This window comes from Rhodoferax sp. (assembly GCF_013297935.1).
In the GTDB taxonomy this organism is placed as follows: domain Bacteria; phylum Pseudomonadota; class Gammaproteobacteria; order Burkholderiales; family Burkholderiaceae_C; genus Allorhodoferax.
Genome location: NZ_JAAFIX010000016.1, coordinates 1 through 45,751 on the forward strand (window position 1 = coordinate 1; position 45,751 = coordinate 45,751).

At 58.7% G+C, this 45,751-nt stretch carries 54 protein-coding genes, 1 tRNA gene and 2 pseudogenes; 40 read left to right on the top strand and 17 right to left on the bottom strand.

Features of this window, described 5'->3' with window-relative positions:
* The 7 genes and pseudogenes from QZW03_RS16080 to QZW03_RS16110 all read left to right on the top strand — a co-directional run.
* A pseudogene (locus QZW03_RS16080) lies at nucleotides 1–69 on the top strand (30S ribosomal protein S19); the annotation flags it as partial.
* 10 nt (nucleotides 70–79) lie between these two features.
* Entirely contained in the window at nucleotides 80–409 is a 330-nt protein-coding gene (gene rplV / locus QZW03_RS16085; RefSeq protein ID WP_029708118.1) for a 50S ribosomal protein L22, read from the top strand.
* Nucleotides 410–425: 16 nt separating this feature from the next.
* The gene (gene rpsC / locus QZW03_RS16090) at nucleotides 426–1,307 is read left to right on the top strand and encodes a 30S ribosomal protein S3 (RefSeq protein WP_296511047.1); all 882 of its coding nucleotides are present in this window, start codon (nucleotides 426–428) and stop codon (nucleotides 1,305–1,307) included.
* A 2-nt stretch (nucleotides 1,308–1,309) separates the two neighbouring features.
* Complete coding sequence (gene rplP, locus QZW03_RS16095) at nucleotides 1,310–1,726, top strand: 50S ribosomal protein L16 (RefSeq protein WP_068836220.1); 417 nt, start codon at nucleotides 1,310–1,312, stop codon at nucleotides 1,724–1,726.
* A 16-nt stretch (nucleotides 1,727–1,742) separates the two neighbouring features.
* Nucleotides 1,743–1,952 (top strand): 50S ribosomal protein L29, encoded by a 210-nt coding sequence (gene rpmC, locus QZW03_RS16100; RefSeq protein ID WP_296511048.1) that lies wholly within the window; start codon nucleotides 1,743–1,745, stop codon nucleotides 1,950–1,952.
* A 10-nt stretch (nucleotides 1,953–1,962) separates the two neighbouring features.
* Nucleotides 1,963–2,232: a 30S ribosomal protein S17 gene (gene rpsQ, locus QZW03_RS16105; protein ID WP_296511049.1), complete on the top strand. Its 270-nt coding sequence runs from the start codon at nucleotides 1,963–1,965 to the stop codon at nucleotides 2,230–2,232.
* A 91-nt stretch (nucleotides 2,233–2,323) separates the two neighbouring features.
* Nucleotides 2,324–2,830 carry a peroxiredoxin gene (locus QZW03_RS16110; protein WP_296511050.1) on the top strand — a complete coding sequence of 169 codons (507 nt, stop codon included), beginning with the start codon at nucleotides 2,324–2,326 and terminating at the stop codon, nucleotides 2,828–2,830.
* A gap of 18 nt (nucleotides 2,831–2,848) precedes the next feature.
* On the opposite strand, the gene QZW03_RS16115 is transcribed toward QZW03_RS16110, so the two are convergent.
* Nucleotides 2,849–3,349, bottom strand: a complete 501-nt coding sequence (locus QZW03_RS16115) for a GNAT family N-acetyltransferase (RefSeq protein ID WP_296511051.1) — start codon at nucleotides 3,347–3,349, stop codon at nucleotides 2,849–2,851.
* 111 nt (nucleotides 3,350–3,460) lie between these two features.
* Nucleotides 3,461–3,958, bottom strand: coding sequence for a TlpA disulfide reductase family protein (locus QZW03_RS16120; protein WP_296511052.1), 498 nt, complete (start codon nucleotides 3,956–3,958; stop codon nucleotides 3,461–3,463).
* 17 nt (nucleotides 3,959–3,975) lie between these two features.
* On the opposite strand from QZW03_RS16120, the gene QZW03_RS16125 reads away from it, so the two are divergent.
* The 6 genes from QZW03_RS16125 to ptsP are packed head-to-tail and all read left to right on the top strand — an operon-like array spanning nucleotide 3,976 to nucleotide 8,894.
* The gene (locus QZW03_RS16125) at nucleotides 3,976–4,677 is read left to right on the top strand and encodes a DUF4197 domain-containing protein (RefSeq protein ID WP_296511054.1); all 702 of its coding nucleotides are present in this window, start codon (nucleotides 3,976–3,978) and stop codon (nucleotides 4,675–4,677) included.
* A complete protein-coding gene (locus tag QZW03_RS16130; RefSeq protein ID WP_296511055.1) occupies nucleotides 4,674–5,192 on the top strand; it encodes a hypothetical protein in 519 nt (172 codons plus the stop codon). Before QZW03_RS16125 ends, QZW03_RS16130 begins: the two co-directional genes overlap by 4 nt.
* A complete protein-coding gene (locus tag QZW03_RS16135; protein WP_296511056.1) occupies nucleotides 5,189–6,409 on the top strand; it encodes an MFS transporter in 1,221 nt (406 codons plus the stop codon). Before QZW03_RS16130 ends, QZW03_RS16135 begins: the two co-directional genes overlap by 4 nt.
* Nucleotides 6,410–6,431: 22 nt before the next feature.
* Nucleotides 6,432–6,878: a PTS fructose transporter subunit IIA gene (locus QZW03_RS16140; RefSeq protein WP_296511057.1), complete on the top strand. Its 447-nt coding sequence runs from the start codon at nucleotides 6,432–6,434 to the stop codon at nucleotides 6,876–6,878.
* Entirely contained in the window at nucleotides 6,847–7,116 is a 270-nt protein-coding gene (locus QZW03_RS16145) for an HPr family phosphocarrier protein (protein ID WP_296511058.1), read from the top strand. The genes QZW03_RS16140 and QZW03_RS16145 overlap by 32 nt, the downstream gene beginning before the upstream one ends.
* Entirely contained in the window at nucleotides 7,113–8,894 is a 1,782-nt protein-coding gene (ptsP, locus tag QZW03_RS16150) for a phosphoenolpyruvate--protein phosphotransferase (RefSeq protein ID WP_296511059.1), read from the top strand. Before QZW03_RS16145 ends, ptsP begins: the two co-directional genes overlap by 4 nt.
* A gap of 82 nt (nucleotides 8,895–8,976) precedes the next feature.
* Here the strand turns inward: ptsP and QZW03_RS16155 are convergent, their stop codons facing one another.
* Both QZW03_RS16155 and mgrA read right to left on the bottom strand, forming a co-directional pair.
* A complete protein-coding gene (locus QZW03_RS16155) occupies nucleotides 8,977–9,822 on the bottom strand; it encodes a DMT family transporter (protein WP_296511060.1) in 846 nt (281 codons plus the stop codon).
* Nucleotides 9,823–9,867: 45 nt separating this feature from the next.
* Nucleotides 9,868–10,917: an L-glyceraldehyde 3-phosphate reductase gene (gene mgrA, locus QZW03_RS16160; RefSeq protein WP_296511099.1), complete on the bottom strand. Its 1,050-nt coding sequence runs from the start codon at nucleotides 10,915–10,917 to the stop codon at nucleotides 9,868–9,870.
* A 137-nt stretch (nucleotides 10,918–11,054) separates the two neighbouring features.
* Between mgrA and QZW03_RS16165 the strand changes: the two genes are divergently transcribed.
* A complete protein-coding gene (locus QZW03_RS16165; RefSeq protein ID WP_296511061.1) occupies nucleotides 11,055–11,531 on the top strand; it encodes a hypothetical protein in 477 nt (158 codons plus the stop codon).
* 68 nt (nucleotides 11,532–11,599) lie between these two features.
* Here QZW03_RS16165 and lipA read toward each other — a convergent pair whose 3' ends face one another.
* Genes lipA through QZW03_RS16180 form a run of 3 tightly spaced genes read right to left on the bottom strand, consistent with a single transcriptional unit; the run spans nucleotide 11,600 to nucleotide 13,687 of the window.
* Entirely contained in the window at nucleotides 11,600–12,634 is a 1,035-nt protein-coding gene (gene lipA / locus QZW03_RS16170; RefSeq protein ID WP_296511062.1) for a lipoyl synthase, read from the bottom strand.
* A gap of 42 nt (nucleotides 12,635–12,676) precedes the next feature.
* Nucleotides 12,677–13,381 (bottom strand): lipoyl(octanoyl) transferase LipB, encoded by a 705-nt coding sequence (gene lipB / locus QZW03_RS16175; protein ID WP_296511064.1) that lies wholly within the window; start codon nucleotides 13,379–13,381, stop codon nucleotides 12,677–12,679.
* Between the two features lie 3 nt (nucleotides 13,382–13,384).
* The gene (locus QZW03_RS16180) at nucleotides 13,385–13,687 is read right to left on the bottom strand and encodes a DUF493 family protein (protein ID WP_296511065.1); all 303 of its coding nucleotides are present in this window, start codon (nucleotides 13,685–13,687) and stop codon (nucleotides 13,385–13,387) included.
* 245 nt (nucleotides 13,688–13,932) lie between these two features.
* Here QZW03_RS16180 and QZW03_RS16185 point away from each other — a divergent pair, with 245 nt between their 5' ends.
* The 9 genes from QZW03_RS16185 to QZW03_RS16225 are packed head-to-tail and all read left to right on the top strand — an operon-like array spanning nucleotide 13,933 to nucleotide 21,043.
* Nucleotides 13,933–14,424 carry an ATP synthase subunit I gene (locus QZW03_RS16185; RefSeq protein ID WP_296511066.1) on the top strand — a complete coding sequence of 164 codons (492 nt, stop codon included), beginning with the start codon at nucleotides 13,933–13,935 and terminating at the stop codon, nucleotides 14,422–14,424.
* Nucleotides 14,425–14,445: 21 nt separating this feature from the next.
* Nucleotides 14,446–15,324 carry a F0F1 ATP synthase subunit A gene (atpB, locus tag QZW03_RS16190; protein ID WP_296511067.1) on the top strand — a complete coding sequence of 293 codons (879 nt, stop codon included), beginning with the start codon at nucleotides 14,446–14,448 and terminating at the stop codon, nucleotides 15,322–15,324.
* A gap of 60 nt (nucleotides 15,325–15,384) precedes the next feature.
* The gene (atpE, locus tag QZW03_RS16195) at nucleotides 15,385–15,633 is read left to right on the top strand and encodes a F0F1 ATP synthase subunit C (protein ID WP_019429175.1); all 249 of its coding nucleotides are present in this window, start codon (nucleotides 15,385–15,387) and stop codon (nucleotides 15,631–15,633) included.
* Nucleotides 15,634–15,668: 35 nt separating this feature from the next.
* Nucleotides 15,669–16,139 carry a F0F1 ATP synthase subunit B gene (locus tag QZW03_RS16200; RefSeq protein ID WP_296511068.1) on the top strand — a complete coding sequence of 157 codons (471 nt, stop codon included), beginning with the start codon at nucleotides 15,669–15,671 and terminating at the stop codon, nucleotides 16,137–16,139.
* A gap of 9 nt (nucleotides 16,140–16,148) precedes the next feature.
* Complete coding sequence (locus QZW03_RS16205) at nucleotides 16,149–16,679, top strand: F0F1 ATP synthase subunit delta (RefSeq protein ID WP_296511069.1); 531 nt, start codon at nucleotides 16,149–16,151, stop codon at nucleotides 16,677–16,679.
* Nucleotides 16,680–16,727: 48 nt separating this feature from the next.
* Nucleotides 16,728–18,281 carry a F0F1 ATP synthase subunit alpha gene (gene atpA / locus QZW03_RS16210; RefSeq protein ID WP_296511070.1) on the top strand — a complete coding sequence of 518 codons (1,554 nt, stop codon included), beginning with the start codon at nucleotides 16,728–16,730 and terminating at the stop codon, nucleotides 18,279–18,281.
* Nucleotides 18,282–18,308: 27 nt separating this feature from the next.
* Complete coding sequence (gene atpG / locus QZW03_RS16215) at nucleotides 18,309–19,193, top strand: F0F1 ATP synthase subunit gamma (protein WP_296511071.1); 885 nt, start codon at nucleotides 18,309–18,311, stop codon at nucleotides 19,191–19,193.
* Between the two features lie 29 nt (nucleotides 19,194–19,222).
* Complete coding sequence (atpD, locus tag QZW03_RS16220) at nucleotides 19,223–20,623, top strand: F0F1 ATP synthase subunit beta (RefSeq protein WP_296511072.1); 1,401 nt, start codon at nucleotides 19,223–19,225, stop codon at nucleotides 20,621–20,623.
* A 3-nt stretch (nucleotides 20,624–20,626) separates the two neighbouring features.
* The gene (locus QZW03_RS16225) at nucleotides 20,627–21,043 is read left to right on the top strand and encodes a F0F1 ATP synthase subunit epsilon (RefSeq protein WP_296511073.1); all 417 of its coding nucleotides are present in this window, start codon (nucleotides 20,627–20,629) and stop codon (nucleotides 21,041–21,043) included.
* A gap of 56 nt (nucleotides 21,044–21,099) precedes the next feature.
* Here QZW03_RS16225 and QZW03_RS16230 read toward each other — a convergent pair whose 3' ends face one another.
* From QZW03_RS16230 to QZW03_RS16240, 3 genes are read right to left on the bottom strand one after another with little or no spacing between them, the layout of a single operon-like run.
* Complete coding sequence (locus QZW03_RS16230; RefSeq protein ID WP_366481824.1) at nucleotides 21,100–21,621, bottom strand: TPM domain-containing protein; 522 nt, start codon at nucleotides 21,619–21,621, stop codon at nucleotides 21,100–21,102.
* Entirely contained in the window at nucleotides 21,615–22,499 is an 885-nt protein-coding gene (locus tag QZW03_RS16235; RefSeq protein ID WP_296511074.1) for a TPM domain-containing protein, read from the bottom strand. The genes QZW03_RS16230 and QZW03_RS16235 overlap by 7 nt, the downstream gene beginning before the upstream one ends.
* Nucleotides 22,500–22,533: 34 nt before the next feature.
* Nucleotides 22,534–23,160: a LemA family protein gene (locus tag QZW03_RS16240; RefSeq protein WP_296511101.1), complete on the bottom strand. Its 627-nt coding sequence runs from the start codon at nucleotides 23,158–23,160 to the stop codon at nucleotides 22,534–22,536.
* Nucleotides 23,161–23,246: 86 nt separating this feature from the next.
* Between QZW03_RS16240 and QZW03_RS16245 the strand changes: the two genes are divergently transcribed.
* From QZW03_RS16245 to QZW03_RS16255, 3 genes are read left to right on the top strand one after another with little or no spacing between them, the layout of a single operon-like run.
* Nucleotides 23,247–23,702, top strand: coding sequence for a nuclear transport factor 2 family protein (locus QZW03_RS16245; RefSeq protein WP_296511075.1), 456 nt, complete (start codon nucleotides 23,247–23,249; stop codon nucleotides 23,700–23,702).
* A gap of 38 nt (nucleotides 23,703–23,740) precedes the next feature.
* Entirely contained in the window at nucleotides 23,741–24,733 is a 993-nt protein-coding gene (locus tag QZW03_RS16250) for an alpha/beta fold hydrolase (protein ID WP_296511076.1), read from the top strand.
* Nucleotides 24,726–25,268 carry a DUF2946 family protein gene (locus tag QZW03_RS16255; RefSeq protein ID WP_296511077.1) on the top strand — a complete coding sequence of 181 codons (543 nt, stop codon included), beginning with the start codon at nucleotides 24,726–24,728 and terminating at the stop codon, nucleotides 25,266–25,268. Before QZW03_RS16250 ends, QZW03_RS16255 begins: the two co-directional genes overlap by 8 nt.
* Before the next feature lie 96 nt (nucleotides 25,269–25,364).
* On the opposite strand, the gene QZW03_RS16260 is transcribed toward QZW03_RS16255, so the two are convergent.
* Complete coding sequence (locus QZW03_RS16260; RefSeq protein ID WP_296511078.1) at nucleotides 25,365–25,889, bottom strand: c-type cytochrome; 525 nt, start codon at nucleotides 25,887–25,889, stop codon at nucleotides 25,365–25,367.
* An 88-nt stretch (nucleotides 25,890–25,977) separates the two neighbouring features.
* On the opposite strand from QZW03_RS16260, the gene QZW03_RS16265 reads away from it, so the two are divergent.
* Nucleotides 25,978–26,053 (top strand) — tRNA-Arg (locus tag QZW03_RS16265).
* Between the two features lie 146 nt (nucleotides 26,054–26,199).
* Here the strand turns inward: QZW03_RS16265 and QZW03_RS16270 are convergent.
* Nucleotides 26,200–27,438, bottom strand: coding sequence for an HDOD domain-containing protein (locus QZW03_RS16270; protein WP_296511079.1), 1,239 nt, complete (start codon nucleotides 27,436–27,438; stop codon nucleotides 26,200–26,202).
* A 94-nt stretch (nucleotides 27,439–27,532) separates the two neighbouring features.
* Nucleotides 27,533–28,705: a 4-hydroxybenzoate 3-monooxygenase gene (gene pobA, locus QZW03_RS16275; protein ID WP_296511080.1), complete on the bottom strand. Its 1,173-nt coding sequence runs from the start codon at nucleotides 28,703–28,705 to the stop codon at nucleotides 27,533–27,535.
* Nucleotides 28,706–28,827: 122 nt separating this feature from the next.
* Between pobA and QZW03_RS16280 the strand changes: the two genes are divergently transcribed.
* The 11 genes from QZW03_RS16280 (at nucleotide 28,828) to QZW03_RS16330 (ending at nucleotide 41,016) form a co-directional block, all read left to right on the top strand.
* Nucleotides 28,828–29,643, top strand: coding sequence for an IclR family transcriptional regulator C-terminal domain-containing protein (locus QZW03_RS16280; RefSeq protein WP_296511081.1), 816 nt, complete (start codon nucleotides 28,828–28,830; stop codon nucleotides 29,641–29,643).
* A gap of 504 nt (nucleotides 29,644–30,147) precedes the next feature.
* Nucleotides 30,148–30,783, top strand: a complete 636-nt coding sequence (locus QZW03_RS16285) for a response regulator (RefSeq protein ID WP_296511082.1) — start codon at nucleotides 30,148–30,150, stop codon at nucleotides 30,781–30,783.
* A gap of 48 nt (nucleotides 30,784–30,831) precedes the next feature.
* Entirely contained in the window at nucleotides 30,832–32,076 is a 1,245-nt protein-coding gene (locus QZW03_RS16290; protein WP_296511083.1) for a DEAD/DEAH box helicase, read from the top strand.
* A 56-nt stretch (nucleotides 32,077–32,132) separates the two neighbouring features.
* Nucleotides 32,133–32,636, top strand: a complete 504-nt coding sequence (locus QZW03_RS16295; RefSeq protein ID WP_296511084.1) for a low molecular weight protein-tyrosine-phosphatase — start codon at nucleotides 32,133–32,135, stop codon at nucleotides 32,634–32,636.
* Nucleotides 32,637–32,705: 69 nt separating this feature from the next.
* Nucleotides 32,706–33,035 carry an ATPase with chaperone activity gene (locus QZW03_RS16300; RefSeq protein WP_296511085.1) on the top strand — a complete coding sequence of 110 codons (330 nt, stop codon included), beginning with the start codon at nucleotides 32,706–32,708 and terminating at the stop codon, nucleotides 33,033–33,035.
* A gap of 216 nt (nucleotides 33,036–33,251) precedes the next feature.
* Nucleotides 33,252–34,256 carry an ATP-binding cassette domain-containing protein gene (locus tag QZW03_RS16305; protein WP_296511086.1) on the top strand — a complete coding sequence of 335 codons (1,005 nt, stop codon included), beginning with the start codon at nucleotides 33,252–33,254 and terminating at the stop codon, nucleotides 34,254–34,256.
* Nucleotides 34,257–34,314: 58 nt separating this feature from the next.
* Nucleotides 34,315–35,619 (top strand): ABC transporter substrate-binding protein, encoded by a 1,305-nt coding sequence (locus tag QZW03_RS16310; RefSeq protein ID WP_296511087.1) that lies wholly within the window; start codon nucleotides 34,315–34,317, stop codon nucleotides 35,617–35,619.
* 103 nt (nucleotides 35,620–35,722) lie between these two features.
* A complete protein-coding gene (locus QZW03_RS16315; RefSeq protein WP_296511088.1) occupies nucleotides 35,723–36,727 on the top strand; it encodes a sugar ABC transporter permease in 1,005 nt (334 codons plus the stop codon).
* Complete coding sequence (locus QZW03_RS16320; RefSeq protein WP_296511089.1) at nucleotides 36,724–37,896, top strand: carbohydrate ABC transporter permease; 1,173 nt, start codon at nucleotides 36,724–36,726, stop codon at nucleotides 37,894–37,896. Before QZW03_RS16315 ends, QZW03_RS16320 begins: the two co-directional genes overlap by 4 nt.
* Before the next feature lie 72 nt (nucleotides 37,897–37,968).
* On the top strand, nucleotides 37,969–39,624 hold the full coding sequence (locus tag QZW03_RS16325) for an alpha-glucosidase family protein (protein ID WP_296511090.1): 1,656 nt from the start codon (nucleotides 37,969–37,971) through the stop codon (nucleotides 39,622–39,624).
* Between the two features lie 36 nt (nucleotides 39,625–39,660).
* On the top strand, nucleotides 39,661–41,016 hold the full coding sequence (locus QZW03_RS16330; RefSeq protein WP_296511092.1) for an MATE family efflux transporter: 1,356 nt from the start codon (nucleotides 39,661–39,663) through the stop codon (nucleotides 41,014–41,016).
* A 10-nt stretch (nucleotides 41,017–41,026) separates the two neighbouring features.
* Here the strand turns inward: QZW03_RS16330 and QZW03_RS16335 are convergent, their stop codons facing one another.
* The 3 genes from QZW03_RS16335 to QZW03_RS16345 all read right to left on the bottom strand — a co-directional run bounded on the left by QZW03_RS16335 (nucleotide 41,027) and on the right by QZW03_RS16345 (nucleotide 43,516).
* Complete coding sequence (locus QZW03_RS16335; protein WP_296511093.1) at nucleotides 41,027–41,914, bottom strand: SMP-30/gluconolactonase/LRE family protein; 888 nt, start codon at nucleotides 41,912–41,914, stop codon at nucleotides 41,027–41,029.
* Entirely contained in the window at nucleotides 41,905–42,684 is a 780-nt protein-coding gene (locus QZW03_RS16340) for an SDR family oxidoreductase (protein ID WP_296511095.1), read from the bottom strand. The genes QZW03_RS16335 and QZW03_RS16340 overlap by 10 nt, the downstream gene beginning before the upstream one ends.
* Before the next feature lie 73 nt (nucleotides 42,685–42,757).
* Nucleotides 42,758–43,516 (bottom strand): FadR/GntR family transcriptional regulator, encoded by a 759-nt coding sequence (locus tag QZW03_RS16345; RefSeq protein WP_296511096.1) that lies wholly within the window; start codon nucleotides 43,514–43,516, stop codon nucleotides 42,758–42,760.
* A 66-nt stretch (nucleotides 43,517–43,582) separates the two neighbouring features.
* Here QZW03_RS16345 and QZW03_RS16350 point away from each other — a divergent pair, with 66 nt between their 5' ends.
* Both QZW03_RS16350 and QZW03_RS16355 read left to right on the top strand, forming a co-directional pair.
* Nucleotides 43,583–44,482 carry a 2-dehydro-3-deoxygalactonokinase gene (locus QZW03_RS16350; protein ID WP_296511097.1) on the top strand — a complete coding sequence of 300 codons (900 nt, stop codon included), beginning with the start codon at nucleotides 43,583–43,585 and terminating at the stop codon, nucleotides 44,480–44,482.
* On the top strand, nucleotides 44,482–45,120 hold the full coding sequence (locus tag QZW03_RS16355; RefSeq protein WP_296511098.1) for a 2-dehydro-3-deoxy-6-phosphogalactonate aldolase: 639 nt from the start codon (nucleotides 44,482–44,484) through the stop codon (nucleotides 45,118–45,120). Before QZW03_RS16350 ends, QZW03_RS16355 begins: the two co-directional genes overlap by 1 nt.
* Here the strand turns inward: QZW03_RS16355 and QZW03_RS16360 are convergent.
* A pseudogene (locus QZW03_RS16360) lies at nucleotides 45,117–45,751 on the bottom strand (SAM-dependent methyltransferase); the annotation flags it as partial. The gene QZW03_RS16355 and the pseudogene QZW03_RS16360 sit on opposite strands and share 4 nt — an antisense overlap.

Sequence of the window (45,751 nt, forward strand, 5' to 3'; positions counted from 1 at the left end):
TTGGGTGAGTTCGCGCTCACACGTACTTTCAAGGGTCACCCTGCGGACAAAAAAGTCCAGAAGAAATAAGGAGGTGACCATGGAAACTCGTGCAACCCTTCGTGGCGTCCGTTTGTCTGTTGACAAAGGTCGTCTGGTCGCGGACCTGATTCGCGGCAAGAAAGTTGATCAAGCTCTGAACATCTTGCAATTCACACAGAAAAAAGCTGCTGTGATCATCAAGAAGGTTCTTGAGTCCGCAATTGCCAACGCCGAACACAACGACGGCGCTGACATCGACGAATTGAAGGTTACGACCATCTACGTCGAACAAGGTGCTTCGCTGCGTCGCTTCACTGCGCGCGCTAAGGGCCGTGGCAATCAAATCCGTAAACCCACGTGCCACGTGTACGTGACGGTTGGAAACTGAAAGAGGCCAGGAAGATATGGGACAAAAAATCCACCCAACCGGCTTTCGTTTGGCGATCAGCCGCAACTGGTCTTCTCGCTGGTACGCAAGCAACCGTGATTTCGCCGGCATGTTGTCGGAAGACATCAAGGTTCGCGAGTACCTGAAGGCCAAACTGAAGAACGCTTCGGTCTCGCGCATTCTGATTGAGCGTCCTGCCAAGAACGCACGTATCACTATTTTCTCGGCACGTCCGGGTGTAGTGATCGGCAAGAAAGGCGAAGACATCGAGAACTTGAAGCGTGACCTCGGCAAGCAATTGGGCGTGCCAGTCGCAGTGAACATCGAAGAGGTGCGCAAGCCTGAAATCGATGCGAAGCTGATCGCTGACAGCATCACCCAGCAGCTCGAAAAGCGCATCATGTTCCGCCGTGCCATGAAGCGCGCCATGCAAAACGCTATGCGTTTGGGCGCTCTGGGCATCAAGATCATGTCGTCCGGTCGTTTGAACGGTATCGAAATCGCACGTACCGAGTGGTACCGTGAAGGCCGCGTGCCTTTGCACACACTCCGGGCAGATATCGACTACGGTACTTCCGAAGCCAAGACAACATACGGCATCATTGGCGTGAAGGTCTGGGTCTACAAGGGTGATACCTTGGGCCGTAACGATCTGCCAGCCGCAGTTGAGCCACGCGCTGAAGAAGAGCGTCGTCCTCGCGGCCCACGCCGTGATGACCGCGGTGCACGCCCAGGCGCAGCACCTCGTGGCGCTCGTCGTCCGGTCGGCAGCAATGCCGCTCCCGCTGATGGCAGCGACAAGCCCGCTGAAGCACTTGGTGCTGACGCTAAAACCGCCGTTAAGCGCGTTCGCAAAGTCGCCGCGCCAGCTGCAGCAGCTGACGGTAAAGGAGAATAAACATGTTGCAACCCGCTCGCCGGAAATACCGCAAAGAGCAAAAGGGCCGTAACACAGGAGTCGCGACACGAGGAAGCTCGGTCGCCTTCGGTGACTTCGGTCTGAAATGTACTGACCGCGGCCGTCTGACGGCTCGCCAGATCGAAGCTGCACGTCGTGCAATTTCCCGTCACGTGAAGCGTGGTGGTCGTATCTGGATCCGCGTGTTCCCTGATAAGCCGATTTCCCAAAAGCCTGCTGAAGTGCGTATGGGTAACGGTAAAGGTAACCCGGAGTACTACGTGGCTGAAATCCAGCCTGGCAAGATCGTGTTTGAGATCGTCGGTGTTCCCGAAGAACTCGCTCGCGAAGCTTTCCGCTTGGCCGCTGCGAAATTGCCTCTGCGTACGACATTTGTCAGCCGCATGATCGGCCAGTAATTCAGGAGATATCGAAATGACGAAAGCTGCTGAACTGCGCCAAAAAGACGTTGCCGGCCTGAAGGACGAAGTGAAAGCTTTGCAAAAAGCCCACTTCGGACTGCGTATGCAAAAAGCCACGCAACAAATCAACAACACCGCTTCGTTGCGCTCTGCGCGCCGCGATATTGCTCGTGCCAAGACTATTCTTGTGCAAAAGCAAAGCGCTGAAAAATCCGCCAAATAAGGAGCGATAAATGACGGAAGCTAAAAAATCCCTCAAGCGCACCTTGGTTGGCAAGGTGGTCAGCGACAAGCGTGCTAAGACAGTGACAGTGCTGATCGAGCGTCGTGTTAAGCACGAGCTCTACGGCAAGATTGTTGCGAAATCCAGCAAGTACCACGCCCATGACGAAAAGGGTGAGTACAAGTTGGGGGACGTGATCGAAATCACTGAAAGCAAGCCAATCTCCAAAACCAAAAACTGGGTTGCGACCCGTTTGGTAGAGAAGGCAGCTGCAGTTTAAGTCTTTAAGACCTGAGCTAGCAGCTAAAGAGAAAACGGCCCACAATGTGGGCCGTTTTCATTGGTGGTTACTTTTTGCATTAGGAGCAAACATGATTCAAGTAGGCGACGTACTTCCAGAAACAACGCTCATGGAATATTCGGAAGTAGAGGGCGAGGGCTGCAGCATCGGACCCAATCCGGTTTCCGTAGCAAAGGCCACTGCGGGCAAGACCATCGCACTCTTTGCTTTGCCTGGTGCATTCACCCCGACCTGCTCCGCAAAACATGTTCCCGGGTATGTCAAAAGCGCAGAGGCTTTCCAGTCGGCTGGTATTGACGAAATCTGGTGCGTGAGTGTGAACGACGCGTTTGTGATGGGCGCTTGGGCACGCGATCAAAAGACCGGAACCAAAGTGCGCATGTTGGCCGATGGCGACGCTGCATTCGCGAAGGCAACTGGCCTGACGCTAGATCTGACCGGCAAAGGCCTGGGCCTGCGTTCCAACCGTTATTCGATGTTGGTCAAGGACGGTAAAGTCGCCACCTTGAATATTGAAGGCCCCGGCAAATTCGAAGTCAGTGACGCAGCCACTCTGCTGGCACAAGCGAAGGCCTAAGGCCTCTAGCGGGTCGAATCAGAGTTCGGCCCGCAGGTAGTGTGCCCCTGCTATCGGATTGAAGTAGTACGGGGGCACTTCCACAAAGCCCAGTTCCGCATACAGAGCTCTCGCACTTTCCATGTCGTTCAGCGTGTCCAGCAACACGCAGTCGTACCCCATGGTGCGCGCAGATTCCAAAACGCCCTCTGCTAACACCCGGCCCAGCCCGAGCCTGCGGTATTTGGGGCGAACATAGAGTCGTTTCATTTCAGATGCGTTGGCATAGTCCACGTTGTCCAAAGGACGCAGAGCGCAACAGCCTGCCCACGCACCCTCAATTTCTGCAATCAGCAGGGCGCCACGTGGGGCTGCGTACTCGCCCGGCAAGGTCGACAGCTCGGACTCAAAATTCTGAAAACACAGATCCACGCCGAGACTCTCTGCATATTCGCTAAAGAGATGACGCACCTCCGCCAACAATTCTGGCGTATCAGCGAGCCGGAGGCGGGGCGTAGAGAGAGCATTTTGGGTTGTCATACGGCACAAGAGTCGAAGGGGAGACGTTTTCACCGCTCGCAGACTGGCAATGTATCACCCCCACCCTATCAGGTGCCTTGCAACAAAAAAGCCGCGCAGCCAAGCGAAAGATCAGGATTCCTGCAAAAGTGACTCAATCAAACGGTGAAGCTCTTTGAAGTCGGGCTGACCCACATAGCGCTTCACAATATCGCCCCGCTTGTTCACTAAGTAGCTAGTGGGCGTTAAGGTCACTTCACCCCAGGACTTTGCAATCGCACCGGTGTTGTCAATCGCCACGTCAAACGGGAGCTTTCGGGTCTGCGCAAAGTTTACAACGTAGCTCGGCGGATCGTAGGCCATGGCCACCGCCACCATGCCGTACCCCTTGCCCTTGAACTTTTCATACGTCTCTATCATGTGCGGCATTTCAGCGACACAGGTGGTGCAACTTGTGGCCCAGAAGTTCACCAAGGTCACCTGTCCCTTTAAATCGTAGGTGGTCTTGGTGGAGCCGTCCAAAAGTACGAAGGTAGAAGCCGGGGCAGCTTTGCTATCGCCGACCCAAAAAGCACCTCCGGCTACCAAGCAAGCCGCTACGATTACACCCAACACCATTTGTTTTTTCATACGCAGGACTTTTTACTATGGACCGCAGACAGTTTACGACGCTCACCCTATTCGGAACAACGCTGTTCAGCGCCGCAATGCAACAGGCGCATGCGCTGAGTCTCTCAGACCTCTCCAATGCTGACGCGGGCAAGGGACTCAAGACAGCACTCGAAAAAGGAGCCTCAGCAGCCATTGCGCAACTGGGCGCAGTGGATGGATTCCTTGGCAACGAAAAAGTTCGAATTGCTTTGCCGGGCTACCTGGAAGACGCGGCGAAGCTGATGCGCACGTTCGGCCAAGGCGCAAAGGTCGATGAGCTAGTAACATCCATGAACCGCGCAGCTGAGACCGCGGTACCGATGGCGAAAGACGTCTTGATGAAAGCAGTCCAAGGCATGTCGGTACAGGATGCCAAAGGCATTCTCTCCGGCGGCGATACGGCGGTCAGCCAGTTCTTTGCTGAAAAAACCCGCAGCCCTTTGGGAACCAAGTTTTTGCCCATCGTGACCCAAGCCACGGCCAAGGTCGGTCTGGCAGACAAGTACAACCAGGTCGCGGGCCGCGCCTCAGATCTGGGCTTGATGAAAAAAGAAGATGCCAATATTCAGCAATATGTCACCGCCAAGGCGCTGGACGGCCTGTACCTGATGATCGGTGAAGAAGAAAAGAAAATCCGGCAGAACCCGGTAGCCTACGGAAGCAGCATCCTGACGAAGGTCTTCGGCACCCTGAAATGATCCAACGCACGTCCGTGAAGTTGGCTGTGCTACTGGGTGCAGCCGCCCTGTTGAGTGCCTGCACTCCGACCATGAACTGGCGCAAGGTGCCGTTGGGCGATGTGGGGTTCAACCTGCCCTGCAAGCCCGACAGTGCTACCCGCAAACAACAGATCGGCGCACAAACCGTCTCACTGGACGTGACCGGATGTGAGGCCGGTGGAGCATTATTTGCGGTGAGCCATGTAGCACTTGCCTCTGCCGAAAGTCACGTCGGCTTGCAGAAAGCATGGCAGCAGCAGACACTGCAGTCCATGCGCGCCCATACGGTCGGCGCTGAAGCCTGGGCCCCGCCACCGTGGGGCAGCCATGCCAAAGCCATGAGCGCCACAGGAACTGATCCGCGGGGGCAAGTGGTCAAAGCGCACTTGATATGGTTTCTGCGCGGGCAGCACCTCTACCATCTCGCCATTTATACACCGAGCCTATCGCCCGAATGGGCACTCACATTTACCGAAGACCTGACCCCGCTATGACCTCCATGCCCCGCCACAAGGTGATAGCCATATTCTTTGCATTCGCATTTGCCTACTTTTTATCCGCGCTCATTCGCGCGATTACAGCCACGATAGCGCCCACCTTGGTCGCCGAGTTTCAGTTGCAATCTGCAGACCTCGGCTTACTGGCCGGCGGGTACTTTCTGGGTTTTGCGGCGATGCAACTCCCCTTGGGCAAATGGCTGGACAGCCATGGCCCCCGCAAGGTTGAGACACTTTTCCTCGGCGTTGCCTTGGCGGGTTGTCTTGCCTTCTCGCAAGCGGATGGGTTTACCGGTCTTCTATTCGCCCGGATTTTGTGCGGTGTGGGCGTGTGTGCCTGTCTGATGGCGGCACTGACGGGCTACCGGCGCTGGTTTGCCCCGGAGCAACTCATGCGAGCTAATTCGTGGATGTTGATGGTGGGCGCCTTCGGCATGGTGGCCTCCACCCTGCCGGTGCAGTGGCTGCTGCCAGCTATCGGCTGGCGTGGTATTTTTCTGGCTTTGGCCGGCTTGATGCTCATCAGCATGCTCCTCATTACATGGCAAATCCCGGCGTGGTCACCCCCAAGCCCGGTGGCGGGCGGACCGTCTCCCGCGTCGGGATACGGTGAAGTGTGGCGCAGCACTTACTTCCGGTCGCTGGCCCCCTTGGGCTTTGTCAACTACGGCGGACTGGTCGCAATGCAAACCCTGTGGGCAGGCCCTTGGATGACCAAAGTGGCGGGCTACACCCCGGCGCAAGCGGCGAGCGGGCTCTTCTGGCTGAACGTCGCCATGCTGCTGGCCTATTGGCTTTGGGGCCTGGCCAACCCATGGTTGGCGCGCAAGGGTCACACCGCCGAAAAACTGATTCGCTGGTGGATGCCTCTGAGTTTTGTGATGCTTGCTATATTAATCATAGCTGGGTCCGCAATATCTATATGGGCTGCAGTCATATTTGCTTTGTATTGCGTGAGTTCTACGGTCGCCGCACTTGCCCAGCCGGCGGTGGGTATGGCATTCCCCGCAGCACTGGCCGGCCGCGCGCTCTCTGCCTACAACCTCGTGATTTTTGCAGGGGTGTTCGCCGTGCAGTGGGGTATCGGCTTGTTGCTCGATGTACTCAAGTCGCTGGGGCTGACAGAAGTGCTTGCCTACCAGGCGACCTTTGGGGTCTTTGGCGTGGCAAGCGTCGTGGCCTATCTGGTGGCGTGCCGGGCAAAGACGCCATAATGAACCCCAACCCTGAAGCTCTATGAACACCGGCATCCTCATCATCGCCCACGCCCCTCTTGCCAGTGCATTGCGGGCCTGCGTCTTGCATGTGTACCCTGATGCAGGTGAAGGCATCATCGCACTGGACGTGCCCGCCAATGAGAACCCCGACGTCACCCGCGCAGCCGCCAAGACCCTGCTCAGCCGCTTGGGCACCGCGCACGCACTCGTTTTGACCGATGTGTTCGGCGCGACCCCCTGCAACATCGCCCAAAAGGTGGTGGACGGGCATCAGTCCAAGCTGGTGGTGGGGGTAAATCTCCCTATGCTGCTGCGCACCGTCAACTACCGCCATGAGCCGCTCGATGTCCTCGTTACACGTGCCTTGGCGGGCGGTGCCCAGAGCATCATGCAGGTTGCCGTGACTGCACCGCAAAACCAACATCGCAAAACCCATGATCAGCACCAACACGACCATAGTCAATAAACTGGGCCTGCACGCGCGGGCCTCGGCCAAACTCACCAAACTCGCCGGTAGCTTTCCCTGCGAGGTCTGGATGTCCCGCGGCGAGCGCCGAGTGAATGCCAAGAGCATCATGGGTGTCATGATGCTGGCAGCTGGCATCGGCTCGGAAATCACCCTGGAAACCAACGGCGAACGCGAGCAAGAGGCCATGGACGCCCTGCTGGCCTTGATCAGCGACAAATTCGGCGAAGGCGAATGACCTTTTCAGTCCACGGTCTCGCCGTCTCCCGCGGCATCGCCATCGGGCGCGCCGTGCTGGTTGCGTCCAGCCGGATGGATGTGGCCCACTACTTCATCAAGCCGGACGAAGTGGAGGCCGAAATTGCCCGTGTGCGGGCGGGCCGCGATGCGGTGGTCGAAGAAATCTACCGGCTCCAGACCAGCATCAGCCGCATGGGCCCCAAAGAAGCGCCCACCGAATTGGCGGCGCTGCTCGACGTTCACCTGATGCTCTTGCAGGACGAAGAGTTGGTGGGTGGCGTCAAGCACTGGATCACCGACCGCCTGTACAACGCGGAGTGGGCCTTAACCACGCAGCTGGAAATCATTGCCCGCCATTTCGATGAAATGGAAGACGCCTACCTGCGCGAGCGCAAGGCGGACATGGAGCAGATCTGTGAGCGCGTCTTGCGGGCCATGAAGGGCACCCAGTCCCCGGTTCTGCCTGCCCAGTCACGCCCGGGCCGAAAAGGTGCGCAACAAGACTTGTTGCTCGACGACACGGTGGATGTGCCGTTGGTGCTCATTGCCCACGACCTGTCGCCTGCCGACATGCTGCAATTCAAGCAAAGCGTGTTCGCCGGTTTTATTACCGACGTGGGGGGCAAGACCTCCCACACCGCCATCGTGGCGCGCAGTATGGATATTCCTGCCGTCGTGGGCGCACGCACTTGCAGCCAACTCGTGCGCCAAGACGACTGGGTCATCATCGACGGCGATGCGGGGGTGGTCATCGTCGACCCCTCGCCCATCATCCTCGCGGAATATGGCTTCAAACAGCGCCAGGGAGAGCTGGAGCGTGGCCGTCTGCAGCGCTTGTTGCACACTCCCGCCATCACGATGGATGACGAAAAAATCCAGCTCCTGGCCAACATTGAAATGCCGGAAGACGCCCACGTTGCCCTCAAAGCGGGTGCCTTGGGCGTTGGACTTTTTCGCAGCGAGTTTCTGTTCATGGGGCGCTATGGCCAACTGCCTGACGAAGAGGAGCAATACCTCGCTTACAAAAAAGCGGTCGAAGGCATGGAGGGGCTGCCAGTCACCATCCGCACGGTGGATGTGGGGGCCGACAAGCCCTTGGACGAGTCGGTCCATGACGACGCGCACCTGAACCCCGCTTTGGGGCTGCGCGCCATCCGCTGGAGCTTGGCCGAGCCTGCCATGTTCCTGACGCAGCTGCGTGCCATTTTGCGGGCCGCGGCCCACGGCAAGGTCCGTCTCTTGATACCGATGCTGGCGCATGCCAGTGAGATCCGGCAGACCCTCGCGCACATCGAGCGTGCCCGTGCCCAACTGGACCGGCGCGGGGCGGTCTACGGCCCGGTGCAGCTGGGCGCCATGATCGAGATTCCGGCAGCGGCCCTGAGCCTGCCCTTGTTCTTGAAGTACTTCGACTTCTTGTCGATCGGTACCAACGATCTGATCCAGTACACCTTGGCCATTGACCGGGCCGACGAGTCTGTGGCCCACCTCTATGACCCCATGCACCCGGCGGTACTGCGGCTGGTGGCCGACACCATTGCCGAGTGTCGCGCCCAGGGCAAGGATGTGAGTGTGTGCGGGGAGATGGCCGGTGATGTCACGCTGACCCGCCTGTTGCTAGGCCTGGGTTTGCGCAGCTTCTCCATGCACCCCGCGCAAATTCTGGCAGTCAAGCAAGAGATTCTGCGCTCGGACACCAGCAAACTCGCGGTCTGGGCCCAGCGTGTGCGCACGGCCGAAGACCCTGCACTGGAGATGTCGAACAGCCACATCTAGAGTGGGCTAGTCTTGGATTTTGCTATTGTTTTGGTAGCTGCTTGCGCATATTCTGTGAGGGCTGGTGGTACTTTTCGCTATATTACGGCTTGGCGCGCGAACCCAGCACGGCGGCGCCCACGATCATGACAGCCGCCAGTGCCACGCTGGCGCTGGGCCACTCGCCGCGCATCCAGAGCAGGCCCAGGGTGGAGAGCAGCGGCGTCAGAAATGACAACACGCCGATGGTGCGCGCATCCCCGCGCTTCAGCGCCGCATCCCACAGGTAAAACGCGCCGCCCAAGGGGCCCAAGCCCAAAGCCGCGAGCAGCTGCCAATCGTGTGCGCTCAGCGTGACGGATGGCTCCAGGAGCGCGTGGCACAGCAGCGAGAGCAGCCCCGACACCAGCCCGAACAGGCCGATGGCCGCATTCGGAAAGGGCGGCACCCGCTGCGTCAGCAGCGAATAGCTCGCCCAGACGAATGCAGACGCCATGGCCGGCAGGTAACCCCAGGCCCAACCGCCCATGTCGCTACCCGCACCGCGGCCACCCAGAATGGCCAGCGCAGCACCTGCAAAGCCCAGTAAGGCTGCGGCCACGTGCAGCACACGCAGGCGCATACCGGGCAGAAACAGCGGGGCCATCAGCACAATGCCCAGCGGCCACAGGTAGTTCACCAGATTGGCCTGTACCGGCGGCGCATGGCGCAGGGCGATAAACAGCAAAAAGTGAAATCCGAACAGCCCGTACACCCCCAGTGCCAAGGTGGCGGCGGGCACCTTCCATTCGCTTACCCGCCCACGCGACAGCACCAGGCCAATCACGCTGCCGATGACCAGGCCCACTCCCGTGAGCAGAAACGGCGGCACATGGCCCAGAGAGACTCCCAAGGGAGCTAGGCTGCCCCAAAGGGCGATGGCGGCAAGCGCGAGCAGAGAAGCGTTCATTCCCTCAAGCTTACCGGCACCAGTTCACTGTCTGTCAACACCCACTCAGGCCAGGCGCTGGTTGGTGGAAGGGCGCTTCCAAAGGTTGATGCCGCCGTCCACCGCGTGCCCGTCAATCGCAGCCAGCTCGTCGGCGCTGAAGCTCAGGTTGCTCATGGCACCCACCAGGTCCACGATCTGCTCCGGCTTGCTGGCCCCGATCAAAGCGGAGGTGACGCGTGCATCGCGCAGCACCCAGGCCGTGGCCATTTGCGCCAGGCTCTGGCCGCGGGCTTGGGCGATGTCGTTCAGGGCGCGCACATGTTTGAGGTTTTGCTCGCTCAGGTGGTCCTGCTTGAAGGAGCTACCGCCGGGACGGTTGATGCGCGCATCCGCAGGCACGCCATTCAGGTACTTGTTGGTCAGCAGTCCTTGGGCCAGCGCACTGAACGCGATGCAGCCCATGCCGGTGTCGTCCAGGGCGTCCAGCAGGTCCTCTTCGATCCAGCGGTTCATCAGGCTGTACGAGGGCTGGTGGATCAGCATGGGCACACCCATGCTCTTGAGGATGGCGGCCGCCTCGCGGGTCTTAGTGCCCGAGTAGCTGCTGATGCCGGCGTAGAGGGCCTTGCCTTGCTGCACGGCGGTGGCCAGCGCACCCATGGTTTCTTCGAGCGGGGTGTCGGGGTCAAAACGGTGGCTGTAGAAAATGTCCACATAGTCCAAGCCCATGCGCTTCAAACTCTGGTCCAGGCTGGCCAGCACATATTTGCGCGAACCGCCGCCCTGGCCGTAGGGGCCTGGCCACATGTCGTAACCGGCCTTGCTGGAGATGATCAGCTCGTCGCGGTAAGGCATGAAGTCGCGACGCAGGTGCTCGCCGAAGTTGGTCTCGGCGCTGCCGTAGGGCGGGCCATAGTTGTTGGCCAGGTCAAAGTGGGTGATGCCTAAATCGAACGCCGTGCGCAACATGTCGCGCTGGGCCTGGAAGGGTGTGGCATCCCCGAAGTTGTGCCACAGGCCCAGCGACACCGCCGGGAGTTTGAGGCCACTTTTGCCGCAGGTGCGGTAAGGGACACGTCCGTCATATCGGTCGGAGGCTGCGTGGTACATGATGTGTTTGGTGCGTGAAAGTGACAACTGAGGATCGCTATTTTTGTTCATTTTTTATGCGCTTAAATTCACAAGCGGAATGCCCCGATTTCTGTCGATGTCACGGGAGGTGAAGTCGGTCTCCCTGCATACTCCACGCCATGAACTTGAACGAATCCGACATGAAAGTACAAGAGCCCCGGCTCTGGAGCAGCGACGGCTGGACGGCCCGCGTGGTGAAAAATGAAGACGACGACGGCTGGGCCGTGGCTATGACGGCTGACGGCGCTTCCGAGCCTGCGCTGGTGGGCCCTTGGACCATGGGCCGCGACAAAAAGAACCCCAAGCCGCTGGACCAGAGCGCTTTCTTGACGCTGGTGAAAACCGCGCGCGAATTTGTGCGGCGCAGCGAGCAGCAGCTGCACGCCAGCCTGCACCAAAGCATGGAGGTGGCGGCCGGGGAGGGGCGGGTCAGGGTCTATCTGGACATTGAGCCCGACGAAGAGAATCCCACCGCCACATTGACGGCGCGCGACGAGGGCGACGACCTGTTGGCACAGGTCAAGGTGTCACCCACATTCAAGCTCAGCCGCGCCAGCGCGGTGGCCTGGGTGGAGGGTGGCTACGCCAAGCCTTGAAGTAAAAATAGCTGCTAGCGCACAGTAGATGAGCGCTAGCAGCTATCAAATTAGTAGCAATCTGGATCTCAGGCGGCGGGCGCACCCATGGCGTGGCCGGCCTGCACATCTGCGTGGTAGCTGGAGCGCACCATCGCACCTACTGCGGCGTGTTTGAAGCCCATTTTGTAGGCCTCTTCTTCAAACATTTTGAAGGTGTCGGGGTGCACATAGCGGCGGACCGGCAGGTGGCTGGTGCTGGGTGCTAGGTATTGCCCGATGGTCAGCATCTCGATGTTGTGAGCGCGCATGTCGCGCATGACTTCGAGAATTTCTTCGTCGGTCTCGCCCAAGCCGACCATCAAGCCGCTCTTGGTGGGCACATCCGGGAACAGCGCCTTGAATTTTTTGAGCAGGTTGAGCGAGAACTGGTAGTCCGAGCCCGGGCGCGCTTCTTTGTAGAGGCGGGGAATGGTTTCCAGGTTGTGGTTCATCACATCCGGTGGTGCGGCTTTCAGGATTTCCAGGGCGCGGTCATCACGGCCGCGGAAGTCGGGCACCAGCACCTCGATTTGTGTCTTGGGAGACAGCTCGCGCGTTTTGCGGATGCACTCCACAAAGTGGCCGGCTCCGCCGTCGCGCAGGTCGTCGCGGTCCACGCTGGTGATCACCACGTAATTGAGTTTGAGCTGGGCAATGGTCTTGGCAAGGTTGTCGGGCTCATTCACATCCAGCGGGTCAGGACGGCCGTGGCCCACATCGCAGAAGGGGCAGCGGCGGGTGCACTTGTCGCCCATGATCATGAAGGTGGCTGTGCCCTTGCCGAAGCATTCGCCAATGTTGGGGCAGCTGGCTTCTTCGCACACGGTCACCAGTTTGTTGGCGCGCAGTGTCTCTTTGATTTCATAGAAGCGGGTGGTCGGGCTGCCGGCCTTGACGCGGATCCAGTCCGGCTTCTTGAGCATTTCACCTGCTTGAACCTTGACTGGAATGCGCGCCAGCTTGGCCTGCGCTTTTTGCTTAGCCAGCGGGTTGTAGTCCGCAGTCGATTGGGCTTCACGCACGGTCGGGTTGGCGGTGCTGTGTTCGCGCTTGGTGTCGAGTGAGGTATCGCTTTGGCTCATGGTGTGGCGTCTCTGCTGCAGGGTCGTGGACCCGGGCGCACCTTAGGGTGCAAGGTAAGTGGCGAGTTTTTGGCCCAGTACATCAGCGGCATCTTGCCAGCTGACTTGAACCCCGATTGTAGAAAGGTCTATGGTCTGCAGCTGTGTGTAGCCACATGGGTTGATACGGGAGAAGGGCTCCAGGTCCATGGCTACATTCAACGCAACCCCGTGGTAGCTGCAATTGCGGCTGACCTTGATGCCAAGTGCAGATATTTTGCCCAGACCCGTGAAATCCGGATCGGCCGATCCCTCAACACCCCGTTGCGGGCGCTGCGCCAAAGGGCTGTGCCCGCTGGGGTCTTCCAAGCGGACGTAAATGCCCGGTGCACCCGCCACGCGGTGACCCGTGACACCAAAATGAAGCAAGGTCTTGATGACGGATTCCTCGATACGGTAGACATATTCTTTGACGAAATAGCCTGCACGCTTGAGGTCGATCATCGGGTAGCCCATGACCTGGCCGGGGCCGTGGTAGGTGACTTGTCCGCCCCGATTGGTTTGCACCACCGGAATGTCGCCCGGCATAAAAATATGCTCGGGCTTGCCCGCCAAGCCCTGGGTGAAGACGGGTGGGTGCTCACAAATCCATAGCTGGTCCGGCACATCTGATGCGAGCCCAACAGCCCTTTCATGGGTAAATCGTTGCATGGCCTCGTAGGTTGGCACATAGTCCAACCGGCCACGCTGCTGTAAGTCGATGGCCACGGCCTACAACACCACTTTCACCATGGGGTGCGTGGAGAGCGTGCGGTAGAGTTCATCCAGCTGCTCCCGGCTGGTGGCGGTCACCGTGATGGTGACGCCCAGGTAGTTGCCGCCCTTGCTCTCGCGCAGCTCAATGGTCGTGGCGTCGAATGCGGGATCAAACTGCGACGCAATCATGCTGATGGCATGCACGAGGCCATCCACTTTATGGCCCATGACTTTGATGGGGAAAAGCGAGGGGTACTCAATCAGGGAGTCGGCCCGGGAAATTTCAGGGGTGTTGCTTGGGGGGAGTGTGGTGGCCATGCTCGCGCCTTTCAAAGGTTGACCGCGGTTCATCAGGTCGGGTGCTGGTAGGCCGCCTTGACCGCAATCTTGTAGTGATTCGGGATTATCGCTTTCGCGAAGAGATGGGGTGCAGCAGTCGCTGTTTAAGCTTACGGGCGGCTGATGATGTCGGCTTTTTGTGTAATTGCCGGTGCGGACGGGTTTCTACGTATAATCAGAGGCTGTGCGTTGAACCGGGCAACAATCTGAGTGCGTTTTTGACAATGACAATACCGCATCCGAAGAATGTTGTTTCTAGCGCCGACAACCCAGATGGGGTGTTGGAAGAAGAGTTCAAGCCCCTGACGGCTGCAGAAGCTCTGCAGTGGCGGAGGCGCAATCCTCCTGTGTCGCCATGGCGTGTTATCAGCATGCAGTGCGTGGTGGCTCTGTTGGTGGCGTTGATTGCATTGGCTGGTTTTGGATTCGCTGCTGGCGTATCCGCGCTGTACGGTGCTTTGGCGGTGATTGTTCCTGCTGCAGCTTTGGCGCGTGGCATGGGCAGGCAAGCCGGAGTTCGGGATTCCGGGGCGGCGTTTTTGGGTTTTGTGGTTTGGGAGGTGGTGAAGGTTGTGTTGACGGTAGCGATGCTGCTGGCGGCGCCCAAGCTGGTTCCCGGACTGAATTGGTTGGCACTTGTGGCTGGCTTCGTGGTGACGATGAAGGTGTATTGGGTGGCCGCGTGGCTGCAGAGCAAGCACCCCATCCCGCTGTAATTTTTTGAATTTTGGTGACATATGGCTTCTGAAAACGCTGAAACCCATGCCCCATCCGCTGGTGAATACATCCAGCACCACTTGCAACATCTGCAAAAGAACTTTGACTTCGAAAGTGTCAAGCAAACCAATATTGTGGACTTCAGTCTGTTCAATTTGGATTCGGTGTTCTTCTCGGTGGTTTTGGGTATTCTGGGCTGCTTTCTGTTGTGGAATGCTGCACGCAAAGCCACTTCTGGCGTACCCGGCCGTTTCCAAGCTGCAGTCGAAATTTTGTCTGAAATGGTGGAGAACCAGGCTAAGGGCGTGATTCACAATGCCACCAGCCGCAAGTTGATTTCCCCCTTGGCGCTGACTGTGTTCGTCTGGATCTTCCTGATGAACGCCATGGACATGTTGCCTGTGGATTTGATCCCCGCAATCTGGCACTCGGTTGGTCCTGCAATGGGCTTCAAGGACTACATGCGTGTGGTTCCTACGGCTGATTTGTCCACCACGCTGGGTCTGTCGTGCTCTGTTTTGTTTGTCTGTCTGGTTTACAACATCAAGATCAAGGGTCTGGGTGGCTGGGCGCACGAACTGATTGCTGCTCCTTTTGGGGATCACTGGGCACTCTGGCCTGTGAACTTCTTGATGCAGATGATCGAATACCTTGCTAAGACCGTGTCCCATGGCATGCGGTTGTTTGGCAATATGTTTGCAGGTGAGTTGGTGTTCATGTTGATTGCCCTGATGGGTGGCGGCTGGGCGCTGTCGGCAACCGGCGTTGGTTTGGCCATTGGTCACATCATCGCGGGAACCGTGTGGACGCTGTTCCACATCCTCGTGATCACCTTGCAAGCCTTCATCTTTATGATGTTGACGCTGATCTACACAGGTCAAGCGCACGACGCACATTGATGTAACTTTTTCTCGCTTTCGTTTTCTTTTTCTTTTTCCACTAACTTTTAGGAGCTTCTCATGGAAAACATTCTCGGCCTCGTGGCACTGGCTTGCGGTTTGATCGTTGGTCTGGGCGCAATCGGCGCATCTATCGGTATCGCACTGATGGGCGGCAAGTTCCTGGAATCTTCTGCTCGTCAACCTGAATTGATGAACGAACTGCAAACCAAGATGTTCATCTTGGCTGGTCTGATCGACGCTGCGTTCTTGATCGGCGTTGCTATCGCTCTGCTGTTCGCGTTCGCAAACCCCTTCGTTCTGAAGTAAATAACGGCCCTTCACGTTAGAGAAGGAATCAAACCGTGAACATCAACGCTACCCTGTTCCTGCAGGCTATCGTTTTTGCGATCCTGGTGTGGTTCACGATGAAATTCGTGTGGCCCCCGATCACAAAAGCGCTGGACGAGCGGGCACAGAAAATCGCCGACGGACTAGCTGCCGCCGACAAGGCAAAGGCTGAACTGGCCTCTGCAAATAAGCGCGTAGAGGCTGAACTGGCCACATCGCGTAACGAAACTGCCACTCGCTTGGCGGATGCCGAGCGCCGTGCTCAAACGATCGTCGAAGAAGCCAAAGCTCGCGCTGCGGAAGAAGGCAATCGCATCATCGCTGCAGCGAAAGCTGAAGCCGAGCAGCAGTCCGTGAAGGCTCGTGACGCTCTGCGTGAACAGGTCGCCGCTCTCGCCGTCAAAGGCGCTGAGCAGATCCTTCGCAAAGAAGTCAATGCCGGCGTGCACGCAGATTTGCTGTCGCGCTTGAAGACTGAGCTGTAAGGGAATCACATGGCTGAACTTGCCACCATCGCCAGGCCCTATGCCGAAGCTTTGTACAAGGCTACGCAAGCGGATTCGACCGCTGCAGCTGTGTGGCTGGACGAACTTGCTGAAGTTGCGCGCAATAGCCAACTCCAGCAGTTTGCCGGCAATCCCAATAGCACCAACAACCAGGTTTTTGATCTGGTGTCCGGTGTTATCAAAGCTGCTTTGCCTGAGCAAGGAAAGAACTTCCTGCGCACTGTGATCGATAACGGACGCCTCGCGGCGCTGCCGGAAATCGCAGCCCAGTTCCGTGCACTGAAGAACGCCCAAGGCGGCTTTTCTGATGCTGTCGTTTACAGCGCTTTCCCGATCGATGCAGCTGCATTGTCGGAAGTGGCGGCTTCTCTCGAGAAGCGCTTCGGTCGCAAGCTCAACGTTTCCGTTGAGTTGGATGCCGAACTGATCGGCGGTATCCGCGTGGTGGTGGGTGACGAAGTTCTTGACACCTCTGTCAAGGCCCGTCTCGAACAAATGAAAGTGGCTCTTTCAGCGTAAGGCTTGGCCTTACTCTGACAGCCCAACCAAAGAAAGAAGGAAAGAGTCATGCAACTCAATCCCGCAGAAATTTCTGAATTGATCAAGAGCCGTATTGACGGTTTGTCCGCAAGCGCTGACATCCGCAACCAAGGCACCGTGGTTTCTGTGACCGACGGTATTTGCCGCATTCACGGTCTGTCCGACGTGATGCAAGGCGAAATGTTGGAATTCCCGGCTGGTAGCGATGGCTTGCCCACCTACGGCTTGGCCTTGAACCTCGAGCGCGACTCTGTCGGCGCCGTGATTTTGGGTGAGTACGAGCACATCTCCGAAGGCGACACTGTGAAGTGCACAGGTCGTATTCTGGAAGTGCCAGTGGGTCCTGAGTTGCGTGGCCGCGTGGTGAACGCTTTGGGTCAGCCTATCGACGGCAAAGGCCCGATTAACGCCAAGATGACCGACGTGATTGAAAAGGTGGCACCTGGTGTGATCGCCCGTAAATCCGTGGATCAGCCTATGCAGACCGGTCTGAAGTCTATCGACTCCATGGTTCCCGTCGGCCGCGGACAGCGCGAATTGATCATCGGCGACCGCCAGACCGGCAAGACAGCCGTGGCTATCGACGCCATCATCAACCAGAAGGGTCAGAACATGACCTGCGTCTACGTTGCGATCGGCCAAAAGGCTTCTTCGATCAAAAACGTGGTGCGCGCTTTGGAGCAAGCCGGTGCGATGGAATACACCATCGTGGTGGCTGCATCTGCTTCTGAATCTGCTGCGATGCAGTACGTTTCTGCGTACTCCGGTTGCACCATGGGCGAATACTTCCGCGACCGTGGCGAAGACGCCCTGATCGTGTACGACGATTTGTCCAAGCAAGCCGTGGCTTACCGTCAAGTGTCTTTGCTGTTGCGCCGCCCACCAGGCCGCGAAGCGTACCCTGGCGACGTGTTCTATCTCCACAGCCGTTTGCTGGAGCGTGCAGCGCGTGTGAACGCCGAGTACGTGGAAGCTTTCACCAAGGGCGCAGTGAAGGGTAAGACCGGTTCTTTGACCGCTCTGCCTATCATCGAAACCCAAGCCGGTGACGTGTCTGCTTTCGTGCCAACCAACGTGATTTCGATCACTGACGGCCAGATCTTCCTGGAAACCAGCCTGTTCAACGCCGGCGTACGCCCTGCGATCAACGCCGGTATCTCGGTGTCCCGCGTGGGTTCTGCTGCTCAGACCAAGGTTGTTAAGGGACAGTCCGGCGGTATCCGTAACGACTTGGCTCAGTACCGCGAATTGGCTGCGTTTGCGCAGTTCGCTTCTGATCTGGACGAAGCTACCCGCAAGCAGTTGGACCGCGGTGCTCGCGTGACCGAACTGCTGAAGCAAAAGCAATACAGCCCCCAGTCCATCAGCATCATGAGCGCATCGTTGTTCGCAGTGAACAAGGGCTTCATGGATGATGTGGAAGTCAAGAAGATCCTGGCTTTCGAGCACGGCCTTCATGCCTACCTCAAGGACAAGCACGCTGCCCTGTTGGCTAAGGTGGAAGACACCAAGGCTCTGGACAAGGACGCTGAAGCTGAATTGACTGCTGCTGTGGCCGCGTTCAAGAAGACTTTTGCTTGATTTCCACCTGATCACAAGGAGCCATTGATGGCAGCAGGCAAGGAACTACGCACAAAGATCAAATCGGTGGAGAACACCAAGAAGATCACCAAGGCCATGGAAATGATCTCGGTCTCCAAAATGCGCAAGGCGCAGGAGCGTATGCGCGCTGCCCGCCCTTACAGCACGAAGATCCGGGACATTGCAACTCATCTGGGACAAGCCAATCCTGAGTACGTGCACGACTTCATGAAGACCAACGAGGCGAAAGCTGTCGGTCTGATTGTGGTCACCACGGACAAAGGTTTGTGCGGCGGTCTCAATACCAACTTGTTGCGCCAAGTCACCGGCCAGTTGCGCGAAGCGCAAGCTGCCGGAAAGACCGCGAAAGCAGTTGCGATTGGTAGCAAGGGCCTCGGCTTTTTGAACCGTGTGGGTGCTCAAGTGGTGTCCCATGTGACCCATTTGGGTGATCGTCCTCACCTCGACAAGCTCATCGGGCCTGTCAAGGTGTTGATCGATGCCTACGTGAAGGGTGAAGTCAGCGCTGTCCATGTCTGCTACAACAAGTTTGTCAGCACCATGCGTCAGGAGCCGGTAGTGGAGCAGTTGCTTCCCTTGTCGGCCGCGCAGATGGCGGCAGATACCAAGGCAGACGGAAGTCAACACGCCTGGGACTATCTGTACGAGCCCGATGCACCTACTGTGATCGACGATTTGCTGGTCCGTTACGTGGAAGCGCTGGTATTCCAAGCTCTCGCAGAGAACATGGCATCGGAGCACGCAGCACGGATGGTTGCCATGAAGGCAGCCACTGACAATGCCGGTAACGTCATTGCCGAGCTCAAGCTCGTTTACAACAAGACCCGTCAGGCCGCAATTACCAAAGAGCTGTCTGAAATCGTGTCCGGCGCAGCTGCCATCAGCGGCTAAGCGAATTCAGAAATTATTGGAGCGAAAAAATGCAAGCCCAAGGAAAAATTGTTCAATGTATCGGCGCGGTGGTGGACGTGGAGTTTCCACGCGACCAGATGCCCCGTGTGTACGACGCTCTCAAGATGGAAGGCTCGCCGCTGACCCTCGAAGTGCAGCAGCAGCTTGGTGACGGCGTAGTGCGTACCATCGCGCTGGGCTCATCTGACGGCCTGCGTCGCGGTCTGGTGGTGTACAACACCGGCGCACAAATCACTGTGCCCGTGGGCAAGGCCACTTTGGGTCGCATCATGGACGTGTTGGGTTCGCCTATCGACGAGCGCGGCCCTGTAAGCCAGGACCACACAGCGTCTATCCACCGTAAGGCTCCGTCGTATGACGAGCTGAGCCCTTCGCAAGAATTGCTCGAAACCGGCATCAAGGTGATTGACTTGGTGTGCCCGTTCGCTAAGGGCGGTAAAGTTGGTCTGTTCGGTGGTGCCGGTGTGGGCAAGACCGTGAACATGATGGAACTGATCAACAACATCGCTAAGGCTCACAGCGGCTTGTCCGTGTTCGCCGGTGTGGGTGAGCGTACCCGTGAAGGTAACGACTTCTATCACGAGATGGCCGATTCCGGCGTTGTGAACTTGGAAGATCTGCCTGAGTCCAAAGTGGCCATGGTGTACGGTCAGATGAACGAGCCACCAGGCAACCGTTTGCGCGTAGCCTTGACAGGTCTGACCATCGCTGAGTCCTTCCGTGACGAAGGTAAAGACGTTTTGTTCTTCGTGGACAACATCTACCGCTACACATTGGCCGGTACCGAAGTGTCCGCTTTGTTGGGTCGTATGCCTTCTGCTGTGGGCTACCAGCCCACCTTGGCCGAAGAAATGGGCCGTCTGCAAGAGCGTATTACCTCTACCAAAGTCGGTTCCATCACTTCCATCCAAGCCGTTTACGTGCCTGCCGATGACTTGACCGATCCATCCCCTGCGACCACCTTTGCTCACTTGGACTCCACGGTTGTGTTGTCCCGCGACATCGCTTCTTTGGGTATCTACCCCGCGGTGGATCCTTTGGATTCGACTAGCCGTCAGCTCGATCCGTTGGTGGTGGGCGAAGACCACTACAACACTGCGCGTGCCGTACAGGGTACTTTGCAGCGTTACCGTGAGTTGCGCGACATTATTGCGATCATGGGTATGGACGACTTGGCTCCCGAAGACAAGTTGGCTGTGGCCCGTGCCCGCAAGATTCAGCGTTTCTTGAGCCAGCCTTTCCACGTGGCCGAAGTGTTTACCGGTTCCCCCGGTAAGTACGTTCCTTTGTCTGAAACCATCCGTGGCTTCAAGATGATTGTCGGCGGCGAATGCGATCACTTGCCCGAACAGGCTTTCTACATGGTGGGAACCATCGACGAAGCGTTCGAAAAAGCCAAGAAGGTCTAAGTCATGAACACCATCCACGTGGATGTGGTCAGTGCAGAAGAGTCCATCTTCTCCGGTGAAGCCGTCTTCGTGGCGCTTCCTGGTGAAGGTGGCGAGCTGGGCATCAAGCCCCGCCACACGCCTCTGATCACACGCATCAAGCCCGGCTCGGTGCGTATCGAGAAGGCCGATGGAACTGAAGAGTTCGTGTTCGTAGCCGGTGGCATTTTGGAAGTTCAGCCTAACTGTGTCACTGTGTTGTCTGACACAGCGATTCGTGGCAAGGACTTGGACGAAGAAAAGGCTAACGCAGCCAAGGCTGCTGCTGAAGAAGCTTTGAAGAACGCCAACAGCGAGATTGATATTGCGCGAATTCAATCTGAAATCGCTGTGATGGCCGCCGAAATGGCTGCTGCTCGCAGGTTCTTGAAAAAGAAGTAATCGGTAGATTGCCGACAAAAAGCCACCCTCGGGTGGCTTTTTTCATGGCAAAGCTATCAACCCAAATGAGGACTGTCCGAGAGCTCGTTGGCGTTGATTTTCCCGGGCTCAATGGGGAACTGAGCAGCCAACTTGGGCGTGATCTTGTCTACAAATGTAGTCAAGCCACGTTCGAGGTTAGTGGCTTTCCACTGCGCCGCGACCTCTTGGGCCAAGGAGTCCCAGAATTGCGGCTCCTGCATGCCGACTAGCGCGCGATCGAAGACGATTTCAACCGCATGCTCAGCAAGGCAGATGTAGAGCAGCACGCCGTTGTTGTGTTCAGTGTCCCAGATGCGCTGGGTGGCAAACAATTGCTGCGCCCGCTGCTTGAGCAATCCCTGCATCTCACACCGCTGCCAGAGCGTGGAACTCGGCAAGGAACTCTCAACATAGAAACAAATTTCAGCGGTATGGCTCCGCTCACTGTTGCGAATCATGTCAGCGATCCGTTCGCCGAAACCGGAAGGGAGCTGTCCCACTGCATCATCTGCCCAACGGTGGCGTAGCCAGCGACTTAAACGCGTTTCCATCACCATCCTCCAGACGCTCCGCCACCACCAAAATTTCCACCCCCACCGGAGTGGAAGCCACCTGAACCAGAGTCCGAAGAACTAGAAGAGGAGCCACCCATACCACCTGCGGTGTATCCCCCCTTCCTATAGCCCGCCGATGTTGAGCTGCTCCGGCTCATCAAGAGGGAGAGGATAAAGCCCCCAAGTCCGGCCAGCAGCCCAACCCACCAGAGTTGAGTGATGTAAAAAACCACCCCTGTTGCGGCGAGACCGACGAGGCCTGCAGCAAAACGTGTACCGAATGCCTGGCGCGCGAGATTCCCGCCAATCGCCGAGACAAAGAAAACAAACACCCCGAGTTCGACGACATTCACGTCGACTGAAGCGTTGCGGGATGGGGGGCTATCCATGGGTGCAGGCAGAGCCTCTGCTTGAATCAAAGCCGCCAAAGCGCCAATAGCGGCCTGTAATCCCCCCGCATAGTCGCCAGTGCGAAATAAGGGGGCCATCTTCTGCTGAATGATCCGGCCGGCCTGTACATCAGGTATCGCGCCTTCCAGAGACTTAGCGACTTCAATGCGCATGCGCTTGTCGTTAACGGCCACCAGGAGCAACACGCCATCGCCTTCAACTTTGCGACCCAACTTCCAGGTATTGGCCACACGGTTTGCGAGGGCGGCTATATCTTCACCGTCGCTGCTTGGCAGAAGCCACACTACCACCTGACTTCCTGTCTCTGCCTCCAAGCGCGATAGCCTTAATTCAAGCTGCTGGATATCGGCGGCCGTCAAAACACTACTGGTATCGATCACGCGGGCAGTAAGGGGCGGGATCGCCAACAACGTATCCGCAAACAGCGTCGATGAGCCAAGCAGTAGCAAGCCCACCAACAAGCGTGTCACTGCACCTCGTAACCAAAGCAGGCCGCACTGCATCTTATTTTTGCTTGAAGTCCACCACCGGCGGTGCGGAAATAGCCGCTTCATTCGCCACCGTAAAGGCTGGCTTGGGCTTGTAGCCCAAAGCCATCGCGGTCAAGTTGTTGGGGAAGCTGCGGGCTAGAACGTTGTAGTCCTGAACTGCCTGGATATACCGGTTGCGTGCCACTGCAATGCGGTTTTCAGTGCCTTCGAGCTGAACGCGCAGATCGCTGAATCCTTGGTTTGCCTTCAGGTTGGGATACTGCTCGCTCACTACCAGCAAGCGGCTCAGCGCGCCGCCCAACTCACCCTGCACTTTTTGAAACTTAGAAAAGGCCTCGGGATCATTCAAACTCTCGGGGCTAATTTGCAAGGAAGTCGCCTTCGCACGCGCTTCTATGACCTTGGTGAGGGTTTCCTGCTCAAAGGCTGCCTCACCCTTCACAGTCGCAACAATATTGGGAACCAGATCAGCGCGCCGTTGATACTGGTTCAGCACCTCACTCCATGCTGCAATGGACTGCTCGTCCAAGCGCTGAAAATCGTTGTAGCCGCAACCGGTCAACACCAACAAAAAGCCGAGCAGAGACGCCCGAACGCAACGATTCACAGTTTGTGCCCCAGCGGCGCACCAGTTCGACATGTTCATCATGAACTCCCGAGGATGAAGGCAGCATCCTACTGCGCTCCGGTGCCGCGACATCGGTCCGGATACGCGAGAATGCGAATATGCCTAAAAACCCTGCAAAAATGCACGCCGTGATTGGCGGAACCCCGGATGAAATAGAGGCCGCGTTCTATGACGCGATGCAACTCGGAGATATCGACAAGCTCATGGCCTGCTGGGCTGACGAGGACGACATCGCTTGTATTCACCCCGGAGGCACCCGGTTGATAGGTATGGGGGCCATCCGCGCCGCCTTTGAGGCGATGTTTGCCCATGGAGGCGCCATTCATGTGAAGCCTGAAAACATCCGCCGGGTCGAGTCCCTGGCCAGTGCAGTACACCATGTGCTGGAGGTGGTTGAAATTCTCACGCCCCAAGGCAAAGACAAGGCGCATGTCGTGGCTACCAACGTGTACCACAAGACCCCGCAAGGATGGCGAATGGTCGTGCACCATGCCAGCCCGGGAACGTCCGAAGATGCACTGCAAGAACACAGCACCCCGCAGATTTTGCATTAAATATGCCGCTAGCCCTTGATAATACAGCGCGAGTAGCTATGAATTATGTAGCGCCATGGTGGCTCCCCGGGGGGAATCTGCAAACCATCTGGCCCGCACTTTACTCACGGCGAGTCTTCGGGCCCCACCCGCAGTACCGGCGTGAGCGTTGGCAAACTCCGGACCAAGATTTCATTGACGTCGATTGGTTGGCCCAGCCCCCGACTGCCCAGCAACCCTTGTTGGTTCTTTTCCACGGTCTGGAGGGCACCTCCCGAAGTCACTATGCAGAGGCCTTTGCCGACTACGCTCAGGCGCGTGGATACGCTTACGCGGTGCCCCACTTTCGTGGATGCAGCGGCGAGCTGAATCTGGCACCTCGCGCCTACCACTCCGGCGATCACGAGGAAATAGGCTGGATGCTGTCCAAATTCCGCCAGCAGCATTCCGGCCCCATCATGGCAGTCGGGGTTTCATTGGGCGGCAACGCATTGCTGCGTTGGGCGGAAGAGGCCGGAAGCACGGCCGGCGCCACGGTCGAGGCGGTCGCTGCCGTTTGCTCACCAATTGATCTTGCCGCTGGAGGCTACGCAATTGGCCGGGGTTTTAACCGGTGGGTCTACACCCGGATGTTCCTCAACACCATGATTCCCAAGGCGATGCAAAAGCTGGCCCAGTTTCCGGGCCTGTTTGATGGCGACGCGCTGCAGGCGGCGAGAGACCTGTACGAGTTTGACAACCTCTTTACCGCACCGCTCCATGGGTTCAAAAGCACCGAGGACTATTGGGCGCGAGGCTCCGCCAAGCCCCACCTTGCCCGCATCCGCGTACCCGCGCTCGTGGTCAATGCGAGAAACGACCCTTTCGTGCCGGCTTGGAGTTTGCCGTCGCAGTCCGAGGTGGGCGAGTACGTAACCTTGTGGCAACCCGCACACGGCGGACATGTGGGCTTTCCTCAGGGGCGTCTGCCGGGTCACGTGCGGACCATGCCTGAAGTGGTGGGAAACTGGATGGCCTCGCGGGTGAATAAGCCAAGGAGTCAGCATGGATGACATCGTGATGCAGGCCATGGTCAAGTGGCCGAACGTGCCCGATTGCTATGGATGGCTCGGGCTTGATGGGCGTGGTGATTGGTATCTGCGGGATGATGCGGCTCAGGCCTGCGGTGACTTCGCATCGTCCGTTCACTACGCGCGGGGCAGCCGTTTGCAGCACGAGAAGCTCATAGACTTTATTCAGCGCAACTACGCGTGCGATGCGTCAGGCGCCTGGTTTTTTCAAAATGGCCCGCAGCGTGTTTATGTCGAGTTGATGCACACGCCCTGGGTGTGGCGCATTCACCCGGAAGGCCACATCGTTGCCCACACGGGCGAAGTTGCTACGGTGCAAGAAAGCTATCTGGATGAACTGGGCCTGCTCTATCTAGAGACGCCGCTAGGCATCGGCCTTATCCACACCGCAGACATGGCCCACGCGGCGTCCAAGGTAGAGCATGGCGAATGGCAGCCGCAGGAAATTCAACGCAGCGATATGGAGTCGCGCTTTGGCTTTGTCCGCAGCCCTCAATCCGTCAAAGGCAAGGCATAGAGCGGTCCCGCGGGTGGCTGCTGGGTGCCGCCAACACCGGCATGCAGACGTAAAAAAGCCGACTTGCGTCGGCCTTTTTATTGGAGCGAAGAGGGCTTACTTGGCCTCGGCTGCCGGCTTCTTGGGCTCTTCCAATTTGCCGCCACCGGCGTTGGCCATGAACACAACCGCCCGCGCGATTTCGTAGTCAGAAAAGTCTCCGCCTGCCTGTGAACCCATGGCACCCTTGCCTTTAATGGCTGAGGTGTACAGCGCCTCAAAACCGGTCTTGATACGGGCACCCCAAGCGCCTGCGTCACCAAATTTCGGAGCACCTGCCGCACCTACCGCATGGCATGCAGCGCATTGCGCTTTGTAGACCTCTTCACCCGATTTCATTTCGCGGTTGGCATCGCGGATTTCGACCATACCGATTTTCTGGATGCGCTCTGCAGTCGCCTTTTCCATGTTCACCGCGCCCGCCGCAGGCTTGTTGGCAGAGGTGACGTAGTAGACCAAGCCGATGATGACGAAGATCGGGATCACGAACGAGAAAAACGCCGCTAACAAAAGTTGTTTCGGCGTCTTGACGGGGCCCGTGTGGTCTTCTTCGTGCGCAGTAGCTTGGCTGTTATCGCTCATGGGTGTCCTCAAATTAATCGGGGGCTTTCAATCTGCTGGCGATTATAGCGGTCGGCCTCCTGAAAACACCTACAATCCACCCTCTGTTGCGGCTGTAGCTCAGTGGATAGAGTATTGGCCTCCGAAGCCAAGGGTCGTGGGTTCGATCCCCGCCAGCCGCACCATCTTTTCTGTTCCAAGCGCTTGCCTTGGAGCCTTGTCACCGCAACCGGTAGTCAGGTTGCCAGTCGTGTTTCCCTTGGGATTTCGCAACTAAGAGCTTCTTCCCAAAAACAAAACTGCTCCGTGCCGGTGGCCCGCTCGCCGTGCTTCAGCCGGCCAAGCTATCTGCCCACACCAGAGCTTCCATGTGGGCTACGTTGATCTGCTTCAGTGAAAAGGGAAGCCGGGCGTAGGCCGTGTTGAAGTCGGCTTCATGATCGGTTTCGCAGGCGCAGACCAGCGCCAACAAAGAGCCGAGCAGCCCTTTGCCTGAGAGCAGGGCATCACAGACGCTGTCGTCCAGTGCCAGTTGCGGGAGTAGCTCTTGCATGGGGAGTCCGAGCAAGCTGTCAATCTGAGACAACAGACCCACCAGAAACGCGGCTCCGGCCGTTTCACCGTCTCCTAGATGTTGTGCCAGCAGTTCCATCATGCGGCCGCGAACCACCGCCGAAGTGCTTGGAATGCTGGCGTGTGCGCTCGTATTGGTTAGCAACAATGCCGACCAGCGCACCAAGCGCTCGTAGCCGAGCAGCATCACCGCCTGTCGCAGTGAGGTGACCTTCTGAGGCATTCCGGTGCCTGCCGCGTTGATGATGCGCAGCAGGCTCACACCCAAGGCGGCGTCTTTTTTTAGGGCTGTCTCCACCGCATCAATACCGGCTTCCGTCTTGAGCAGTTGAAAAAGGTGGATGGCACTGCCTTGGGCCGGGGTCAGTAATTTGGACTGTGTGGTCTCCGGCACGGAAAACCAGTAGCCTTGAAATTCCGCAATACCTTGCTCCGCCATCCCCTCGAACTGGACTTGGTTCTCTACCTTTTCGGCAATCAAGATGGCGGGCGTTCGCTGGCGGGCCGCTTGGACCAAGAGCTTGAGCTGGGCCGGGTCTATGCTCGACGAATCAAGCTTGACGAAATCTGCCAAGCCTTGCCAAGGCCGGTACACGGGGGCAACTACGCTGTGTTTAAAGGCCAGGCGGAAGCCACGGGACTTGAGGGCTTGAAGCGCCGGTACGAGCGCTTGCACAAAACCGGCATCGTGCCGGGGAGCCGGGCCGATTTCGATTACCGTCCGTGCTGGGGCTAAAAAGTCCCACTGCGGCCCGGTCAGCCCTCTGTGGACGGAGTGGATAAAAACATCATGGCTCAGGGTGCCAAACGGTGAGCCACTACTAGCAACCGCATTCAGCGCGAGCGCAATGTCGCTGGCCTCGGAGTGACCTTTGGCGTGCGTTGACCGGTTGAAAAGCTCATAGGCCAGCACAGTCCGGTCTATGTCCACGATAGGCTGCCGCGCAATAGAGATGCGCTCCAACAACTCCGGTGCGACGGTATCGTGCTCTGGCATAGTCAAATAGCTCCCTGTAACTGTTACAGAGGCTAACGCAGACCGAAAGCACTGACAAGCAGTGGGTTAAACCGGTCGAAAGACGGTGCTGGCCCTACAAAGGCAGGCCGACATAGTTTTCCGCAAGCACCGTGGAGGCCGGCTGCGATTGCACCAGGTAATGCAACTCGGCATTCTGGAGCTTCTGGGCAATAGCGCCTTCGCCCGGGAACTGGTGCATCAAGCTGGTAAACCACCATGAAAACCGCTCACCTTTCCAGATGCGTTGCAGGCACCGTTGCGAATAGTGGTCGATACCGGCGGCGGACCGCTCCTGAAAAAACTCTATCAGCGCGGAGGACAAATACTTCACATCCGTCGCGGCAAGGTTCAGACCCTTAGCGCCCGTAGGTGGCACGATGTGCGCGGCATCTCCGGCGAGAAACAAGCGACCGAAACGCATCGGTTCTGCAACAAAGCTTCGCAGAGGTGCAATGCTTTTCTCTAAAGATGGGCCGGTCACCAGCGCCTCGCGCGCGCTCGGGTCGAGGCGGAGTCGCAACTCGTCCCAGAATGCCTCATCCGACCAATTTTCAGCCTTATCACTCAACGGGACCTGGAGGTAGTAGCGGCTGCGGGTGGCACTGCGCTGGGAGCACAGTGCGAAACCTCGCTCGCTGTTGGCGTAAATCAACTCATGGTGGACGGGCGGGGTGTCAGCCAGCAAACCCAACCAGCCGAACGGGTAGACCTTTTCGTACTCGGTGACGGCGCCCTCGGGCAGGCTGGCGCGGCAAACACCATGGAAGCCATCGCAGCCGGCAATAAAGTCGCAATGCAAGGTGTGCCACTGGCCACCGTGCTGAAATTTGACGTGGGGGGTGGCGGTGTCGAAGTCATGAATGGAAACATCGCTGGCCTGGTACATCGTTTGCAGGCCTGCAGCTTCGCGGGCCGCCATGAGGTCACGGGTCACCTCCGTCTGCCCGTACACCATGACCTGCTGGCCACCGGTGAGGCTGTGCAGATCGATCCGGTGTCTTTCCCCAGCAAACAGCAAGTCAAAACCCGTGTGTGGCAAGCCCTCTTGGTGCATCCGTCGGCCGACCCCGACCTCGTCTAGCAAATCCGTGGTGACCTGCTCCAGAACGCCGGCACGGATGCGGGACAGCACATAGTCTGCGCTTTGCCGCTCAATAATGATGGCGTCAACCCCTGCACGGTGCAGGAGCTGGCCTAGAAGCAGCCCCGAAGGGCCCGCACCGATGATGGCTACTTGTGTTCGCATGGATGTTCCTCTGTCAATGCACAAAGGTTATCGGTGCGCATGCGGATGGTCATCCGTAAGGTGGAAAATTTGCGCGATAGATAGAATGCTTGTGCGAATATCGCGCAATTACTGGAGTTTGCATGAACACGCACCACGACACGCCTGGCGCCTTCCCGATCGCTCAGGCCGATGTCATCGCGGGAATCGTCAAAGGAATGGCGGTGCTCGAAAGCTTTGATACCGAACGCCAACGACTGAACGCCACCTTAGCGGCCCAGCGTGCCGGAATCACGAGGGCAGCCGCGCGGCGGCATCTGCTCACCTTGGCTTCATTGGGGTATTTGGAGACGGACGGAAGCTATTTCTGGCTTGCCAGCAAGGTACTGCGTTTCTCCGGCACTTACCTGTCCTCGGCCCGCTTCCCGCGGGTCGTGCAGCCCACGCTGAACCGCTTGGCTGCCCAAACCCAGGAGTCTTTCTCTGCGGTGGTGTTGGATGGCAGCGAGGTGGTTATCGTGGCGCGCAGCGGGAATGACTGGCGCAGCTCTCCGGCCGGCAAGGCGCAGGTGTTGGCCTATGGATTGCACTTGGGGGCAAGACTCCCGGCGCATGCCACCTCCACGGGGCGGGTGCTGTTGGCGGGGCTGTCGGATGCCGCGCTTCAGCAGTGGCTGTTAGACCATCCGCTGCGCCGTCTAACGGCGCATACCGTGACCGATGCCGCGGTACTGACTGAGCAGATAGCGATCGCACGTCGGGAGGATTTCAGCTTTGCGAATCAAGAGCATGAGCTGGGTGTGCAGGCACTGGCCGTGCCTCTGCGCAACGCGCGGGGGGCGCTAGTCGGGGCGCTCAACGTCGTGACCGCACCCCACCGTTGGCGTGCCGGTGAGTTCAGCACAGCCTTGTTGCCGGTTCTGCAGGATGCGGCGCAAGAATTGAGGGCGCTACTTTGAGTGTGCCGGTGTCAAGGCGAAAGTAGGCAGTGAGTTGCTGCTAGTTCTCAGGTTGTCATTTATTCTAAATTCGTTATATTTCAAATAAATAGAATTAAACGAATGGAGCTCTATGTCGCAGCCCTTTAATCCAGTGGAAGTATTGCCTTTCCGTTTTTGGTTAAATCCAAACGTAGCGCCTCATGTCACTTCAGGATTCTGCGAGTGCCCTGCCGAGCCGTGGAATATTGAAAGCACACCCGCAGAGTATGCATTGACCGAGCCTTCTCCCCTCTCGGAAATTCCTGACAACTGAGGGCAATACGGCTCGTGGTGAGAATTTTTCTCGTTAAAGCTAGAGTGCAAATGTCACATATTTGCCGTTTGCGAATTTGTAAATCAGCTGACACAGTGAGAAAAGAAGCTAAGGCGGTGGCACAGAGTTGAATAAAATACGACCAAAGCGCCAAAACTGAGATATTTAAATCTAGTCGAGGTTTCCTGTGTTTATTTCGACCTTCCGCCATGACCAATAGCAGTGACGTACTGACCACCCAGCAAGCAGCCCGAATTTTGGGGTTGTCGACCACCTCAGTGCAAAAAATGGTCATCAGTGGAGAGCTGGAAGCTTGGGTCACACCGGGCGGACACCGCCGGATTTTCCGCAGCGCCATTGACAAGCTGGTGCAGTCCCGTGGAACAGCGGTTCCCACCGAAACTGGCGCGCGCGCGCTGAGAGTTTTGCTGGCGGAAGACGACCCGATTCAAGTCGCTTATTTCCAGGCGCTGTTGGCACGCGGCGGGCACGATGTGGCGCTGACTGTGGCCACGGATGCGTCGCAGGCCCTGATCCAGCTGGAGCGCCAGCGCCCGGACCTGGTGGTGACTGATTTGATGATGACGCCGTTTGACGGTTACCACCTGATCAACGCCATGGCCCAGGAGAGCGCCTACCAGCCGATTGAAGTGATTGTTTTGACCGCACTGACCCGCAAGGAAGTCGAAGAAGACGGGCGCTTGCCCAGCTGGGTCACGCTATACCAAAAGCCGCTTCAGGCAGAACGCCTGCTGGGCTACCTGGACGCACTGGCCACCCGCCTGAACCGGGCGGGCCAGTTCATCCAGGCCCCTGCACAAGTTAAACGCGGCACCGCCGCTTGATTGGTTGCGGGGGCTCGTGCCGCCGTGGCTGCCACTGAGTATCCCGATATGTCGTTTTCAAATTTAGGGCTGAGCGTCGGCTTGGCCTCTGCCATGGCGCGCCAGTTTGCCTCGCCGACCCCCGTGCAAGCAGCTGCTATTCCGCCGGCCATTGCCGGACGCGATGTGCTGGTGTGTGCCCAAACCGGCTCCGGCAAAACGGCTGCGTTCGCCCTTGCGGTGTTGCAGCGTTGGTTTGGCCAGCAGGGGCCGGGCGGACGCCAGCCGCAAACGCTGATTCTGGTTCCGACCCGCGAGCTTGCGGTGCAGGTGGGCGGGGTCCTGTCCAACCTGGCGCGTGAGGCGGCCATCGGGGTGAAGGTTTCTGTCGTGTTCGGTGGCGTGTCCATCAACCCCCAGATGATGGCGCTCCGCGGAGGAACCGACATCGTGGTTGCCACTACGGGTCGCTTGTTAGACCTTGTTGAGCGCAACGCTGTCCACTTAGACCAGATTCGCTGTCTGGTGCTGGACGAAGCCGACCGCATGCTTGATTTGGGTTTTGCAGAAGAGCTCGATCGCATCGATGCGCTGTTGCCCCGGCAGCACCAAAGCCTCTTGTTCTCGGCGACTTTCGGGCCTGCGGTGCGCAGTCTTGCGCACACACGCTTGCAGGATCCGCAGACCATTACGGTCGATGCCGATGTCCAAGCGCCTCCCGATATCCGGCAGCGGGCCATTCGGGTGGATGCCAGCCGCCGCACCCAGCTACTGCGCCATCTGGTGACCAGCGAAGCCTGGCCCCGTGCTCTAGTGTTTGTGGCGACCAAGTACGCTGCCGAAATGGTGGCGGACAAGCTGCGCCGCGCCGGGCTGGAGGCCGAGCCGTTTCATGCGCAACTCAGCCAGGGCAAGCGCAGCCAAGTGCTTGCGGACTTCAAAGCCAGTGTGGTGCAGGTTGTGGTGGCCACCGATGTGGCCGCTCGGGGCGTAGACATCGCCGGGCTGCCGGTGGTGGTGAACTACGACTTGCCACGTGCGGCGCCCGACTATGTGCACCGTATCGGCCGCACCGCCCGGGCGGGCCAGACCGGCATGGCAGTGAGTTTCGTCAGTGCCGACACCGCGGCCCATTTCGCGCTGATTGAAAAGCGCAACGGCCTATCGGTCGTGCAGGAAGAGGTTCCGGGGTTTGAGCCGGCGCAAGTGCTACCTGCCATCAGCGCCGACCGGGCTGCGGGCGGTATCAAAGGCCAGCGTCCCAGCAAAAAAGACAAGCTACGTGCGGCCGGTTTGCTGCAGTCGCTGCGGTAATGCTATCAAAATAATAGCTTCTTGCGCAAGCATTACGAGGGCTGGAGGCTGATTTGATGCATAAAAGCGATGCGCCCACAAGCTTGCTGTTTGTCTGCATGGGCAACATTTGCCGCAGCCCCACGGCCCATGGCGTGATGCGGCATAAAGCCCGCGCCCAAGGGTGGGGCACTGACATGTTGCAGGTCGACTCGGCCGGCACCCACAACTACCACCCCGGAGCGCCGCCCGACGCCCGCAGCCAGCAGCATGCCGCCCGCCGCGGATATGTGTTTTCTGATCTGCGCGCCCGCCAATTGCAGGCATCAGACTTCGCCACGGCCGACCTCATTCTGGTCATGGACTGGGACAACCTTGCCCTGGTGGAGGCGGAGTGCCCCCCGTACCAACGGCACAAAGTGCGACGGTTGACGGAGTTCTGCACCCGCCACGACGCCACAGTGGTTCCCGACCCCTATTACGGTGGCGACGCAGGGTTCGAGGAGGTGCTCGACCTCGTAGAGGAGGCCTGCGACGGACTTTTGGCGCACATTGCCCGCCAGCGGGCGCAGGCTCGCTGACCTTGCGTGCACTCCAGTGGCGCCTTAGCGCACTGCTGGACAGCCGGGCCATGGGGCCGACAATGGGGCATGAACGACCACGCCCCCCAGATTGAAATTCCCCCCTCTTTCGTGCAGCTCTACCTCGCGCCGGGTCGGAGCAAACCCTCTGCCCCCTGGGCGCAGGTACTGAGTGACTATGAGCTTTGCGAAGACATGGCCCAAATGCTCGCGCCCACCGCGGCGGACATGCTGTTCAAGCTGGGCGTCACTGAGCGCGATGTCCTGGAGCGCTGTTACCGGGGCCTGCGCACCGAGCCCTGCGTACTGAGCGAACCCCAATCTGCATGGGTTCTGCAAAGAATGGCTGAAATTTTGTCATGGCCGTGGCAGAATCTTGAAAACGTTGTCAAAGCGTAACTATCCGGTAACCAAATTGCAAAGACAGCCTATGGAAGCTAGCTCGCCCGTCGGCATGTCTTCTTTGTACAAAACCGATTTTGATTTTGCAAAAATTTTGTGGAAAAACATGGTTTTTAAGGGTTTGCCCGTAGTGATTGATGAGGTAATTTAATTACCATTCAAGCCATCCCGCTGCAGTCCGCAAGGAGTGGGCACACCGTCAGGAGCATGTTTATGAGTCAGTCTGATGTCCGCTTGCGCGGAATCATCAAAAACTACGGCAAGGCCGATGTCATTCACGGCATCGACTTGGATATCGAGCCCGGCGAGTTCGCTGTGTTTGTGGGTCCCTCGGGCTGCGGCAAGACCACGCTGTTGCGCATGATTGCGGGCCTGGAAGAAATATCGGGCGGCAAGCTCCACATTGGCGGAGCCCGTGTGAATGATCTCGGTCCCTCGGAGCGCGGCGTGGCCATGGTGTTTCAGAGCTATGCGCTGTACCCCCATAAAACCGTCTTCGACAACATGGCGTTCGCCCTCAAGATCGCCAAAACACCCAAAGCCGAAATCGAACGCCGCGTCCGCGAAGCGTCCGACATTCTTCAGCTGACAGAGTACTTGGAGCGCCTGCCCAAGGCTTTGTCCGGCGGGCAGCGCCAACGGGTGGCTATCGGCCGGGCCATCGTGCGGGACCCCAAGGTGTTCTTGTTTGACGAGCCTCTCTCCAACCTCGATGCTGCCCTGCGCACCAAGATGCGGGTAGAGCTGGCCACCTTGCACCGCCGCCTCGGGGCGACCATGATTTACGTGACCCACGACCAGGTCGAGGCCATGACATTGGCCGACAAGATTGTGGTTCTCAACAAGGGCCGGATCGAACAGGTGGGCAAACCACTGGACCTCTACAACAAGCCCGCCAGCATGTTTGTGGCTGGCTTTATCGGCTCGCCCCAAATGAATTTTCTGAGTGGCGAACTCGCAGCGCGGCACAACGTGGCGACGATCGGGCTGCGCCCGGAGCACCTCAAGGTCACCGAGGGTGGTCCGGTTCAGGGCACGCTCAAGCACTCCGAGCAACTCGGTAACGAGACCTTTGCGTATGTGAGTGCGGGCGCATTCGGCGACATCACTGCGCGCATGGATGGCACCCTGGGGCTGGAGCCGGGGCAGTCCATTTCACTGGGTTTCGCGCCTGAGCACTTGTACAAATTCAACGCAGAAGGCCGGCGCGTCGACTGAGTTTCAACAGGTTTTAACGCGTCGTGGATGGGCCGCGATGCAACAAGAGGAGAAGACGATGATGATGAAGAAGACCATGATAGCCGGAGCTTCCGCTCTGGTATTGGGTGCTGTAGCCGCTCCGGCGATGGCAGCGGATTACAAAGGGCCGGATTTGAAGGGTGAAGTAGTCACCATCACCTGCCCATGGACAGGTGCCGAAGAAGGCATGTTCAAGAAAGTGATTGCCAATTTCGAGAAGGCAACGGGCGCCACCGTCAAGCACTCCTGCTCACAGAGCTCGGAGCAGCAGATCGTGATCGACATCAAGGCAGGCTCGCCTTCCAACATCTCCGTGTTCCCGCAGCCGGGCCTGGCTGCCAACATGGCTGCCATCGACGGCTTGAAGCCCTTGGGTGCTAAAGCCCAAGACTGGGTGAAAAAGAACTACGCAGCCGGCTCTTCCTGGGCTGATTTGGGTACCTACGCGAACAAAGCCGGCAAGAAAGAGTTCTACGGCATGTTCTACAACGTGAACGTCAAGAGCTTGGTCTGGTACATCCCTGAGAACTTCAAGGAAAAGGGCTACAAAGTCCCTAAGTCCATGGAAGAACTGCAAGCGCTGACCAAAAAGATCGCAGCCGATGGCGGCAAGCCTTGGTGTATCGGTCTGGGTTCTGACGCCGCTACCGGCTGGCCTGCCACCGACTGGGTGGAAGACATGATGTTGCGCACCCAGACCCCTGAGGTGTATGACGACTGGGTCAGCAACAAGATGAAGTTCAACGACAAGCGCGTGATTGAAGCGATCGAAGCCTATGGCTGGTTCGCTAAAAACGACGCCTATGTCGACGGCGGTGCCAAGGCCGTGGCGACCGTGAGCTTCAAGGACAGCCCGAAGGGCATGTTCGGCTCACCACCCAAGTGCTACATGCACCGTCAGGCATCGTTCATTCCTGCCTTCTTCCCTGAAGGCAAGTCGGACGAAGCTGACTTTTTCTACTTCCCTTCCTACAGCAGCAAGAAGTTGGGCAACCCGGTCCTGGGCGGCGGAACCATTCTGACCATTACCAAGGACAGCAAGGGCGCACGTGCCTTCATGGAATACCTGCAGCACCCCCAGTCGCATGAAATCTGGATGGCTGAAGGCGGCTTCCTGACACCGCACAAGGGTGTTGATCTGGCCAAGTACAAGACCGCATCGCTGAAGAAGCAAGGCGAAATCTTGCAGAACGCCACCACCTTCCGTTTTGACGGTTCCGACCTGATGCCCGGAGCCGTGGGTGCAGGTAGCTTCTGGAAGGGCATGGTCAACTACTCCGGCGGCGCATCTGCCAAAGAAGTGGCTGACGAAATCCAGAAGAGCTGGGACGCCATCAAGTAAGTATGTCCTCTGACGTTGCTTCACCGCGCGTCTTCAGGCCGGCGGCTTCGGCTGCCGGCCCTTTTGAATCTCTTTTTCCACGACACGCAAAAGCATTGATCCTATGACTGATCAAGTTATCCAGACCATCACCGCTGTACTGGTCAGTATTGCGTTCTGCTTGCTGTACTTCGCCGGCTCCAACTTCGTGTTGGACAAAATCGCCCAGTTGCCCGTGGGCAGCAAAAACGGGCGTGAGATTTTCCGCTCCAACGTGCGACCGTGGCTTTTCATTGCACCGGCGCTGCTCTTGCTGGGCACCTATCTGGTGTACCCGCTGTTTGAAACATTCCGCTTGAGCTTTTACGATGCCACCGGAGAGCAGTTTGTGGGGCTTGCCAACTTCCGCTGGGTGTTTGTTGACCAGAACTTCTTGCTCACCATCCGCAACAACTTTTTGTGGCTGCTGGTCGTGCCGGCCGCCGCCACAGCCTTCGGTCTTGTCGTTGCGGTGCTCGCGGACCGCGTCTGGTGGGGCGGGTTTGCCAAGTCCATGGTGTTCATGCCCATGGCTATCAGTTTTGTAGGTGCCAGTGTGATCTGGAAGTTTGTGTACGACTTCCGTGGGCCGGATGCCGAGCAGATCGGCATCTTGAACGCCATGGTCATGGGCATGGGCTTCCAGCCCCAAGCCTGGGTCACGATTCCGTTTTGGAACAACTTCTTCCTGATGGCGATTTTGATTTGGATTCAGACCGGCTTCGCCATGGTGATCTTGTCGGCAGCCCTGCGCGGTGTGCCGCACGAAACCATAGAGGCTGCCCGCATCGACGGTGCCAGCGAACTCCAGATCTTCTTTGAAATCATGGTGCCGCAAGTCATGTCCACCATCCTGGTGGTGTGGACCACGATCACCATCACCGTGCTCAAGGTGTTTGACATCGTGATGGCGATGACAGGGGGCCAGTGGGATACCAGCGTGCTGGGCAACTTGATGTACGACTGGATGTTCCGCGGCGGTGGCGACTACGGCCGGAGCTCTACCTTGGCCATGGTTTTGATGTTTGCAGTGGTACCCGTGATGGCGTTCAATATCCGCCGCTTCCGTACCGAGGAGGCACAGCGATGAAAAAGTATTTCTCTCTCCCGTCATTGATGGCGCAAGGCCTGTTGCTGGTCATCGTGTTGATGTGGGTGTTGCCGACATTCGGCCTCTTGGTATCGAGCTTCCGAGAAAAGACGCAGCTGGTCTCCAGCGGCTGGTGGACAGCCTTGTCCACCCAAACCCGGGCCGACATGCGCCGCACCGCCGGCGCGCAAAGTTTGGTGAAGGAGGGCGATCGCTATGTCATCAGCGGCCGCTTGTTCCCCGAGGGTGGCGGCGTTCAGATCAAGCAGTTCTCCCTCAAGTCCTCCAACCCCAAAGAGTTCGCAGTCGGCGCGACAGTCGAGGTCGCAGACGGGCAAGTTTTTGATGAAGAAGACGGCAAGCCGGACGGCACCCTAGCGGTCAAGGCGGATGGCAGCTACCGGCTGGAGCTGGGTCAGCCTTATGACAAAGACCGTGGTGTCCGGGTGTTTTATGTGGCGGAGTCGCCGCCCGTGTTCATGACACAGAACTATGAAAAAGTGATTGCCGGCGAGGGCGTGGGTCAGGCATTTCTGAACACCTTCAAGGTCACCATACCGGCCACGTTCATCCCGATTCTGATTGCGGCCTTCGCAGCCTATGCCTTCAGCTGGATGGAGTTTCCGGGGCGCAAGTTTCTGTTCATCGTGGTGGTCGGCCTGTTGGTGGTGCCCTTGCAGATGTCTTTGATTCCCTTGCTGCGCCTGTACAACCAGGTCGGAGAGGAATTCGGTACCGAGTCCAAGTCTTATCTGGGTGTGTGGCTGGCGCACTCCGCGTTTGGCTTGCCTTTGGCGATCTATCTGCTGCGCAACTACATTGCATCTCTGCCGCGGGACATCATTGAAAGTGCGCGCATGGATGGCGCCTCCCATTTCCAGATTTTTACCAGCATCGTGCTGCCCTTGTCCATTCCAGCATTGGCAAGTTTTGCGATCTTTCAGTTCTTGTGGGTCTGGAATGACTTCCTTATCGCCCTCGTGTTCCTCGGCAAGGCGCCCGACCAGGTGGTGCTCACCATCAAGCTCAACGATCTGCTGGGTTCCCGTGGCGAAAGCTGGGAAATTTTGACGGCCAGTGCATTCGTATCGATCGCCGTACCGGTGGCTGTGTTCTTCTCACTGCAACGCTTCTTTGTGCGGGGCTTGCTGAGCGGTTCGGTCAAGTAAGTCCGAGGACATCCTTCACGGGCGAATTTGCGAAAGCAGGTTCGCCGTTTTCATTCAAGAGACCTTTCAATCATGGCCAAGGCAACAAACAACAATTGGTGGCGCGGCGGCGTCATTTATCAAATCTACCCTCGCAGCTATGCGGACAGCAATGGCGACGGCATCGGCGATCTGGCGGGTATCACCGCCAAGCTGGACTATGTGGCCGAGCTCGGTGCCGACGGTATCTGGCTTTCGCCATTTTTCAAGAGCCCCATGAAGGACTTCGGCTACGACGTCAGCGACTACTGCGATGTCGATCCGATGTTCGGCACCATCGATGACTTCAAGCAGCTCGTAGACCGGGCTCATTCATTGGGCCTGAAGGTCATGATTGACCAGGTCCTCTCGCACAGTTCGGACCAGCACCCGTGGTTTGTAGAAAGCCGCTCCAGCCTCGATAACCCCAAGGCGGACTGGTACATCTGGGCGGATGCCAAGCCGGATGGCAATCCACCAAACAACTGGCTGTCGATTTTCGGCGGGAGCGCCTGGCAGTGGGATACCCGTCGCTGCCAGTACTACATGCACAACTTTCTGACCAGCCAGCCGGACTTGAACTTTCACAACCCTGAAGTTCAACGAGCACTGTTGGCAACGGTCAAGTTCTGGTTGGATCTCGGGGTGGATGGCTACCGCTTGGACACGGCCAATTTCTATTTCCACGACGCTCAGTTGCGTGACAACCCCGCCCGTGGCCGCCCGGATGGCGAGGACCCCGCGGTCAACGCAGTGAACCCCTATGGCTGGCAATGGCACCAGCACGACAAGAGCCAGCCCGAGAACCTGGCATTTTTACGTGAACTGCGTGCTTTGCTTGATGCCTACCCCGATACCACCATGGTGGGCGAGATCGGCGACGATGATGGCTTGGCCCGCGTGGCAGAGTACACCAGCGGTGGTGACAAGCTGCACATGGCGTATTGCTTTGACCTGCTGGGCACGGCACACAGCGCAGCCCACTTCCGTGGGTTTGTGAAACGCTTTGAAGAGGTTGCTCCGGGCGGTTGGCCTTGCTGGGCCCTGTCGAACCACGACGTGGTTCGTGTTGCCACCCGTTGGGCCAGCACCGCAGCCGTTGCCGCGCCTGACTTGTTGCGTCTGGGGGCTGCATTGCAAATGTCCTTGCGGGGTTCTCCGTGCATCTACCAGGGAGATGAGCTGGGCCTGCCGGAGGCCGACATTGCCTTTGAGGATTTGCAAGACCCTTACGGCATCACCATGTGGCCCGAGTTCAAGGGGCGCGACGGTTGCCGCACGCCTATGCCATGGTTGTCGGGTCGGGCGGATCTGGGGTTCTCGTCCGCTTCCGTCACCAGCTCCAAACCGTGGCTGCCGGTTGCGGCTACCCACCATGCCCTCACCGCCGAAGCGCAAATTCAGGACCCCGCCTCACTGCTGCACTTCTATCGCAACTTGCTGCGTTGGCGCAAAACCCAGCCTTGCCTAGTGAGCGGTACGCTCGAAGTACTGGACGCACACCCGCAGGTGCTGACCTATGTGCGCCGGCACGAGGGTTTCACCATGGTGTGTGTTTTTAACTTCAGCCCCGAGCCTGCTCAATGGTCGGTTCCTTCGGCCTTTGCTGACCTGAGCCGAGTTGAGGGTAGTGGTCTGGCGGACGTTGCTATTGTTGGCGGAGTTTTGCAACTACCCGCTTGGGGCGGCGCATTCCTGGGCACCACCTGACCGCCGCGGGCCGGTCGGCTCAGGTACATTTTGCGGATGAGTACTCCTGAGCGCTTGCGCCTGAACACCATCGCCGGGCCCCTGCTCGGCGAGTTTTTGCTGGGAATGACGGTGGTCATGGGAGGGCTCTGGCTGGCCTCCCATGAGTCCGACGCAGCGGCAGGCGCCTTCGGGCTCGTCAATCAAATTCTCGAGACACTGAGCGTTGCCTTCCGGGTGCTGGCGATCGGCCTCGGCGTCATGGTCACCCAGTATCTCGGCGGCGGTCAGCACGTGGCGGCCCGGCGTGTGGCCCTGCTGGCCTTGGGGGCCAGCACCTGGGTGGGGGCTGCCATCATGTTGGTCGTGGTGGCCGGCAATGACCTCATGCTCGATTGGCTCAATGCGCCGACTATGGTGGCATCACTCGCTGCACCGTATCTGCAATGGTTTGCACCCGCGTTACTGCTGGATGTCTACAACCTGAGCATGGCCGCCGTCTTGCGCGCGCACTTGTTTGCCAAAGACTCTTTGCGCATCATGATTGCCATGCATGGCACCCATTTCGCACTGGCCTTTGTCATTATGCGCGGCTGGGGCACCTGGGATGGGCTGGGCCTTGAGGGCTATGCCATTGCCATGCTGATCAGTCGCGCACTGGGGCTGGTGTTGCACTTGTGGTTCTGGCGGGTGCGCATGCAACTCACCCCGTCGGGGCGCGACTGGTGGCGGTTTGCATGGGTAGATTTTGGTCCGGTGTTGCGGGTGGGTTTGCCCGGCGCAGGTGTTGAGGTGACTTACCGCGCCGCATTCATGGTGTCCGTGGCTGCGACAGCCCGATTGGGCGTGATCGCACTAGCCACCCATTCCTACACCTTGCAACTGTTGAAATATGTGCTGCTTACCAGCATGGCGATCGGGTGGGCCTGTGAAATCATGGTCGGTCGCCTGGTGGGTGCCGGCGACCTGCGGGAGGCCAATGGCCTGGTACGCAAAGCCGTGCGCAACGGACTGCTGGCCTCGGGCTCTCTGGCGCTTATTGCGGCGCTGGGCGCACCGTGGTTGATGCGGGCTTTCACCAAAGACGCAGCGGTCATTGAGGCCGCGCAAACCTTACTCTGGTTGTCTTTGTTGCTCGAAACCGGTCGTGTTTTTAACTTGATTTTGAATGGCGCTTTGCGTGCCACCGGCGATGCCATCTACCCCGCAGCTTCTAGTGTGGCGTCGCTGGTGCTTGTGCTGGGGGTGGGCTCATTCTGGCTGGGGCGCTTGTTTGGCTTGCCCGGTATCTGGCTAGCCTATGCGCTGGATGAGTGGATCCGTGGCTTACTGCTGCTCAGCCGTTGGCTATGGCGCGGCTGGCTACCCAATGCGCGGGACAGCCGCCGCCGTATGCGTGCCGACAAAGGCTGATTTTTAAGCGCTAGCCAAAAGCGAGAGGCAGCAACCCCGTAACGCCTGTGCGCAAAGTAAACAAGCTGCCCGAGAGCGGGTGCTTCTCCAGTGCTGCCGCATCCAGCCCGACACGCGCAGTCGTTACCAGCATGGTCTGCAGGTCTGGGCCACCAAAGCTGATACTTGTGACCTGACTGGCCGGAATCGCAATGGTTTGCAAGCACTTTGCATCCACACTAAAGCGCCGTATGCAAGCGCCACCCCAAAAAGCGATCCAGATACAGCCCTCGCTGTCTATAGTCATGCCATCGGGGGTTCCCTCTTCTTCCGTGAAAACCCGCCACACGGTCTTTGCGCTGAATTGGCCCCGAGGGTCCATCTGGTAGCGGTAGACCGTGTTCAGAAAACTGTCGGTGTGCAACATCCAACTGGCATCGGGCGCAATGGCCGGGCCATTGGCAATATAGATCCCGGTTTCCACAATGGCGCACTGCAGGTCCGGATCCAGCCGAGCCAGTCTCCCTGTGCGGCGCGCGGGGTCGTCGTTGTCCATGGAACCCGCCCAGATCCGACCGTGGGCATCGGCCTTGGCATCATTGAGGCGGACCGTAGGCTCGCCCGGATGCGGCTGGGCCACGGGAGTCCAGTGCAGCTCGGGTTCCAGCGTCAGGTGCACGATGCCGCTTTGGAAACCGGCCATGAAGCCGGCCCCATCCTTGCGGGGAATCAGCCAGCCAATGCGCTCCGGCATCTTCCAACTTTGGCGCTGGTCGCTCGCGGGCGTCCACGCATGCACGGCGCAGCCGTGGATATCGACACAAAAAAAACGCTGGCTACGGTCGTCCCATAGCGGGCCTTCACCTAAGGACAACTCGGCGGGCCATACGGCCTTCGGGGGCGTGTGATTCAGGTCCATCCTGCGTCCACCACAAAGTCTTGGGCCGTTACCATGCCACTGTCCGCGGCAGACAGGAACAGCGCCATATTGGCCACGTCCGCACCGAGAATGCGGCCTGGGAGGCAATGGTTGTCTTTCATGGCTTTTTCGCCGGCTTCGTCTACCCACATGGTCAGCTGCTTGTCCGTCATGATCCAGCCGGGCGTCAGGGTGTTCACCCGGATGTTGAATTCTCCCAGTTCGCGCGCCAGGCTGCGGGTCAGGCCCACGGTAGCGGATTTGCAGGTGGCGTAGACGGGATAGCCTTTGCCTTTGATTTTCCAGCTGGTCGATCCGAGATTCACAATCGCGCCGCCACCGGAGCGCTTCATGCCCTCTGCGACAGCCTGCGCCGCAAAAAAATGAGGCCGGAGATTGACCGAGACCCGCCAGTCGAAATCGTCGGCGGTCACATCTGCGAGCTCATGCCGCTGGTCATTGGCCACGTTGTTGACCAACACCGTGATGTCTCCAAAGCGCTGGGCGGCGGTGGCAATAGCGGCCTGCAGGGCGCTCACGTCGGCAGCATCGCTCTGCAGAAACAAAGGCTCGGGGCCGAGCTGTCGGGCCGCGTCAATGACTTGTTGCGCGGCATCTGCATTGCGGCCGGTAAACGCCACTTTGGCGCCCTGACGGGCAAACGCGATCACGATGTCGCCGCCAATGCCTGAGCTGCCTCCAGTGACGAAAACGCTGCGCCCTTGCAAGCTCGGGTACTGCGCGAAGTGGGAGAGGGTGTCCGGCTTCATAGGTCTCCAATGGAAAGATAGACCCCGATTCTAGGGTTAATCATCATACAAATAAAGCGGAAAAATCGGCTTTCTAGGCCCCTTGGAGGGTTGCGCGGATCAGGCTGCGGGTATCCGAGAGCATGCCTGCCATACGATGCAGGGCGTTCTGTGGCTCCTGTAACCGGATGGCGTCGAACACTTTTTGGTGGTCCGGTAGCGCCTGCTTGAAGTTGTCCGAGGTGCGCGCGGTCACCCCTAACAAGGCCTCGAGCGCGCTGCCGATGATGGCCGCCAGCGGCATCAGCAGCGGATTGTTGGTCGCCTGCAGCACTGCCGTGTGGAATGCGAGGTCGGCCTCGACCCACTCTGCAATGCTCTGCGAAGACTCCATGGCTCTCAGTGCTTGGGCAATGGCCTCAAGCTGCGCGTCGCTTCGACTGGTGGCCGCCAGCGCTGCCGCTGAAGGCTCGATGATTTCCCGCAGCTCGGTCAGATGCCGCAAAAACTCTGCATCGACGCCGGTGGCGCAGCGCCACGCCAGAATGTCCGGGTCCAGCAGGTTCCATTGATCTTTGCTGCGGACCCGGGTGCCGATACGGGGGCGCGCTTCCAGCAAGCCCTTGGCGGCGAGTACCTTGACGGCCTCTCGCAACGCAGTCCGGCTCACGGCGAGCTCCTGGCACAGAAGCTCTTCGTTCGGGAGCACCTGCCCGGCCGGGTAGATGCCCCCCGCTACGCGCCGGCCTAGCTCATCAACCACTTGACCATGCAGTTTGCGCCCGCTGTAGCGGGCGTGAGAGGCCGGAGTGGCTGAGGTTTTGACGTCGTGGGGCATCATGCGAGCGGGCATTTAATGATCATATGTTTAAATCGGGGCAAACCCATCATCCTGAACCCAACTATGTCTGTGAGCTCAATGTCCTCTATTGTCGGTGTGGACTGGGGAACCACCCACCGCCGCACCTATGCACTCCAAGCCTTGGGCGAGTGTCTTCATGAATCCAGTGACGATGATGGCGCGCTGGCGTGCAAAGGCCGCTTCCCCGAGGCGCTGACTGGTGCTCTGGCAGGTGTGCAAGCTACCCCATCGCTGGTCATCGCCTCCGGCATGGTAGGCAGTGCACTGGGCTGGCACGAGGTGCCCTATGTCGACTCAAGCGTGCCCTTGCCGGAGCTGGGGCGCCATGCGTTTCGCGTGCCCGATGCTCCAGGGGGTGCGCCAGTACTACTGATTCCCGGTTACTGCATTCGCAATGCCAGTGGCGTTCCCGATGTCATGCGGGGTGAGGAGACCCAGTTGCTCGGAGCGTGGGCACTGGGGCATGTGTCGGGTTGGTTTGTATTGCCCGGCACCCATAGCAAATGGGTGCTGCTGCAGGACGGAGTGGTGCGCAAGCTGCGCACCTACATGACCGGCGAGCTGTACGACCTGCTGCGTAAGCAGGGCACACTGGCTGCAGCGGCAGGCGGGCAGACCGTGTGGGATGACGCCGCCTTTGCAGCCGGGGTCGATGCTGCAGGTCAACATGCACTAAGTCATCTCTTGTTCGGTACCCGTGCGCGGGTGGTGAGCAAGGACATGGCACCCCAGTCCAGCGCGTCGTATTTGAGCGGCCTCCTGATCGGCGCTGAACTGAAGGATGTCCTGGGCGATGAAGCCGGCGAAGTGCCCACCTTTCAATTGATCGGGTCTCCGCAGTTGGCGGAGCTCTACCAAAAGGCAGCCCAGCGACTGGACTGCCGCTTTGACATTCTGGATGCGCGGCAGGCCTTTCTGGCTGCCGTTCGGCACCTTTCTACCCATTGGAGCGTTTGATGAGCACGGTGAATTCTTTGTTGGCGCAAGCCCGTCTACAACCCTTGATTGCGATTCTGCGAGGCTTGACGCCTGCAGAAGCGGTAGAGGTCGGGCAAGCCCTTTATGGCGCAGGTTTCCGTGCTCTGGAGGTGCCGCTGAACCGGCCTGGTGCCGTGGAGTGCATTGCAGCGCTGGTGCAAAGCCTGCCGGCGGACGCTTTGGTCGGTGGTGGCACCATGCTGACGGAGGCCCATGTGGAGCAGGTGCACGCCGCAGGCGGCCGGCTCATGGTGTCCCCCAACTGCGATCCGGCGGTGATCCGCCGTGCCGTTGCGCTCGACATGCTGGCAGCGCCTGGTGTAGCCACTCCGACGGAGGCCTTTGCCGCCTTGCACGCGGGAGCACATGCCTTGAAACTTTTTCCAGCAGAGTCACTCGGGCATGGGGGACTCAAGGCGCTCAAGTCGGTGGTGCCCGCAGGCACCGACTTGTGGCCGGTAGGCGGCATCACTCCGGAGAGCATTGGCCCTTGGGTAAAGGCCGGTGCCAGCGGCTTCGGCATTGGTAGCCAGTTGTTTGCGCCGGGGGTGAGTGCCTCCCAAGTCGCTGAGCGGGCGCACAGCTATGTGCAAGCCTGGCAGCAAAGCCGGGCCTAATCGTCTACCGGCGTGCCCTGCTTGAGTTGCAGGGCCCGGTCATAGAGAGCGTTGCGGGACTCGCCGGTAATGTCTGCCGCCAGCTTGACGGCTGACTTCAACGGCAGCTGCTCCAGCAACAGCAGCAGAACCCTGTCGTCCTGAGCGACCGCACTGGCCGGGGCGGGGTGGAGCACCAGCGCAAATTCACCCCGCAGGCGGTTGGCATCCGCAGCGAGCCAATTGCTGAGCTGCTGGGCTTCCACGGTGGCAATCTCTTCAAATTGCTTGCTCAGTTCCCGGCCCACCGTCACGAGGCGCGGGCCCAGGGCTGCGAGCGCTTTGGCCAAGGCTTCCAGGCGGTGCGGTGCTTCCAGGAGCACGACGGCATCGGGGTGTGATGCCAGCTCATGAATCTGGGCCGCGCGTTCCACCGCTTTGGACGATAGAAAGCCACGGAACTCGAAACCCCCATGCCCGCTTCCGCCTGCCACCACGCCGGCCACCGACAGGGCCGTCACCACGCTGCTGGCACCCGGCAGGGGAATGACACGAAGCCCGACTGCGCGCACCTGCGCCACCAAGCGTGCGCCCGGGTCGCTCACCCCGGGGTGCCAGCATCGCTCACATAGGCCACACGCTGACCATGTTG

What these genes read in the sequence shown, in the direction of transcription:
- QZW03_RS16255 (WP_296511077.1), top strand. Translation starts at nt 24,726, where the DNA reads ATGGATGACATCGTGATGCAGGCCATGGTCAAGTGGCCGAACGTGCCC.
- QZW03_RS16140 (WP_296511057.1), top strand. Translation starts at nt 6,432, where the DNA reads ATGAACACCGGCATCCTCATCATCGCCCACGCCCCTCTTGCCAGTGCA.
- QZW03_RS16245 (WP_296511075.1), top strand. Translation starts at nt 23,247, where the DNA reads ATGCCTAAAAACCCTGCAAAAATGCACGCCGTGATTGGCGGAACCCCG.
- QZW03_RS16230 (WP_366481824.1), bottom strand. Translation starts at nt 21,621, where the DNA reads ATGGTGATGGAAACGCGTTTAAGTCGCTGGCTACGCCACCGTTGGGCA.
- QZW03_RS16305 (WP_296511086.1), top strand. Translation starts at nt 33,252, where the DNA reads ATGAGTCAGTCTGATGTCCGCTTGCGCGGAATCATCAAAAACTACGGC.
- QZW03_RS16310 (WP_296511087.1), top strand. Translation starts at nt 34,315, where the DNA reads ATGATGATGAAGAAGACCATGATAGCCGGAGCTTCCGCTCTGGTATTG.
- QZW03_RS16280 (WP_296511081.1), top strand. Translation starts at nt 28,828, where the DNA reads ATGAACACGCACCACGACACGCCTGGCGCCTTCCCGATCGCTCAGGCC.
- QZW03_RS16225 (WP_296511073.1), top strand. Translation starts at nt 20,627, where the DNA reads ATGAACACCATCCACGTGGATGTGGTCAGTGCAGAAGAGTCCATCTTC.
- QZW03_RS16330 (WP_296511092.1), top strand. Translation starts at nt 39,661, where the DNA reads ATGAGTACTCCTGAGCGCTTGCGCCTGAACACCATCGCCGGGCCCCTG.
- QZW03_RS16130 (WP_296511055.1), top strand. Translation starts at nt 4,674, where the DNA reads ATGATCCAACGCACGTCCGTGAAGTTGGCTGTGCTACTGGGTGCAGCC.
- atpE (WP_019429175.1), top strand. Translation starts at nt 15,385, where the DNA reads ATGGAAAACATTCTCGGCCTCGTGGCACTGGCTTGCGGTTTGATCGTT.
- QZW03_RS16240 (WP_296511101.1), bottom strand. Translation starts at nt 23,160, where the DNA reads ATGTCGAACTGGTGCGCCGCTGGGGCACAAACTGTGAATCGTTGCGTT.
- QZW03_RS16145 (WP_296511058.1), top strand. Translation starts at nt 6,847, where the DNA reads ATGATCAGCACCAACACGACCATAGTCAATAAACTGGGCCTGCACGCG.
- QZW03_RS16340 (WP_296511095.1), bottom strand. Translation starts at nt 42,684, where the DNA reads ATGAAGCCGGACACCCTCTCCCACTTCGCGCAGTACCCGAGCTTGCAA.
- QZW03_RS16250 (WP_296511076.1), top strand. Translation starts at nt 23,741, where the DNA reads ATGAATTATGTAGCGCCATGGTGGCTCCCCGGGGGGAATCTGCAAACC.
- QZW03_RS16120 (WP_296511052.1), bottom strand. Translation starts at nt 3,958, where the DNA reads ATGAAAAAACAAATGGTGTTGGGTGTAATCGTAGCGGCTTGCTTGGTA.
- QZW03_RS16350 (WP_296511097.1), top strand. Translation starts at nt 43,583, where the DNA reads ATGTCCTCTATTGTCGGTGTGGACTGGGGAACCACCCACCGCCGCACC.
- rpsQ (WP_296511049.1), top strand. Translation starts at nt 1,963, where the DNA reads ATGACGGAAGCTAAAAAATCCCTCAAGCGCACCTTGGTTGGCAAGGTG.
- atpG (WP_296511071.1), top strand. Translation starts at nt 18,309, where the DNA reads ATGGCAGCAGGCAAGGAACTACGCACAAAGATCAAATCGGTGGAGAAC.
- ptsP (WP_296511059.1), top strand. Translation starts at nt 7,113, where the DNA reads ATGACCTTTTCAGTCCACGGTCTCGCCGTCTCCCGCGGCATCGCCATC.
- QZW03_RS16290 (WP_296511083.1), top strand. Translation starts at nt 30,832, where the DNA reads ATGTCGTTTTCAAATTTAGGGCTGAGCGTCGGCTTGGCCTCTGCCATG.
- QZW03_RS16300 (WP_296511085.1), top strand. Translation starts at nt 32,706, where the DNA reads ATGAACGACCACGCCCCCCAGATTGAAATTCCCCCCTCTTTCGTGCAG.
- QZW03_RS16110 (WP_296511050.1), top strand. Translation starts at nt 2,324, where the DNA reads ATGATTCAAGTAGGCGACGTACTTCCAGAAACAACGCTCATGGAATAT.
- QZW03_RS16115 (WP_296511051.1), bottom strand. Translation starts at nt 3,349, where the DNA reads ATGACAACCCAAAATGCTCTCTCTACGCCCCGCCTCCGGCTCGCTGAT.
- QZW03_RS16125 (WP_296511054.1), top strand. Translation starts at nt 3,976, where the DNA reads ATGGACCGCAGACAGTTTACGACGCTCACCCTATTCGGAACAACGCTG.
- QZW03_RS16295 (WP_296511084.1), top strand. Translation starts at nt 32,133, where the DNA reads ATGCATAAAAGCGATGCGCCCACAAGCTTGCTGTTTGTCTGCATGGGC.
- QZW03_RS16155 (WP_296511060.1), bottom strand. Translation starts at nt 9,822, where the DNA reads ATGAACGCTTCTCTGCTCGCGCTTGCCGCCATCGCCCTTTGGGGCAGC.
- pobA (WP_296511080.1), bottom strand. Translation starts at nt 28,705, where the DNA reads ATGCGAACACAAGTAGCCATCATCGGTGCGGGCCCTTCGGGGCTGCTT.
- atpD (WP_296511072.1), top strand. Translation starts at nt 19,223, where the DNA reads ATGCAAGCCCAAGGAAAAATTGTTCAATGTATCGGCGCGGTGGTGGAC.
- atpA (WP_296511070.1), top strand. Translation starts at nt 16,728, where the DNA reads ATGCAACTCAATCCCGCAGAAATTTCTGAATTGATCAAGAGCCGTATT.
- QZW03_RS16260 (WP_296511078.1), bottom strand. Translation starts at nt 25,889, where the DNA reads ATGAGCGATAACAGCCAAGCTACTGCGCACGAAGAAGACCACACGGGC.
- QZW03_RS16345 (WP_296511096.1), bottom strand. Translation starts at nt 43,516, where the DNA reads ATGCCCGCTCGCATGATGCCCCACGACGTCAAAACCTCAGCCACTCCG.
- QZW03_RS16165 (WP_296511061.1), top strand. Translation starts at nt 11,055, where the DNA reads ATGAACTTGAACGAATCCGACATGAAAGTACAAGAGCCCCGGCTCTGG.
- lipA (WP_296511062.1), bottom strand. Translation starts at nt 12,634, where the DNA reads ATGAGCCAAAGCGATACCTCACTCGACACCAAGCGCGAACACAGCACC.
- QZW03_RS16285 (WP_296511082.1), top strand. Translation starts at nt 30,148, where the DNA reads ATGACCAATAGCAGTGACGTACTGACCACCCAGCAAGCAGCCCGAATT.
- rpmC (WP_296511048.1), top strand. Translation starts at nt 1,743, where the DNA reads ATGACGAAAGCTGCTGAACTGCGCCAAAAAGACGTTGCCGGCCTGAAG.
- QZW03_RS16270 (WP_296511079.1), bottom strand. Translation starts at nt 27,438, where the DNA reads ATGCCAGAGCACGATACCGTCGCACCGGAGTTGTTGGAGCGCATCTCT.
- QZW03_RS16185 (WP_296511066.1), top strand. Translation starts at nt 13,933, where the DNA reads ATGACAATACCGCATCCGAAGAATGTTGTTTCTAGCGCCGACAACCCA.
- QZW03_RS16335 (WP_296511093.1), bottom strand. Translation starts at nt 41,914, where the DNA reads ATGGACCTGAATCACACGCCCCCGAAGGCCGTATGGCCCGCCGAGTTG.
- QZW03_RS16135 (WP_296511056.1), top strand. Translation starts at nt 5,189, where the DNA reads ATGACCTCCATGCCCCGCCACAAGGTGATAGCCATATTCTTTGCATTC.
- rplV (WP_029708118.1), top strand. Translation starts at nt 80, where the DNA reads ATGGAAACTCGTGCAACCCTTCGTGGCGTCCGTTTGTCTGTTGACAAA.
- QZW03_RS16355 (WP_296511098.1), top strand. Translation starts at nt 44,482, where the DNA reads ATGAGCACGGTGAATTCTTTGTTGGCGCAAGCCCGTCTACAACCCTTG.
- QZW03_RS16205 (WP_296511069.1), top strand. Translation starts at nt 16,149, where the DNA reads ATGGCTGAACTTGCCACCATCGCCAGGCCCTATGCCGAAGCTTTGTAC.
- QZW03_RS16320 (WP_296511089.1), top strand. Translation starts at nt 36,724, where the DNA reads ATGAAAAAGTATTTCTCTCTCCCGTCATTGATGGCGCAAGGCCTGTTG.
- QZW03_RS16325 (WP_296511090.1), top strand. Translation starts at nt 37,969, where the DNA reads ATGGCCAAGGCAACAAACAACAATTGGTGGCGCGGCGGCGTCATTTAT.
- QZW03_RS16315 (WP_296511088.1), top strand. Translation starts at nt 35,723, where the DNA reads ATGACTGATCAAGTTATCCAGACCATCACCGCTGTACTGGTCAGTATT.
- atpB (WP_296511067.1), top strand. Translation starts at nt 14,446, where the DNA reads ATGGCTTCTGAAAACGCTGAAACCCATGCCCCATCCGCTGGTGAATAC.
- rpsC (WP_296511047.1), top strand. Translation starts at nt 426, where the DNA reads ATGGGACAAAAAATCCACCCAACCGGCTTTCGTTTGGCGATCAGCCGC.
- QZW03_RS16180 (WP_296511065.1), bottom strand. Translation starts at nt 13,687, where the DNA reads ATGGCCACCACACTCCCCCCAAGCAACACCCCTGAAATTTCCCGGGCC.
- rplP (WP_068836220.1), top strand. Translation starts at nt 1,310, where the DNA reads ATGTTGCAACCCGCTCGCCGGAAATACCGCAAAGAGCAAAAGGGCCGT.